Origin of the sequence: Dolichospermum sp. UHCC 0259, from assembly GCF_009711935.1 — a bacterium.
Lineage (GTDB): Bacteria > Cyanobacteriota > Cyanobacteriia > Cyanobacteriales > Nostocaceae > Dolichospermum.
Genome location: NZ_VIKX01000166.1, coordinates 1 through 47681, shown reverse-complemented (window position 1 = coordinate 47681; position 47681 = coordinate 1). Strand labels below are relative to the sequence as shown.

Sequence of the window (47681 nt, the reverse complement as noted above, 5' to 3'; positions counted from 1 at the left end):
CTCCTATCCCTGTTACTTCCTAATTCCTTTTTAGTGGGGGAGTGTGAACAGTTACAAGTAATCACCTTGATACATCTCCTACCTTGCTTCAAAGATATATTCAAGACTTGGCGCAGGAGTAGCTGGTTCTACATCTGCTGAATGTGGTATTTTACAAAAAAATAGCCTGAAATGATTACCAGATAATCTTTTCAGGCTTTGCAATTTTACAATTCATAATTATTTAATCTGCTTCAATATCTGCGGAATGTGGGATATAAATATCATAGTTCAGACCTTGATGATTTTAAAATTTTCTCAATCATCCGATTAGCTTGGGAACTATAACCACCACCAAACAAATTAAAATGATTTAAAACATGATACAGATTATATAATGTTTTTCGAGTTTCATATCCTGGCTGTAAAGGATATATCTCTTCATAACCTTGATAAAAACTTTGCGGAAAACCTCCAAATAATTCTGTCATGGCGATATCAACTTCTCTATCACCAAAATAAGTTGCAGGATCAAATATTACTGGTTCACCCTCAACTGTAAAACCTGCATTTCCTCCCCATAAATCCCCATGTACTAAAGCCGGTTGAACTTGATAATTTGCTAATAATTCGGGAATAACTGCTAATAGTTTTTCTGCTAATGGAAAACTGCCACCGCGTTTTTTTGCTAACTTAAATTGATAACCCAAACGGTGTTGAATATAAAATTCAATCCAAGAGTGAGAAAAATTGTTAATTTGCGGTGTAGAACCAATAGTATTATTAATATCCCAGCCAAAACCTTGATTACTGGTAATCTTGTGCATGGCTGCTAATTTGCGTCCCATTTCTTGCCAAGATTGATGATTACCAGTGGTCATTTCTAGCCATTCCAAGACAAGATAGCTAAAATCGCCTGTAGTTCCCCAACAAATTGGCCGAGGAACGCGGATAGTTCCTGTGGTAGACATTTGCTGTAAACCAAGCATTTCCGCTGCAAACATTGAGACTTGAGAAGCTTGATTCAGTTTAACAAAATAAGTTAATTGGCGATCGCTAATAGCAAAACCCTGATTAATACATCCACCACTAATGGATAAATGCTGCTGACTGACAAATTTTTCGCCAGTAACTTGACTAATATGGGTATCAATTTCCGTCCAAATCATAAAACCTGTAGGGGCGGGGTCTCCCCGCCCTCAATTAATTTATATTGCATCAGGCATAATAACCGCTGTAATCACCAAATTCAGTGATGAAAGTGAATACCTATGAAGATATCATAGACAAATTCCCAAAAGTCCTTCTTCTGCAATAACCCAGAAGTTTGTGGACTGCCTTTTTCATCCAATAATGGCTTCATCAAATAATAAGCCGGCTGGTAATTATACCAAGGAATCGAAGGCCAAAGATGATGAATTAAATGATAATTCTGCCCCAAAATTAGGATATTGAGAACCTTACCAGGATAGACGCGGGCATTTTTCCAGCGATTTCTCTCGACAAAAGGACGGTGAGGTAAATAATCAAAAAATAACCCCAATGCTATCCCTACCAAAAAAGCGGGAATAAACCAAAAGTTAAGAATATAGCCCAAAAAATGATATTGGACAGAAATATAAACAATAGTAATGATAATTAGGCGACTAATAAACCATTCTAGTAGTTCATAATTACGCCATAACCGTCTTTGAAAGAAAAATACTTCATGGTACAAAAATCTGACCGCAATTAACCACAGGGGACCACCTGTAGAAACATAATGATCTGGGTCGTCTTTAGGGTGATTAACGTTACCATGATGCTGTAAATGTACTCGTGTAAATACTGGAAAAGCAAAAGCTAAAATCAAGGCACTACAATGGCCTAACATAGCGTTAACAATTCGATTGCGATGGGCTGATTGGTGACAAGCATCATGAATCACCGTTCCTGAACAATGAAGTGCTAGAGTATTGACACTAAAACACAACCAATGCGGCCATTCCCAAAGCCAATACCCAAAGTTAGACAAAACCAACATTATCACCACAACTAAAAACATTAATAGTGTGGGATTAAAATCACCAGGAGGTGATAAAAGTTCTTTGGGGGGAATTGTCAGCGGCTTTTGTGCCTCCGACGTGATCATTCTTAACTCCTTTAATAATCAATCTTTACGGATCATACTATTAATCTTAGTGAAGAGTAAAGTTATGTGAAGCAAGATTTATCCACAGTCCTGCTGAAGAATCAATAAATGAGGTTATGATTCTTTGCTAAACCAGTGCTTTTAGATAAAAAACTCTCTGATAGGAAGGTTGCCGATCAGATTAGTGTACGATATCAAATCTATACCACAAATTCCCCGGTAGATCCCAAAAATCTTGAACCCATCCCATGACGAAATTAAAAGATTCTCAGCGCCGAACTAAAATTGTTGCTACTATCGGACCTGCTACCAGCAGTCCAGAAATGCTGAAAGCAATTATTGAAGCGGGTGCAACAACCCTACGGCTTAACTTTTCCCACGGAACTCATGCTGATCATCAGCGGAGTATTCGATTAATTCGACAAACCGCTTTTGAACTGAATAGACCAGTCGCAATTCTGCAAGACTTACAAGGTCCAAAAATTCGCTTAGGGCGGTTTGAAACTGGTTCTATAATATTAGCAAAAGGCGATCGCTTCATATTGACAAATCGCCCAGTAGAAGGAACTCAGGATATTAGCTGTGTTACCTACGATTACTTAGCAGATGAAGTTCCTGTCGGTTCAAATATCCTCCTCGATGATGGCAAAGTCGAAATGGTAGTGGAGGAAATTAACCACGAAAAAGGTGATTTACATTGTCGGGTCACAGTTCCCGGTAAACTTTCCAACAACAAAGGTGTTAACTTTCCGGGAGTATACCTATCCATCAAAGCCATGACCGACAAAGACCGCGAGGATCTCATGTTTGGTCTAGACCAAGGTGTTGACTGGGTAGCCCTTTCCTTTGTTCGCAATCCCCAGGATATTATCGAAATTAAAGAACTAATTTCCAGCACCGGCAAAAATGTCCCTGTAGTTGCCAAAATCGAAAAACACGAAGCAATTGAACAAATGGAAGCAATTCTGTCTTTGTGTGATGGGGTGATGGTTGCTAGAGGTGACTTAGGCGTAGAACTACCCGCCGAAGACGTACCCGTGCTACAAAAACGGCTCATTGCTACAGCCAACCGCTTGGGGATTCCCATTATTACCGCTACCCAAATGCTAGATAGCATGGTCAGCAACCCCCGTCCTACCCGCGCAGAAGTATCCGATGTCGCCAACGCCATTTTAGACGGCACAGATGCGGTCATGCTATCCAATGAAACCGCCGTTGGTAGTTTCCCTGTGGAAGCTGTAGCCACTATGGCCAGAATAGCCGAACGCATTGAACAAGAGGAAACCCTCAACACCAACTCCCGTCTGTCACGAGATAAAAGGCGTTCTATTCCCAATGCAATTAGCCAAGCTGTTGGTCAAATTGCTGAGAATTTGGGCGCGGCGGCAATTATGACCCTGACCCAAACCGGGGCTACAGCCCGCAACGTTTCTAAGTTTCGCCCCAAAACGCCAATTTTAGCCATTACACCTCATGTCAACGTCGCCCGACAGTTACAGATGGTCTGGGGAGTTAGGCCGCTGTTGGTGCTAGAACTACCTTCTACAGGTCAGACATTCCAAGCCGCTATCAATGTCGCCCAGGAAAAAAACCTCCTCACTGAAGGTGATTTAGTGGTGATGACCGCTGGTACACTTCAAGGCGTTTCTGGGTCAACGGACTTAATTAAGGTAGAAATAGTCACTGCTGTACTCGGTCAAGGAATTGGACTGGGACAAGGTTCTGTCAGTGGTCGCGCTAGGGTAGTTCATAATGCTATGGATGCCAGCAACTTTAATCCTGGAGATATTTTAGTAGCATCCCGCACTGGTGTTGATTTTGTGGAAGCAATTCGCAAAGCTGGGGGGATTATTACTGAAGAGGAAAGTCTCACCAGTCATGCCGCAGTTATTGGTTTACGTCTTGGTGTACCAGTGATTGTAGGCGTGAAGGATGCAACACAAGTAATTAAGGATGGTGCAATTTTGACTTTGGATATCCAGCGGGGTTTAATTTACTCCGGTGCAGTAGGAACGTAAACAATTAAAAGTTCAAAAAAATGATTTTGGATTTTTAATTTTTGGGTTTTGAAAACATTTCACGCAGAGACGCAAAAGGCGTTTTCTGCGTCTTGGTTTTATGAGAAATAAACCACGTTCGCGTAGCGTCCCGTCAGGGATAGAAGCAAAGGAAACGAAGGAAGAAGAGGAAAAAGAAAGTTATTTATTCTGCGAACATTTCCGCTAAGATATCCAAAACGGCTTTTTGTTCTTCTGTGGTAATTTGACCGAGAATTTTGACTAATCGGGTTTTATCTATTGTGCGAATTTGGTCAAGTACGATTTGCCCTTCTTTTCCTTGAAATTGACAGGTCACTCTTGTGGGGTATGATTGCCCTTTTGTTGTCATTGGTGCAACTATTACGGTAGAAATATGATGGTTGATTTCGTTGGGTGAGATTATTAAGCAAGGGCGTGTTTTTTTAATTTCACTGCCAATGGTAGGGTCAAGATTAACTAGGAATACATCAAATCTGTTGACTACCATTGCCATTCATCTTTATCCCATTCTGTTGTGTTGATATCATCTAATAAGATATCATCGCCTTTTTCTGCCATTTCTATAAATCCTTTTTCCCAACCTTTTCTGACTTGTTCAACTGGGCGAATAATCAGATAATTTCCTTTAACTTCTATTTCTACTTCTGAGTTAATTCCGCTTTGTTCTAATAGGGTTTTGGGGATGCGTAACCCTTGAGAGTTACCGATTTTGACTATTCGGGTTTTGATAGCTGTAGCCATTTTTGGTGTTTGGGGATAGAGGGGTGCTTACATTGTAATTACAGTGATGAAAATAGTCAAGTAGAGGAAGATATGTTTATTTAGTCCTATTAAGACCAGATATGTAAACAGGTTTTTGAGTATAATGAAGTAATGAATAACAAATATTGTTATATATGAGTAAATTTGCGAGTTCGATTAATTTACAATTATCACCTGATTCTTTAAGTCAGGGTGAGTCGGTTATTCGTCAGGAATTAGCTTTACAGTTATACGCACAGAATATTTTTACTTTTGGTCAAGCACGACGTTTGGCTAATTTATCTGTTTGGGAATTTCAGCAGCTTTTAGGAGAAAGGAAAATTGAACGACATTATAATGAAGTTGATTTATTGGAAGATATAAAGACTATTCAAGAAGAGTTGACTTAAGCTAAATTAGATATTTTATACTTTCATATTGTATAATGTACTCATTCCAATTTGAATCTGAAATTACTGAATCATGCGTATTATTAGACTCGAAATCAAAAATTTTCGTGCCATTAAATCCCTCAAATTAACAAACTTAGGTGATGTTGTTGTAATTGCGGGTCCTAATGGTTCGGGAAAGTCATCTATATTTGATGCAATTCGACTATTGAAATCGGGCTATGGAGGTTATCAGGATAATGAAGTGCAGCAGTGGTTTAATGAATTTCAAATTAACTTGAATCAAAGATCAGAGGATATATTATCTTTATTGCAAGATCGAAATCAGCCATTGGAAATTACAGCAGAATTTTTATTTAATGATAAAGAGAAAAATCATATTCTTAATGAATGGGAAAAACTAGAAAATGATCAAATGTGGTACAATTCTAGCTCTGAAAGATTACCGCAACAGTTTATTAGTACAACATCAACATCACTAGCATATTCATTGTATCAAACTAATCCTAAAATACAGGATTCTAATTTAGTTCAAATTTCATCTTTTAAAGAAGAGTTAAATCAGCTTTCTTATATTGGTCATATAAAAATATGGTCTAACCGGAAAGAAGAAATATTACCATCACAAGTTCTCTCACTTGCATTTCGCCTTTATCAACCTCAGCAAATTGGTATCATTGATTATCATGGCGCAAATCGAGTTTACTCTCGTGAGCAAATTGGTGGTATTAACCTTAACTCAGATTCAACAGAAAATCAATTACGGCAATCGTCACTATATAATTATCAAAATAAATATTCAAATCTAAAAACAGCAATTGCTTCTAGTTATTTACGTCAGCTTATTAGAGAAAAATCTGGGTTATCTAGCAATGAAACTGACAAAATAACTGATACTTTGAAAGAACTATTTAAAACTTTCTTTCCAGGTAAAAAATTTTTGGGTCCTCAACCTAAATCTGATGGAAGCATATCATTTGATGTCAAAACTCCCTCTGGAGCAATACATGATATTAATGAATTGAGTTCGGGAGAAAAAGAAGTTCTTTATGGTTATTTACGTTTATGGAATACTGCTCCTAAAAATTCTGTACTTTTAATTGATGAACCAGAACTACACCTTAATCCTCGTCTTGTAAGTGGATTAGCTAACTTCTATCATGAACATTTAGGTAAACCACTAGGAAATCAATTATGGCTAGTTACACATTCTGATACCCTTATTAGAGAAGCGGTTGGAGTTGAAAATTTTAGAGTATTTCATCTACAATCATCTAGTGAATCACTCTGTGAAAATCAAGCTACAGAGATCAAAGCAAATGAGGACATTAAGCGTGTAATTATTAGCCTTGTAGGAGAATCAGCTTATCTCCCAGAAGCTAAGATTGTAATTCTTGAAGGTGGGGGTGATACTGAATTTGATAAACGAATGGTGAGCTTGCTATTTCCACAATTTTCATCTAAAGTCAATATCATATCAGGTGGTAATAAAAAACGGGTTGCAGACCTTTATCAAATATTAGAAAAAGTGAGTCGTGATGCTGATATATCTGCAAAAGTTTATGCTATAAATGACAGTGATATAAATATTTCAAATTTACAAAATAAATCTGATATCATAGAATCTAATTGTTATACCTGGAATGTATATCACATTGAAAACTATTTACTTGAACCACATTTTATTATCAAAGTTATTCAAGAGATTAATTTTTCTACTCAAGATTACACAGAAGATAAGATTTATGCACAACTGAAGAAATTTGCAAGTGATTCGATTAGATTTGAAGTTGAAGAAAAACTTCGTAATTATGTAAATAATTTATTAATAAAACAACTTGATCTAAGCTTTGATCCAAAAATTCAAGCGTTAGGATCTGAGTTTTCAAAAGTAGTACAGAGATGTTATGAACGGATTGGTAAAGTATCGACAAATGAGCTTTCCAAGGATAAACTGATTGAGATTGAAGAAAGATATAGGCTGGAATATTTAGAAGCTCTTAAAAATGATTCTTGGCTTAGAATATTTCCTGGACGAAAAATTTTAAAGCTCTTCGTTGGAGAATTTGGGCATGGTGTACAATATGAAAAATTTAGGAATTTGATTTTATTTCGTATGCGTGATGCTAATTTTCAACCCGAAGGAATGAAAAATATACTTAGTAATATACACAACATTTCACAATACTAGAAGAAAAATACTATGACTACATCTATTGCTGACCAAGTTATTGAACAATTAAACATAATGCCTCAAGACTTGCAATATCAAGTCCTGGAATTTGCCCGCAGTTTGACAAATTCAAAAATCAAAGGTGTTCCCGGTAAAGAATTACTAAGGTTTGCAGGTTCAACACCCAAAGAAGACTTACAGCTAATAAGTGAAGCAATAAAACAAGATTGTGAAAAGGTTGACTTTGATAGAATAGTAGATACTTACTCCTCTCATTCCTCTGTGTTTTATGTGGTTCGTTTTTAGTAACTTGTGCGTAAGTCCTAAAGATAAAAAGAAATAATCATGACAGAAAATATTGATATAAAAGCCAGTTGTAGCAAGGTATTTATAGTATTGCTAAAACCAGCCTTTTTATTGAATATTGGTACAGTGTCTAGAAGAATACCTCTTACCTTCAAGTCAATTCAATTTGCGAATCATCACCTATTAAAAAGCGTAATGCTTTAGGACGACGGGGGGCAATACTTAATTGGGCGCGTTGTCCAATTAGGCTATCAATAATTCGTTGTTGAATGCCAGTGATTTTAGCCCCTTCTAAAACAACACTATGTTCTAAATCTGTTTCTATCAGTGTTGAATTATCGGCAATACTACTATAAGGACCGATAAAACAGTTTTCTAAATAACAGTTATTGCCAATGATTACAGGTCCACGAATTGTACAGTTAATAATTTTAGATTCAACACCAATTTCTACTCTTCCAGTAATCTGAGTTGTAGAATCAACATCACTGAGAATTGATTTTGTTAAATAGGTATCAAGAATGAGACGGTTAGCTTCTAATAAATCATCTTTTTTACCTGTATCTAACCACCAACCGTCAAGATTACAAGCTAAAACTTCTTTTTCTTGATCTATTAAACATTGAATCGCGTCAGTAATTTCTAATTCTCCTCTAGCTGAAGGTTTAATCAGAGAAATCGCCTCATGGATAACTGGTGAAAAGAAATAAACCCCTACCAATGCTAAGTTTGAAGGCGGAATTTTTGGCTTTTCAATTAATTGTAATACTCTGCCTTTTTCATCTACCTTTGCCACACCAAAAGCGCTAGGATTTGTGACTTCCCGTAACAGAATTAAAGCATCTGGTTGTTGTTGAGTAAATTTATCTAAAAATGAACTCAAATCACCTTGTTGAATCAGGTTATCACCTAAATACATAGCAAAGGGTGAATCTTGTAAAAAAGGACGGGCAACCTGGACAGCTTGGGCTAATCCTGCCGGTTTTTCTTGTAAAATGTAGGTGATATTAACGCCGAACTTTTCGCCATTTCCGGTTTTATTTTTGACTTCTTCTCCGGTTTCTGGACTGATAATGATCCCAATATCAGTAATCCCTGCTGTAGCCATTTCTTCAATGCCGTACCATAAAATTGGTTTGTTGGCAACTGGAACAAGTTGTTTTGCGCCTGTATAAGTTAATGGTCGTAATCTTGTTCCTTTTCCACCGGATAAAATTAGTGCTTTCATAGAGATTTTTCTTGTAGTTCTTTTAACATTAATCTGAGTCCTTGTCGCCAATGAGGAGAATAAGTTCCCAAGACTTTGGATATTTTCTCACAGGCGAGGACGGAATAAGCAGGACGTTTTGCGGGGGTGGGATATTCAGGAGTAGTAATGGGGATAATATTTTCAATTTTTAGGGGAAAACCGAGTTTTTCTGCTTCTTCAAAGATGGCTATGGCGAAGTCATACCAACTGGCTACACCACTATTTGTATAGTGATAAATTCCCGCAGTTTCTGATGTTAAATGGGGGATAATTTGGGTAATTGCTAAGGCTATATTTTGCGCCCATGTCGGACTACCAATTTGATCGGCAACTACTCTAACTTCTGGTCTTTCTTTACCAAGTCGTAACATGGTTTTGACGAAGTTGCTTTTTCCATGAGTTCCATAAACCCAAGCTGTACGGAGAATTATATGTTGAGGGCAAATATTTTGAATTGCTATTTCTCCGGCTAATTTTGTTTGTCCATATACACTCAATGGATTGGTTTTATCGGTTTCTTGATAGGGATAATTACTGTTGCCATTAAATACGTAATCTGTGGAAATATGAATGAGGAAACTTCCTAATTTTTGACTTTCTTCGGCGAGAATTTGGGGAGCTAATGTGTTGACTATGTGAGCATTTTCTGGTTCACTTTCGGCTTTGTCTACTGCGGTGTAAGCAGCGGCATTGATAATTATTTCGGGTTGGTTTTCTCTGATGATTTGGCGTAAGTTTTCCGGTTGAGTTAGGTCTATTTCTGGACGAGCAAGGGCAATAACTTTGTAGTTGGATGAAAGGGTATGTTGTAGTTCTGTGCCAACTTGTCCCTTACTACCTATTAGTAATATTGATTTATTCATAAACTTCGGCGTTTTTGAAGGTTTGACCGTTGCTGTCTTTATCTGAGAGAATTGGGGGTGTTTTTAAAGGCCAATCTATCGCTAAATCTGGATCATTCCAAAGGATTGAGCGATCGCCTCCTGGTGCATAATAGTCTGTAGCCTTATACAAAACTTCGGCAGTTTCTGACAGCACCAGAAAAGCATGAGCAAATCCTGCTGGTATCCACAATTGGCGTTTGTTTTCGGCACTAAGTTCGTAACCTACCCATTGTCCAAAGGTAGGGGAGTTTTTTCTGATGTCTACTGCAACATCAAAGATTGTCCCCACAATGGCACGGACTAATTTACCTTGAGGTTGGATGAGTTGATAATGTAATCCTCTCAGGACATTGTATTCAGATTTTGAATGATTATCTTGAACGAAGTTGACTGTGATTCCGAGTTTTTCTGTGAATGTTTTTTGATTGTAGGATTCCAAAAAAAAGCCCCGCGAGTCTTGGAATACTTTGGGTTCGAGGAGAAGGACATCAGGAATAGAGGTGGAGATAATGTTCATAGAATTGTTAAATCTCGGAAATAACACTCATAACAATATCACTATTTCAGTCAATCCCTAGGGTGTTAATTCTGAATCTCTTATCCCATAAGACTTCATGCACAAAATGTGTCGCATATTTTTATGAGAAAGTGCTTGGAACAGATGTTTTCGGTGAAATCTACGATAACACCGATAATTTTCTGGACAATCCCTCCAAAAATACACAAAATTAACACACTAGTCAATCCCTGAATGAGAACCCAGAAGTCAGGAGTCAGGAGTCAGGAAAAAATAATATTAAATCTGGAAAAGTGACCGATAAATGAACGCTCTCACGTTTACTACTTGTATAATCAGGTTGTAAATAGATGTAGTTTCTTTGATACGGGGATTGAAACTAGCTCCCGTTCGATTAGTTACAAGCCATAAAAGAGAGCGCCCGCAGTCCCTCAACGCCCGTTTTAGGGATTCTGGCTGATATCCACCCGAATATACTGCTACAGGTGTAACCACAATCCCCCGACTACCAAGGACAATACTAGCGATCGCTCTTGATCTTCGCATATGATAATCCGATGTAATTAAATAAAGATGCTGTAACTTATTGTCAGCAAATTTATTTACTAATGTTGTGAAATTAGTGACTGTATCTGTCGCTCTGCCATCAAACCGTAATTTACTGTTAGGAACACCAAACCTTTGAAAAATCGGACGATTATAATTGAGTTGAGAATCAAAATCAGAAACCCAAATATCTAAATTTCTGTGAGATTGCCAAAACTGGGCGGCAAATTCCATCCGACTACCATCACCACCCAACACAAAAATTGCTTGGGGTACAGGAACTTGGTTAAAGGCGATCGCTATCCTAACAGGAATTATGCCTACTAACCCCAACATGATCCCGAAAACAAACCAAGCTAATTTAACCTTCCATTTCATAGGCTCTCAACTTCTACATAATTCTTATTTCTTCTTCCTCCTTCTTTCTTCCTCCGAACTCCGAACTCCTGACTTCTAAAACTGTTCCCCGCAAACACACCCGATCTAAATTTGCCCCATTTAACTTCACTTCATCTAATTCAGCACAAAGTAAATTAGCCCCGGTTAAATTAGCCCCTGCTAAATTTGCTTTTCTTAAATCTGCTTCTTCAAGATTCGCTTCAATTAGTACAGCACCTTGCAAATCTGCACCGCTTAAGTCTGCACCTTTGAGATTAGCTCCCGTCAAATTTGCACCTCGTAAATCTGCACCTCGCAAGTCAACACTCTGCAAATTCACACCCTGCAAATTAGCGCCACTTAAAAAAGCACCGGCTAAACACGCATCGTTGAGGATTGCTCCCATCAAGTTACTACCTCGTAAGTTACTACCACGTAAGTCCGCACTTGTCAAGTTAGCCTGCATCAAGTTTGCACCCATCAAGTTAGCCCGCAAGTCAGTTTCTTGCAGATTAGCCCCCATTAAATTTGCACCTTCAAAATGGCCGCCCTCTAATTTAGAACCAGTGAAGTCAGTCCCCACCAGTTTAGCCCCTGTTAAATTTATCTTCCTTAAATCTAGGTGAGATAGATCCTCATCTTCTAAATTTACACCGGGAAGGTGTTTGTTTTGCCCTAATCTAATGGTTTCTATATTCATTTGCTGTACACTGAAATCTGCTCATTACTTTTGCTGTCGGTATCCCAACGGGAGTCAAGTAACCATAAACCGCTGCTGACCTTGGGTGTCATTATCGGTAAATCAAGTCCCTGTTGTAAACCCATCACTAATAAAGTTAATGTATCTACAAGTTTAGGATCAAAGCGGGTAGATTGTTGTTTTCGGCACTGATCTAAGGCTTGAGCAAATATCTCTGATCCCGCTTTATTCGAGTATTTATACTGATTGACCTGTAACTGAAATTCTGCTACTAATGACAAAATTCTTGATTCTAAGGGAATATCATCACCAGCTAAACCTGCGGGTTCGCCGTTCCCATTCCACCATTCGCTTTGGTGAGTAATAATCTGGGCAATAGCTCGTAATCGGGGCATAATTCGTAGTGCTTGCGCTCCTGGTACAAGGGGACAAGCCAGAGGACAACTAGGAGATTGTTCCTGATAAGCTGTTGTTATATGAGTGGGATTAATCAGGCTTTCGGCTTTTTGCAGTGGATCTAGGCGATGTAATAAAGCAGCTAGGCGCAATCTTTTAATTTGCCATGCGGGTAAATCCAATAATTGCCCCATTGTTTCGGCGACAGATGCTACTTCTGAGGCGGCGACGGGGTTGCGGCTATCTGCAAGATCAATCAATTGTGCCATCCGCAAAAATGCCTGAATTTCGTTAGATACCAAGTTACGATCTAGAAATTTTTGGTGGGATGCGGTGAGAACAGGTAAGTTACCTTGTCCGGTTTTGAGGTAATCAACAACACGAGAGACAACGGTAGCTACTTCTTCCCCCGGACAGATAGCTGGGTGAATTGCTTGTTGATATTGACTTAGTTTGAGTGCTAATTCAGGATGATAGTCTTTAATGTGAGCGATCGCTAACTCTGCCGTTTCCTCCACCAATTCCGGTTCAAATGTCCATAAACCATAGAATTTACGCTCCAAATCGCAAGTTGGCAAACCATCTTTCCCATAGTCATCTGCCGATAACTCTTGACAAATTACCATAGCTGTGTAGTCAGGAGCTAAAATAATCAAATGCCACTCCTGCGCCACAGGATCATCAGCAGCTAATCCCACCAAATCAATATTAGGCAACTGACCGGTAGAATGTTCAGCAAAACCAGCATCAGCCGTTGCCATAATCACAATTGCTCGGCTGTGTTGCGCGATATCTGCGTATCTTTGAGCCTCTTGCAGATACCATTTACCCTGCTGGAAAGCCGCAATTACCAAAGGATCATTATCTTTAGTTAAAACATGATCCTCCAAAGCATGGCAGAGAGACACTAAGGTATTTTTATAGTACACGCCAAAATGAATAGGTCTAGCACTATGGCGGTGAGATGCTTCTAACTGTTGGAGAATTGAACCTTGTAACATGGAATTAATTGGGGATTTTAGATAATACGGCGGTTAGATAATATGGCGGTTATAAACCGCGTCTACACAGGCAAAACCCACCTGCGTGGGTTAAAATTTATTAGTCCGTGAAGACGGACTTTGTTTGTGTAGCCGCGTTCGCGGAGCGTGCCGGAGGCATCTTTCTAATCGCCCAGGAGTTTTAAGATACGCTAGCCAACTGTTTCTCTGGTTTTTCTATCGGTGCAGAAAGTGCATCTTCCAAATCAGCACAACCCAATTTGGCTTCTAAAATATTCATCACTTCCCGTCCGAAGTCATTGGGATTTTGTCGCCAAGCTTGTAAACAAACCTCCCCAAAGAAAGAACCTAATGGTTCAGGATTCCAGAGGAGTTTTTTGGCTGTCCAAGGCATTAAACTCATCGGATCATACCCTGGTTTGAGAATACCCTCTTTAAAGGCATATTCTTCTAAATGGGTATGGGGTTGGAGTCCAATGAAGAAAATAGCAGGTTCAACTTTATCCGCCCCGAAAATCCGTTCTAGTTCGCGGTGATAAGCGATAGTTTGACGAATAGTTTCGTGACGTTCATCAATCACATTAAAGGAATAGTTAACAGAAACTACATCATTGAAACCGGCAGATTTTAAATCACGACAATTTTGTAAAACAGTCCGCAAGTTATAACCCATTCGCATTTTCCGAACCAGTTCTTGAGAACCGCTGGTAATCCCGATTTCAAAATAATTCATGCCTGTTTTTACCATCAACTCACACAATTCGGGTGTTAGGTTGTCGGCTCTGATGTATGCTGCCCAATGGATATCCGACATTCCCGAATCAACGATTTTCTGGAGAAGTTCCACAGCATCATCAATGAATTTGCGGGCGGGGATAAATTGAGCATCTGTAAACCAAAAGTTGCGAATACCTCGGTTATATAATTCTCGAATTTCTGCTACAACTTCGTCACTAGGGTTAATGCGGACTTGTTTACCTTCAACTACTGTATAAACACAGTAACAGCAATTATGGGGACAACCGCGTTTGGTTTGGACACCAATATAAAAATCCTGTTCTTGCAGGTAATAATTAAATTCTGGCCAAATAGTTTCGATGTAATCGTAATTACAAACTGTTTTTTCTAGGGGTGTGGGTTGTTCATGAATTAGCCGTTGACGCGGTTGATTTTCTCCCACTACATAACAGCGTTCGTCCTGAAAATCTTCACCTTTGAGTAGTTTCGTGAGTAGGGTTTCTCCTTCACCAACGGAAATAATTGTTCCAGGTGGTAAGCTTTTACCCAACTGTTCATAAAAGACGCTAACTGCACCACCACCTAAGACTACACGGGCTTGAGATTGATATTTTTGGGCGCGTTTTAAACCCCGTTTAACTAATCCCAAATTACGCCATAGTTCTACATAATAAGCAATAAAAATTCTCAACCCACCCAAAGCACCACGCAATTTTATAAACGGGTTTTTTGCGTAGTAAAACTCAAAGGCGTTTTGGAGAGGATTGCCGCCTCGTCCACCTACTGGGGCGTAAATTTGAATATCTCGCCAGGAAAATACGAGTAAGGTGGGTTGAAACTCGTCAATACATCGGTCTAGGGCGGAAGCATAATCTAGGGGCGGGATTGTGCCTAAGTCAAAAATCCGCTGTTCTGCATGGGGAAATAATTTGTGGACATGATCGGAAAGATAGACAACCCCAATGGGAAAGATAGGGTTACAAGGAAGGCGAACGTAGAGGATTTTAGTTGCATTCATACGTGGTTTAACTGTAATGCTTGCCGTAGTTGAGGAAAAACTAGAGGAATTGTGAATTTGCTTCTGGCTGAACTAGTACACTGCGGTGTAAATAAGCCAACCATTCTCAATCACTAAAAAGCCTATGAACTATTATTTTTGACTTTTGACTTTTGACTTTTGACTTCCGCCCTGCGGTGTTAGCATTATCTTTGACATTTTAGTTGTTTTGTGGTATGCAAAAATTTTTGCCGTTAGCAATTAGAGTGAATGTGAAAACTGCACTGCATAAAATTTGCTTGTTATATATAGATGGGATTTATGAACGAAATTTTCATATACATTTACCATAACATCGAGTTTATGAATTTAGCGATGATTTTTCGTGGTAGTTCTGAAGATAGATGCAAGGAATAATTCAACTTACCAGGGGGGAGAAATTTGGGCGATAATAGGGGGAAATTCTTGTCTGTAAAGGATTTACGGAGATTTTAGCGGAAATAGAAATGTAGATTCTCATTTATCCTCCATTTTGTTAAGTAAATACAGATTTATTTACAAAATTTTTATAATCTCTATATATCTTTAGATAGAAATAATGCAGAAACTTGCAGTTGGTAGTCGCAGTTACAGTAACCGGGGATCATCGGGTGTTAGGTTTACTGATGTAATGTAAAATTGTGGAGCAAATAAGCTCTTCAGCAGTTATGGCTCAGATATTAGATCCTCTACCACCGGAGCATTCGGGAAAAATTCTCTGCTGCTACGTCAATGCCACGAGTAAAATCCAGGTGGCGCGTATCTCCAATATTCCTAACTGGTACTTTGAAAGGGTTGTCTTTCCTGGACAAAGGCTGGTGTTTGAAGTGCCTCCAGAAGCACAGATGGAAGTTCATACTGGGATGATGGCAAGTGCGATTATATCGGATACAATTCCGTGCGATCGCCTGATCATCCATGAACCTAGCTATGATGAGAGACAAGACAACTTATCTCCAGAGATAAATTCTAGTAGTAGTCATCCGATCAAGTCGGAAATTAATAAAAAAATTGTAGATACGACAAAATCTTTACAGACCGTTAAATTGGCATCTATTGATTAAAAACACAATGTTGCTAAATATGAAGGTTGCTGAATTCAGCAGCCTTTTTTATGTGGGGTTGGCTAATAGGGTGACATTAGCCATACAAGTTTTTCGCAAGGCAAAGTAGTCAGGATTTATCACATATTACCTGTTGCCTATTGTCCAAATTTTGGTAATCAGTCAGTTATTCAGCAGTCAGGGTTAAAATGCAACCACTGACAACTGACAACCTACAAATAACTAATGAATATCCATTAGGCTGTAGCTTCTACTTCGGCATCTTCTGTGGATTCCAAATCTACTTGCCGCAGTCGAATATGTTTTTTCCCTAAAGTAATGACAAACTCATCCCCAGGCTGAAGATTCATCTGTTTTGTATAAGCTGCACCGATTAATAAATTGCCATTTTGTTGGACACTAATTCTATAGCTGGCACTGCGACCGCCACGTCCATTGGCGCTGGGTGAACTATCCAACTGAATACCCTCAGCATCAATTAGGGCATTCAAGAATTTCATCATATTGACGCGCTCTATACCATTTTTGGTAACGGTATAGTAGCCACACTGTTTAGCTTTGTCGTCTTTGCTGATGGCTTCTAGCTCTTTAACTTTTTTGAGCAGTTCTTCGCCGACGAGGGGTTCAATTTTTTTCTGTTTAGGCATCAACTTAGGTCGAAAATGAATTTTTGAAGTTGTCAAGTGGATTTTATTTTAGCTGACATTGAACTAATAGGAACATAATCCTTTAATTTTTGGATCAGCCTAGCCAAGTATATTACACTCATAGACAAAATTGTTGCACTATTATCAATTTTGTTAAAAAATTATATGAAATATAATTACGATCATGCTGATAGCTACTATAGATATAGCAATCCTCAAGAAGATATGAATTTATTGATGTAGGCAGAGAACGGACAACAGGAGAAAATAGCCCTTATATATGTGATAAATTTTTTCAAGCATCAAATGGGAGTCTGATGTAGTATTCTTATTTAATTTGCAAAATTATCAAATCGGGTAGGGGTGAGGAGAGAGAGATTGGGAAAATAAAATTAATGATAACTGCTATATGAAACTAACGACAAGAGGACACTATAGTGTGAAAGCATTGCTAGATTTGAGTTTACGTCCAAAATATGGACCTGAATCTGTCAGAGCGATCGCCAAACGTCAAGATATTCCCGCTCCTTACCTAGAAAAACTACTCATAGAAATGCGTCGAGCCGGATTAGTCACATCAATTCGTGGTAGCGACGGTGGATACAAATTAGCCAAAAAACCAGCACTTATATCTATCGGCCAAATTTTAGAAGCAGTTGGTGAGAATATCACTAACTTACCCTTAAATAATCCCACACCCACTCAAACAGCAGATTGGGTAACATCCAGTCTCTGGAACAGACTCAACCAAAAGCTAAAAGAAGCCTTGTACAATATTACCCTGGCAGACCTTTATTATGATGCCCGCAGTTGGCAAGCATCTCAAGGAGAAGAAGCCAATTTTGTAGTTTAGTCAGGAGAAGGAGTCAGGAGTCAGGAGAAAGAAGAAAGAAGGAAGAATAAATGACATCTGCTGTTTTGGTTTTCGCTGCATTATTAGATTACTTAATAGGAGATCCTTGGGGTTGGCTTCATCCCGTGCAAGTCATGGGATGGGTAATTTCTCGCTTGAGTAAATTTGCCCTCCAATATTGTCAAAATCCTCTTTCTCAACGCCTCGCCGGCATTTTCTTAGGGATAATTGTGATAATTGGTAGTGGTTTGGTGGGTTGGATAATAGTTCAAGCTGCCAAATGGGTACATCCATTTTTAGGAATAGCAGTAGAAAGTATTCTTCTAGCCAGTTGTTTTGCTTTCAAAAGTTTACGAAATGCAGCAATGGAAGTTCTACAACCTTTAACAAATGGAGAATTAGAATCAGCGCAACAGGTATTAAGTAATTACGTCGGTAGAGATACAGCAAATCTTTCCGCAGCAGAAATTCTCAGAGCAGTTTTAGAAACAGTCACAGAAAACGCCACCGATGGCGTAATGGCTCCTCTCTTTTATACTATTATTGGTGCATTCATCCCCGTTATTGGTTCTGTCCCTTTAGCTTTAGCATATAAAGCCAGTAGCACCTTAGATTCAATGGTCGGTTATAAGGAAGCGCCTTATACTTATCTTGGTTGGTTTAGTGCGCGATGGGAAGATGGTTTAACTTGGTTGCCTTGTCGCTTAACAGTGATAACTTTATCATTATTATCCTTGAAACCTGTAAAAGTTTGGCGAATTTGTCGCCGCGATGCCATCAAAGATCCCAGTCCCAATTCTGGTTGGAGTGAATGCGCTTATGCTGCGGTTTTAGGGGTGCAAATGGGAGGCATAAATTGGTATCGTGGAGTAGCTAAAGAAAAACCACTTTTAGGAGATGCTATTTATCCCATTACACCAGATTCTATTGATCAAGCTTTACAATTAACCCGATATGCGTTTTTACTATGGTTAGGATTAGCAATATTTTTAATTCGTTAATTGTTAGTTGTAGTAAGGGTTTAGCAATGCTAAACCCCTACCTTTACCAATTACCAATTACCAATTACCAATTACCAATTACCAATTACCAATTACCCATCTTATGTCTACTAAAGTAGTTGAAATTCTCTCATCGGAAGAACTGCGTCGGACATTAACTCGTATAGCTTCTCAGATTATAGAAAGAACACGAGATCTATCTCAATTGTTACTTCTAGGCATTCATACTAGAGGAGTACCATTAGCTTATTCATTAGCTCGTCAAATAGAAATTCTCGAAGATGTCAGCGTTTCCGTAGGCTCTTTAGATATTACATTTTATCGTGATGATCTTGATAAAATCGGCTTGAGAACTCCAGAAAAAACCGATATTCCCTTTGATTTGACCGGAAAAACAGTGGTACTTGTAGATGATGTCATTTTTAAAGGCAGAACTATTCGTGCCGCTTTAAATGCCGTAAATGAATATGGTAGACCAGAAGTAATTCGTTTAGCTGTATTAGTAGATAGAGGCCATCGGGAAGTACCAATTCATCCAGATTTTGTTGGTAAAAAGTTACCCACAGCAAAAGAGGAAATTGTCAAAGTTTATCTACAAGATAGTGATGGACGAGACGCTGTGGAGTTAATTAGTAATTAAAATTTCCTTTTTTAGCCTTAAATTCAAAAGTGACTGGCTGAAAATTTCTAGAATAAAGATAATCTGATAAATCATCTGCTAAAAGTGCTTCTATTTCTGCATCCGTTTTGACTCTTGGGAAAGTTTTCTGCATAGGAGATTAAGTAAATTAGCATTAAAAGTTGTCATTATGGCAAGGCAAGAGTGAAGAAGTTTTGAGCGATTTTACTTTTTTTTACACAGTTTGGTTTTCTAGCTTTTGTTGGGTTTCGCTGTCGCTTAACCCAACCTACAAAAAATGTACTAATTACCGAGGCTGAACCTTCAAACCACGACGTTCCAGGATTTGCCGTACCTGGGGACTTGGTGTGTAATTATAACCATAGCTAGAACGCTCAGAGTCATCCATAACTTGAGGAGTAAGTAAGACAATTACCTCTCGACGCTCATTGGTTCTGTTGGACCTTCTAAACAGCGAACCAAGCAGGGGAATATCACCCAAGATAGGCAGTTTAGAAACAGTTGTCCGGTCTGAGTCTTGAATTATACCCGAAAGAATGAGTGTTTGACCGTCTCGTAAGCGGAGTTGACCAGAGGCCAGGCTTCTTGCGGCTAACAGAGTAATATCACCATCAGGACTACTTGTAGTCCCAGCTAGAGAAGAAACTGTAGGGGCAACAGACAAAGAAACAAAACCATTATCATCAATTCTTTCTACTCTCACTGTCAGGGTTAGCCCTGCGTTCTTGATGATAGGTTTTCTAGTCAAATTACCACCAACTATTATTTGTTCAATACCACCATATACTTCTGAAGTTAAAGCAACTGTTGCGTTCTGTCCTTCTTGGACAATTAGGGTAGGGTCAGTCAAAATCTTGGCATTGCCACTGGTAACTTGTGCTGTCAAACTAGCCAGAAACTTTTTAGGGAATTGGTATAAAGAAGGAAGGGCAGATGTTGCTGTTCCTAGAACTCCCGGTGTGAACGTAGTTACTGTCTTGGCAGGAACCTCGGCAACGGCAGGAACAATTATATTACCTTGTGCATCAACAACAGCAGGAACAGCAGGAACAGCAGGAGTATTTGTCACCGTAGTTATATCTTGTGTTCCCCGTGTAGATTCGGTGAAACCGGCTTCAAATGGATTCCCTGAAACCCCCGCTTTGCGGTTCAAGAATGATACACTGCCTCCTGTCCGCTCTTCTGAAAGGACACGCGCACCGTCTACAATTAATCTATTGCCTATTCCGGTGTTTGGAATAGGAGTACCGGGGTTATTCAAATCTAGGAAGGTTTGAGCGCCAGCATAAGGATTTTCAATCACAGGTGGACCACCACTAACATTGTTTGCAACTTCACTTGCTGTAGCTGGTCGAGAACCACCAAAGTTGAAAGTTGCTGCACCACCATCACTGGTAAAATAGCTATTACCAAGACCAAAGGAAAAACTAGAGTTAGTGTCTTGAATACCTAACAGGTTAACATCAATAATTTTGACGTTCACTACCACCTGGCGACGACGGACATCAAGTTGTACTAATTGAGATACTGCCATCTCTACCATCTTCGGACTACCAATTAATGTGACAGAATTGGTACGCTCATCGCCTGACGCTTGTAACCCTCTTAGTAAAGGTGTGGAATCTTTATATTCAATCCGTTGAGTCTCAATTTTTGTTTCTGTGGTAGTTTGGGTTTGGGTACTCACGGGAGCTACTCCACTCCCAACGGTTACAGCATTGACACTCGTAACTAATCGTTCCCTGCTGACGGCACTTTCTGCACCTAAAGCCACCAAGAAGTTTAACGCCACTCCCACTGTTACCTGATTCAGTCGTAAACTCCGCATGACGGTATCACGGGTGGAGTTAGGTAATTTAGTCCCTACAAAAATAGTGCGTCCAGTGCGGTTAGCTTCTAAAGCACTTAAACGCAGTACATAGTTAAAGACATCTTGTACAGGTTCGTTTTCTATATCTAGGGAAATAGTCTGAGATGGCTTAGTTGCAGTTTCCGCACCGGCATCTGCACCTGGTGCTTTTGCTGCTTCACCACCAATATAAACTACGTTTAAATTGGCAGCCCGCGCTAACAGTGATAAAACTTCTCTCACTGGTGCATCACGTAATACCAAGCGGGGAACTCGTTCTTGAGTACCTAAATCAATCACTGTGGGTGATGTATCAATATTCGATTGAGTAATATCTCCTACTGGTGGAGCGACGGCTCTGGGTAAGAAAGGAGGTGCTTGGTTATAAGGTTGATTTGGTCCTGCGGATTGGGCAATTTTACCGTCAATGGTGACTTGGGGGTTAGGGACTAGGATATCTGGACGTTTACCGGGTTCATCGGGTTTATATTCAGATGTGGTAGCTGGTGCTACTGGTACTTTCTCTGTGGGGTTGGTGGTAGCTGGTGCTGCTGATACTTTTTCTGTGGGGTTGGTAGTAGCCGGGGCTGCTAATACTTTTTCTGTGGGGTTGGTAGCAGTTGATGTTGTTGAGTTTGTGGTGGTGGTAAAGCCAAGGGTAATATTATTATCCTTTCGCATGACGGGCTGATTGCTGGGGGCATCATCAACACCTGTGACTGTCACCCGAATGCTGTTAGTGTCTAATTGTTTAACTTCAATAGTCTTGATGCCCGGTGCGGGGTTTTCTTGACGGAAGTTATCACCTTTGGGTAGACGCAGTTGGGCATTAATTACATCTGCAACTAAGGATTTGTCTTTTTTAGTTGTAAATACTTGGGGGCGATCGCCAGCAGCAGTTTTTAAAATGACACTGATTCCGCCCTCAATGGGATTGAGTTTGACATCAGTAATTTGTGTTAATTGTGCTAGGACTGGTTGGGCTGCTAAGAGTACACAAGCTGCCGCACTTGATACGAAAACACTATTATGAAACTGTTTCACAGTTCATTCCTCACATAAAATAAAAGTCTAAATTGTAACGTATAACAGGGAACAGGGAGAATTTTTGATTTTACCTTTTGCCTCAAATTTGATTATTTTTTCGGTTTTGCTGCTGTTTTAGCAGCTAAATCGGTTGTTTCTTCGGGAGTTAGTGGCATTAAAGCTTCTAGAGCAAAAGTTGTTGTTAGTTTACCGATACCGATTTGTACAGGGTTATCTTTATCATCTGACATCTCTGGTGTAGATAATTTGGACTGATAGTTTTTGACTAACAATAAAGGCTGTAATCGCTCAATGTTTCGCATAATTGATTGGGTTTGTTCAAAATCTCCCTCAATGTCTACATTGATAATACTGCGCTTGAGTTTATTGTTAACTTCTACCCCAAAACTGCCATCTTCTACGAGAACAGGTTTTTCAGAAATCGGGACAAATCTTTTGAGTTTAGCTCTAATGCTATTACCAAAAGCTTTACCATTACTGGAATCTATTAACCGACTGGTATCTAGTAATAGGGTATCTAAACTTTTTTCATCTGCAAATAAAGCTAAGATTTGTTTTTGTTGTTGTTTGGCTTCGACTAAATCGGCTTCTATTTTACCGATTTGTTGGGATTGGGCTTTCTTTTGTTCGACTTCTGTTTGGAGTTGATCTCGTTTGCTTTGCAGTTGTTGATAGTTATCCCAAGCGGGAAGTGCTATATTAAATAGCATATAACCCGCACCTGCTACACCTAAGAAGCCGACTAAGCCACCAATAATAGTTGGTGTTAAGGTGACACCAAAAACAACAGGACCAGAACTTTGAATCTCTGTACCTTTATCGGCAAAATTTAAATCATCACTGAATGTCATTGGGCAATGACTCCTACTTTTTTGATATTACGAAGTCTATCTACTAGTCCGACTGTGCCTTTTTTCTCTAATTCTTGAATTAAATCTGATGCTGGCACACTACTTAAACCTGTTTTAATAGTGTATTTAACTACTTGAATAGGTTTAATTTTTACATTAGATGTAGATGTATCAGCTTTTGGAGGCGAAAACCCTGTTATGGCTGGTGCATCCATTAATTCTGCTGTGATAATTCGGGTTTCTTCTTTGTTGAAGAATTTAGATTGTCCTAAACTGAGGGCAAAATCGTTGACTAAGGGGTATGAAATAGCAAAGCCAGAAATTTCTAAGAATCCAGCAGTGTTGGTGGTGGTGGCAGCTACGGCATCTTTACCAGGGGGAGAGGGGGCAATTTGATTGATGGTTTCGATTTGCACTTTGCTAGGAATGCGATCGCGCAAATCCTGTAACATTGCTGACCAAGGGCGTATCTGATCAAACACTGTGACTAAGGCTTTGGTTTGGACGTAAATGCCGGCTGTCTCTGCTTTAATTTTGTTAATGTTGGCTATTCTACTATCTAAACTCTTACCTTCCTCCTCTAGTTTGGCGATTTCTTGGTTGACTTCGGTGGTTTTCCCTTCCAGGATGGATAAACCAATAAATACTAAAGCTGGGAATACTAAACCTACTCCCACTCCTATATAGACTGGGATTAAGTTCCCTAGTTGAATAGGTTGTTTCTGAACTTTCGTTGCAGATTGCTTTTGATATTCTGGACGATCTTTAAGAAAGTTAATATCTAAACTGTACATTTTGTTACACCCCTCGCATTCCTAAACCCAGAATAATACCCAACCCGGGACGTTTAATTAAAGGATATTGTTCAGCATCTACCGTCAAAGACAAAGAAGTAATTGGATCTATTTGGGTAGTGGGCAAACTCAATCTTTGAGTAAAAAACTCGTCAATTTGTGGTAATCCTCCTCCTGGCCCTGCTAAAAGAATCTGTGCGACTTCTAGATTTTCACTTTGATTGAGGTAAAAATCAATGGAACGGCGCAGTTCATCGGCTAATTCTCCCAAAACTCTCAACATAGAAGCCATACCAGGATTACTACCTGTTACCCCGGTATTGATTGCATCTGGTGAGATTGTGGGAATAGTCATGCTCTCCAATATATCCATATCCCGTGATGTGGGTAAGTTCATGGCTTTTGATAGTGCTGCTTGTAGTTGATAAGTTCCTATTGGCACTGTTCGAGAAAATTGTGGCACACCATTGATGATGATGGCAATTTCTGTGCTATCAAATTCAATATCAACTAATACGGCTGCTTCTTCTGGGCCAAATAGCCGCAGTTGATCACGGATGGTGCGAATGAGGGCAAAACTGTTAATTTCTAAGATATCAACGGTTAATCCTGCCTGTTCAAAGGTATTCAAATAGGTCTGTGTGACATCTTTACGAGTCGCAACTAATAATACCTGCACTTTCTCGATGCCGTCTTCGTCTATAAAGTACCCAAGTTTCTGATAATCAACATCAGCTTCTTCCCGGTCATAGGGCAAATATAAGGAGGCTTCATGGTTAAGTACCATGTCTCGCAATTCTTTGTCATCTAATTCCGAGGGAACGGGAATTAAGCGAACGATCGCATCTCTTCCTGGGATACAAGTAGCTACACGGGTAGCTTTAGTTTTGCTTTGAGCGATCGCTTGCTGAATGATTTCGGACATTCCCGCAGGATCTGTAATTTGACCATCAGTAAATATACCTTCTGGTACTGGTACGGATGTCAAAGATTCAATTTTTAAGTTTTGGCGTTGTTTACGTAGTTGGACTACGTTCACCCGTTCCGGTGCTAGTTCAATCCCAATACCTTTATTGGATTTACCAAAGAAACTAGTAAAGGCTTTAACCACTGTTTTACCCGCTAGATTACAAAAATAAGGAGTCAGGAGTCAGGAGTCAGGAGTCAGGAGTCAGGAGTCAGGAGTCAGGAGTCAGGATGAAGAAAGAAGAAGAAGGAAGAAGGAAGAAGGAAGAAAATTACCTATTACCTATTACCCATTACCCATTACCATTACCCATTACCTATTACCACAATTGATATATCCTATAGTCTTCACAATTCTCTATCCTCTTTTTACCCAGATTAATTCTAAAAATACTACCACCTACGATGATGATTAGATTGCAAAAATTTAAACAACTGTTTTGTTTAGCATTACTAGGCTTATTTACTAGCTGGATTGTTAGTTGTAGCACAAGCAATGTTAATAATAATCCAAAACCTGCGGCTTCTGGGGTTGCCACCATTGAGTTTTGGACAATGCAACTCCAACCGCAATTTACCGACTATTTCCAAGGTCTGATTAAGACATTTGAATCACAAAACCCAAGTATCAAAGTTAAATGGGTAGATGTGCCTTGGTCGGCAATGGAGAACAAGATTCTAACAGCAGTCTCAGCAAAAACGCCACCAGATGTTGTTAACCTTAATCCTGACTTTGCATCCCAATTAGCAGGTAAAAATGCTTGGTTAGATTTAGATGCCAAAGTTCCCACTGAAGTCCGTTCTACTTATTTACCAAATATCTGGCAAGCAAGTAGCCTCAATGGTAAAAGTTTTGGGATTCCTTGGTATCTCACCACGCGACTAACTATTTATAACACCGATTTGTTAAAACAAGCGGGTATTCAGAAACCTCCTGCCACTTACGCAGAATTAGGGCAAGTAGCGCAACAAATTAAAGATAAAACTGGTAAGTATGCTTTCTTCGCTACCTTTGTCCCCCAAGACTCTGGTGAGGTGCTGGAATCTTTGGTACAAATGGGTGTAACTCTTGTTAATACTGAAGGTAAAGCTGGTTTTAATACCCCGCAAGGAAAAGCCGCTTTTCAATATTGGGTAGATTTGTATAAAAAAGGTTTGTTGCCAAAAGAGTCTTTAACTCAAGGGCATCGTCATGCTATAGATTTATACCAGTCTGGAGAAACGGCTTTTTTAGCTTCTGGTCCTGAATTTCTGAAAACTATTGCCAATAATGCCCCCAAGGTTGCCCAAGTTTCGGCAATTGCTCCCCAAATTACGGGTGATACTGGTAAGAAAAATGTCGCTGTGATGAATATAGTTATTCCTCGTGATAGTAAATATCCTGATCAGGCTGTTAAGTTTGCTTTATTTGTTACGAATGATGAAAACCAATTAGCCTTTGCTAAAGCTGCTAATGTGCTACCTTCTACAGTTAAGGCTTTATCTGATACTTATTTCCAGGAAGTTCCTGCTAATGCTACATCTGCGGAAAAAGGGCGGGTGATTAGTGCGGCACAATTAAAACAAGCGGAGGTATTGACTCCGAAACTTAAAGATTTTAAGGTTTTGCAAAAATCAATTTACGAGAATTTACAGGCGGCAATGTTAGGACAAAAGACCGTAGATAAAGCTGTGGAGGATGCGGCGCAGCAATGGGACAATAGGTAATTGGGAATTGGTGATTGGGAATTGGGAGTTAAGTAAGTATTCAGCTAAAGCCGGATTTTAGGGGTTTTGAAGTGGGGAGACTGACATCAGTAATTAATATTCAGAATGCTGACCAATTCAATTCTTGCTGATAGCTGTTCGCTGACGGCTGAATACTTACGGAGTTATTTCCTAACCTAACTCTTGAAAGTACAATTATTTCCATGAAGACGACAATTTTAATTCAAAGTCGAATTCCTCAACAGTCTATGCCCGCTTTTGCCCTTGTGTTTGCGCCATTTATCGTTGTTAAACGGGCTGTTAATTTCTTGAAATCGGCTTTAGAAGATTTGATTTGGGCAGAATTGATTCACGGGAAAACCCCGGACAATAATTTATTTCAAGCCGTCGCGTTTGTAGCTTTTTGTGTTTTTTGTCTTTTAGCCTATTTTGCGGATGATTTTTTGATTCCGCTGATTTTAATCCAGTCGGTGCTATGCCAGTGTGAACGATGGCTGACGAGATATATTTATTACAACGGCAAAGGAGCGATCGCCACTTTAGAAAAAACGGCCAATAGTTATCAATGGCAATTGACTTATCCTACTGGCAAAAGCGATAGCGAAGCGCTGCTGCAAGCAGTTCGCCGACGCTTTAAAATCCATGAAGTGGAAAGAATCGAAATTCGCCGCAGTCAGGTTTATATAGGGCTATCTGGACAACCGATAGCCGTAGTCTGGCAGATAGATTTACAACTTGTGGATATGAGCTTTTTACCGATTTCTACGGAGTCAAATCTAGGAACAGCGATCGCTAAAGTTCGTTCTCTTGCCCAAGAATTACAAGTTCCCTTTACTTTTGCCAAAAGTGAACCTCTACTCGCTAATCAACCCCGTAGCCACCTTTCATCATCTCTAATCTGTCGTCCTCAAGCTAAGGGTTGGCAGATAATTACAGGTTGGAAAATCGAGGATAATTGGAAATTGCTTGGTAAAATATTTGACAGGGCTGGCTTTCTTCTATTTGCAATTATTTTAGGTGGCTTTGCTGCTAAATTTGGTGATTTTTTAGTGCGCTTGTTTGTCGCATGGCGCGAAGAAGGGATGATTTTGCTAGATATGTCGCCGTTTTTTGAGGTAATGAATGGTTTGTCCAAGTTTGAGTGGTGGGGTTTGTTGGTTGCTTTGGGGATAATGGTATGGGAAGGGGCGCGGTTGAGTTTGGTTAAGCAGTTGATTTGCGATTCCTATGTATTACGATTACAAATAGCTGGGAAACAAGTAGCTTGCATTTCTAAGGAAGTAGAAGGAATAGTTTTTTTCCCCCAACCAACACCTTTATTAGCTATTTGGGATAAAAACAATCAAACAATTGAAATCACGGATTTACCACATTTAGACGATTACCGCGAAATCGGTTTTCAAGTCTCTCAATATCTAATTTCTGACAAAAAATAACCAATTAAATACAAATTTATATAACAAGATTTATTCATGATCAATTCGCCAAAGACTATTTAGAAGAACTACTCAAAAATTATGGAGAAGTTCAAGCACCTAGTCGCGTCCCAGGAGAAGTCCGAGAAATTGATGTTTACTTTTCTCCCTATCCCCAAGCAAATCCTAGTTTACAGCTTTTAGGTCTATTAGGTAAATTTGCATCTAATCCTGCGATTTTTGAACCATTTCGCAATCCTGCCTCAGCCGATGAAATTTGTGATTGTTTGTTAAAGTTATTAGAAGTAAGAGGAGTCTTAAAAAGAGAAGCAAAACGCAATAAAACAAATCTGCAAGAAACAGAAACTCCGAAATTATGGATACTGACACCCACAGCCTCGCCAGAGATTTTATCTGGTTTTAATACTACCTTAGAAACCGATTCTTTACCGGGTATATACTATTTAGGTTCAGCATTGCGGACAGCCATAGTTGTGATTCATCAACTACCCCGGACAAATGAAACTCTTTGGATTAGAATGTTAGGAAGGGGAACTGTTCAAAAACAGGCTATTGAGGAATTAGCGGAGTTAGCGCCCAGTCACCCTTTTAGAAGAATCACGTTAGAATTATTGTACAACCTGCAAAAACATCTGGGAGTCAATCAAGAACCAGAAGACAAGGAGATAATTATGAGACTAGCACCACTGTATCAACAAGATAGAGAGTTGGCGGTTCAGGAAGGAAAAATTGAAGGAGAAATATTGTTAATTATCCGTCAATTAAACCGACGTATTGGCGAAATTCCAGTTTCTTTAATTGAAAGGATTCAAAAATTACCACTGGATAAGTTAGAAATTTTGGGAGTGGAATTATTAGATTTTACCAACACCGATGATTTAGAGGCTTGGTTTAATCAAAATCAAGAATAAAACTTCAGGAATCAACTCAATCAATATCCTAATACCCGAAAAATCCAATTTTTAGATGAAATAGGATTAGTCTCTAATTCCTGACAAAAAATAACCAATTAAATACAAAGAACCACATAATACAACTTGATTATCTGTACCACTAAAAGCAGAATCTAAAGCAGAATATACATCTGCATAAGAATTACAAAAATGTAAATCTGGACAAATTGATGTTGCTAATTTAGTTAATTCTACCAAATCTGCTGAATTGCTATCGGGTACTGGCACTAAATATAATTTATCTCCTGGTTTGAGAAGTTCCTGAAAAATATCACCATGATCTTTAGTAGCCAGCATTCCCATTACCCAAGTTATATTTTTGGTGTTGAAACTATCTACATAATCACGTAAAACTGTGGCTGAGGCTGGGTTGTGTGCGCCGTCAATGAGGAGTTTTTGACTTTTCCACGTTGTCCATTGCATTCTCCCTGGCCACTTGGTTTTACCCATGCCTTGAATAATTGCTTCCTCGGAAATTTGCCAATTTTGTTTTTGCAAAATTTCTAAAGCAGCTAAAGCTAATGCGGAATTATGTAATTGAATTTGTCCCTGTAATGGTAAGGGATATTTGATTGTTTCTGGACTTGTTATTTTTTGATATTCTGCCCAGTTTGGATTAATTTGATGAGATGGTTGTGGGGTAAAAATTGGGCATTGTAATTCTATGATACGGTGTTGCACGACTTTTTGAGCATCTTCTGGTAACGAACCCACTACCACCGGACATCCTGGTTTGATAATTCCGGCTTTTTCTCTGGCAATATGGGCTACAGTTGGTCCAAGTTGTTGCCAATGTTCTCGACTTATAGAAGTAATGACTGTCACCAAAGGATTGTTACAAACGTTTGTGGCATCTAAACGCCCTCCTAATCCTACTTCAATGACGGCAATATCAACTTGTTGCTGGGCAAAATACAACCAAGCCGCAGCGGTAATGACTTCAAATTGAGTGGGTGATTCTTCGTCTAGATTAATAGCTGCTTGAACTTGTAGTATTAATTCACACAGATTATTACTATCAATTGGCTGTTCATTAATACAGATTCTTTCTGTCCAATCTATTAAATGGGGAGATGTGTAGCGTCCGGTTTTATAACCAGCCTCAGTAAGTACCGCAGACAGATAAGCACAAACAGAACCTTTACCATTAGTTCCAGCTACGTGAATAATTGGCACTTGGTGATGGGGATTTCCCAACTTTGCCAATAAATTGACAATCCGAGATAATCCCAAATTCACACCAAAATGCTGAAAGGGTTGAAGTAAAGAATCTATGTTCATGGGTGATTGGTGATTGGTAATTGGTGATTGGTAATTGGTAATTGGTAATTTTTTCCCTTCTTCCCTTCTTCCCTTCTTCACTGTCACCTGTCACCTGTCACCTGTCACCTAAATTATGCTTCTCTGCTCAAAAAGTTTTGTATTTGTCTAAGGGCAGCAGCACCGATATTGAAAACAGCCCAACCGGCAGCGATCGCTACAGGTGCTAAAACAATTAATACACGATTATCAATGTCCATATCTAGAAGCCCTCTGTAAATTAAAAAATCTTAAGTTTTGTCAACAGTTCTCAATTTTCATTTTTATCTAAATTGGGAAATTTTTCCCAGATTCTATGTAAAGTTTGATTAAAAGTCATTGGTCAGTTGTCAATTGTCAGTTGCAAAAGAATATTTATCTCCTCTGCCTCTCTGCTCCTCTGCTCCTCTGCTCCCCTGCCTCTTCCTACCCATTAGCAGCATGAAGGAGGGCTAATTGGTGGTATTTTTCGGCGTGTTCGATGAGTTCGGTGATTTCGGTGTCTGAGAGTTGACGGACTACTTTACCGGGGACACCCATGACCAAAGAACCGGGGGGAACGTTTTTAGTGACTACTGCACCTGCACCGATAATGCTGCCTGTGCCGACTCTTACACCATTTAAGACTATTGCCCCAATACCAATTAAACAACCACGCTCAATGTGAGCAGAATGTACCACAGCGCGATGACCGACAGTGACATTATCTTCTAAGATTGTGGGGACACCAGGATCACCATGAAGAATTGCCCCGTCTTGAATATTTGTACATTCGCCAACTTCAATCCGTTCTACATCACCTCTAACCACAGATCCATACCAAACGCTGGCTTTGGCTGCTATGGTTACAGAACCAATAATCACGGCGTTGGCTGCCACAAAAGCAGCTTGAGAAAATTCTGGAGATTTCCAGCCAGAAGAGATAGACACGATAGAATATGGATATGGTACCCAGGAACACTGGAGAAACTCCAACCTTTAGGGCTGGTTGCAAAACCAGAATATCACGATGTTGACCTTCTATCGTTAGGCGGTTGTGAAACTTGTTCTCAAGCACTATCTTCATTTTATGTAGCATTGAGCAAGTTATCTAAAGTAGTGGAACAGGAGTGTAAAGTTAAACCTACTGGTGCTGGCAAAAAACACAATATTATGTTTATACGCACTTCATGATAAATCCAGGCTTTCAGTACCCGATATTTGGCCCCGAAATACAGTGTCCTCACTGTCGCCAAACTATTTCGGCCTTGACATTGACGGATACTTATTTGTGTCCTCGTCATGGCGCATTTGAAGCTGAACCCAAAACTGGGGAGTTGGTTCATTTACAGTCTGGCCGTCATTGGCGCAGATGGGATGGAGAATGGTATCGTCAACATACCCATCCTGATGGGATTCGGTTTGAAATTCATGAAGCTTTAGATAAGCTTTATACTCAAGGTTATCGGGCTACGAGGATAGTTGTTGCTAACCGTTATCAGGAGTTGATGAGTGGCTATTTAGAACGGAGTACACCTTGGCGTTCTGGACAAGGGGAAGTTGCTACGGGGGCGCGATTATATGGCTTACCTGTAGAGTTTAGCCCCGATTCCGTTGCTGAACCTTGCTGGGAAGTAATTAACTTTGATTTGGATAAAGAACCTGGTGTGCCGGTGCGTTATCCATATTTTCGGTTGTTTGAGTAATGGTCAGTGGTCAGTGGTCATTAGTCAGTGGTCAGTAGTCAGTGGTCAGTGGTCAGTGGTAATAAAGAAGTAACGACCAACAACGGACAACGGACAACGGACAAAGAACAACTGACAACTGACTACTGACAAAGGACAAAGGACAAAGGACAACTGACAAAATTATGCACCATGCTTCTATTAGAACGGCAAATATCCATTTAGCGATCGCTTTTTATGAGCAGCTAGGGTTTACGGTATGCGATCGCTTCACTACCGGTTATACTCTAGCTTGCTGGATGGAAGGTTTAGGTGGGAGAATTGAACTCATCCAAATTCCCCAACCCAAACCAGCCCCAGATGCTTTTGATGATGAACATTATGTCGGCTATTATCATCTTTCTTTTGATGTGACACAGATCACACCAGATTTATCAATTTGGTTAGAAAGTTTAAAAACACAGTTAGCGGCAATAGAAAATTTACCCCCTCTGAAAATTCTTTTAGAACCTACACAGCAGCAAATTGGTGATAAAATCTTGGAAGTTGCGTTTATCGCCGATTTTGACGGATTACCTCTGGAATTTATACGGTTTTTGAGTAAATAGGCTGTAAATTACAGCAACACTTCATTAACAAAAAACTCAATCGCTTCAATTCTCAGATATGGGATATTGTCATCAATTGTGTGAAAGCTAGATTAAGCAAGTCCTGTATTTAACTTCAAAAAGAGTGTGTTTTTAGATACCAAAATTATCAATTTTCATGCCTTTTGACCGATACAATTTTCTTCCTTTATAGCTACATTTTTAGTTTCCATGAGGTATAGAAACATTTGCCCAATTTTTTCAGTCAATCAATATATGTAACTTAAATTACATATAGCTATTCGCCAAAGATATGTCTTTTTTCTCTATCGCACAACGACATCGCTTTTCTTTAGTGATCTTGAGTATCTGGGTAATAGCAGCTTTTGTGTTCAATCAAGATGCTGCTTTGAGCGGAGAAAAGGCGGATTTTTCTCCCCGTTTCCACAATTTTGATCCAGAAAAATCTCATAAAACACTAGTCGCTAAGGAAACACCAAATCTCGCTATTACAGCAAATGTTCGGAAAACAGTTCTTGATAATGGATTAACTGTTCTCACTAAGGAGGTTCATAATGCTCCTGTGGTGACAGTGCAGGTATGGTACAAGTTTGGCTCAGGTCAAGAAGCATCTGGGGTAAATGGTATCGCTCATCAATTAGAACATTTGATGTTTAAAGGTACTAGCAATCGTCCTATTCAATTTGGGCGATTATTTAGTGCTTTAGGCAGTGATTCTAATGCTTTTACCAGTTATGACCAAACCGCATATTACAACACGGCAGAACGGGATAAACTCACCGCTCTGTTGACGTTAGAAGCTGATAGGATGAAAAACTCGCTGATAGATCCTCAACAGTTAGCTAGTGAGAAGCGAGTGGTTATTTCTGAATTACAAGGTTATGAAAATAGCCCAGAATATCGTCTTAATCGCGCTGTGATGATGTCGGTTTTTCCCGATCATCCTTATAGATTACCGATTGGTGGCACTAAGGCGGATGTGGAAAAATTCACAGTTGAACAGGTAAGGGAATATTACCAAAAATTCTATAGTCCTGATAATGCTGTTTTGGTAATTGCGGGAGATTTTGATACCGCACAAACTTTGAAGAATGTACAAACTGTTTTTGGTGAAATTCCTAAACGTCAATATTCACCCCATAAGCTTATAATTCCATCCCCAGCCGCTACTCCTGCACCTGTGATTAAATTGCAAGAACCAGGGGGAAATCCATTACTCCAAATAATTTACCCACTTCCTCCAATTAATCAACCTGATATCCCCGCGTTAGAAGTCATGGATTATATTTTGACTGCGGGTAAAAATTCTTACTTATATCAGGAGTTGGTTGAATCAGGTTTAGCTAATGATGTTTCGGCAAATGTTGCTAGTTTACGCGCGGGTGGTTGGTATGAAATATTGGTTACATCTGCGGGAACGCAGGATTTAACTAAGCTTGATGCAGCGGTAATCAAGGCTTTGGATAAACTTGCTAAAGCTGGTGTGACAAAGGAACAGGTAGAGCGAGCCAAAACTCAATTAACGGCTTCAGTCATTTTAAATAACCGTGATATTACCAGTCAAGCGATGCAGTTGGGTAATGATCAAATCACGACTGATAATTACCAATATACAGAAAATCACTTGATAAATATTCGTAAGGTTCAAGTTACTGATGTGATTAATGTCATCAATAAATACTTACAGCCAGAAGCGCGGAAAGTGGGATTTTTTGAACCTACTAAACAAGTAGCAACAGTTCGTGTTTCGACTTCGCTCAACAACCAAAGTTTATCTTATTCAACACCAACACAAGAGAATTTTGGTAATGATGTGGCCGTAGTTCCTGCGGAGGTTCAGCAATATTTACCACCTTTAGATATATTACCCAAAGCTGAGAAAAGACAAATACCTCAGCAATTACAATTTGCTAATGGGTTACGCATATTACTGTTACCAGATAAAACTACGCCAACAGTGACTTTAAGCGGCAATATTAAAGCGGGAACAGAATTTGAGTCCGATAATCAGGGAGGATTAGCTTCTTTAGTGGCAGCAAATCTGATGAATGGCACGAAAAATCAAGATATGCGGACTATTGCCAAAGGATTAGAGGCAAAGGGCGCAAATTTGAATTTTGAAGCTTATCGTGAAGGTGTGCGGATTAAAGGTAGTAGTTTAGCGGTAGATTTACCCGTTTTGCTGGGAACTTTGACGGATGTAATTAGAAATAGTACATTTCCTGAAAAAGAGTTTGCCCTGGCGCGTCAACAAGCTTTAACTTCCTTAGATTCAGATTTAGATGATCCTGATAAGGTTGCCAGTCGGATCTTTGTGCAGTCTATTTATCCGAAAAAACATCCATTACATACCTTCCCCACAGCGGAGAGTATTGGCAAAATTCAACGTCAAGATGTGATGGCTTTTAAAGCGCAACATTATCGCCCTGATACTACAGTTTTAGCCATTGTCGGTGATTTTGATGTTAACAAAGTGCGATCGCTCATTCAAGCTAAATTAGGAGATTGGCAAGTTAAAGGCAAACCACCAACGGTAAAATATCCCAGTGTGGGAATGCCGAAAAATGTCATTAAAGTTAACCCTGTTGTTCCTGGTAAACCCCAAGCGATAACTTATATGGGTTATACCGGAATTAGCCGTCAAGATAGACGATTTTATGCAGCGATGATCTTGAATCAAATCCTCGGAGGTGATACATTATCCAGTAGACTGGGGGCAGAAGTGCGCGATCGCCAAGGTTTAACCTACGGAATTTATAGCAATTTCATCACAGGTAAAAATGTTGGTACATTTCTGATTGAAATGCAAACCAGTCCAGAAGACGCACCCAAAGCAATTTCCAGTACCCGCAAACTTCTAAAACAAGTTCATCAACAAGGTGTTACCCCCCAAGAAGTAGAAACAGCCAAACGCAATTTAATCAGCAACTATAATATTTCCTTAGCCAATCCCGAACAACTAAGCCAAAAAATGGTCATGAATGAAGTTTACGGCTTAAATCAGGTAGAATTGCGATCGTTTATCAGCAAAATAGAGCAAGTCAACCTCAATCAAGTCAATCAAGCTGCGCGTGAATTACTTCATCCTGATAAAATTGTGGTTGTCACAGCAGGTCCACCAATTCTTGCCCATAAAAAGATTAAATGAATCTTAGTCATGGATAATACAGCAGGAGTCAGGAGTCAGGAGTCAGGAGTAAAACTGGCTTTTTGTATGGGTCTCAATTTAGATTTTGTACCTCCTAACTACGTAATCTGCCGCAAGAATAGATGTGATTTGCAAATATCTATTTAGCCATGAGTAACTTCTTAATTAAGGTCTACTACAATCTACCTCGCATCATCTGTCTATTTTCCCTGCTAATCAGTCTGGTAATCATGGGTGTATCTCCAGCAACAGCAGAAAACCTATCTAATAATTTACTAAAACAACCAGCTATAGAAATTACAGTTAGCTTGGGTAATTCTAGTAACGAATTAAAATTTGAGCCAAATCATTTAGAATTTATCCCCGGCAACCGCTACAATCTCAAATTAAATAATCCTAGCTCACAAAAACATTATTTTACAGCCAAAGACTTTGCCGATGCTATTTGGACACAAAAAGTCGAAGCTGGAAATGTCGAAATTAAAGGTAATATTCACGAATTAGAACTTAAACCCGGTGCAGCAGCAGAATGGGTATTTGTACCTATGAAACCAGGCAAATACATTTTACGATGTACTATTGCTGGACACACAGAAGCCGGAATGACAGGAGAAATTGTGATTAGGTGATCATCTATCCCTAGAAGCGTAAAATACGTTAACTTAAAATATAGATATTTTTGGCAATAAATCTCAACAACTTCACACCTAATCGGTAAAGCGCCGCTAACTCCTAAAACTTCATGATGAATATTTTTACCAACCTACTTTCCCAACCAGCACAGCCAAAACCTGAAAAACAACAACGCCGAGGGATTGAAATTAAATCAGCCCGTGAAATCGAAATTATGCGGCAATCAGCGAAGATTGTGGCAACTGTTCTTAAAGAAATTTCTGAGCTAGTGCAACCAGGAATGACAACGGCTGATTTAGACGCTTATGCCGAAAAACGTATCCGCGAAATGGATGCCACTCCCAGCTTTAAAGGGTATCACGGCTTCCCCGCCTCGATTTGTTCTAGTATTAATCATGAAGTTGTACATGGAATTCCTAGCCCTAAAAAGGTAATTCGGGCAGGAGATGTATTAAAAGTTGATACAGGTGCTTTTTATCAAGGCTTTCACGGTGATTCCTGCATTACTATCGCTGTGGGTAATGTGACAACTGAAGCCGCAAGACTAATTAAAATAGCGGAAGAATCTTTATATAAAGGGATTGAACAGGTAAAAGCTGGTGTCCATTTGACGGAGATTGCCGGTGCAATTGAAGATCATGTCAAAGCCAATGGGTTTACAGTGGTGGAACAATTTACTGGTCATGGCGTAGGTAGAAATTTACACGAAGAACCAGCGGTATTTAATTATCGAACTCGTGAGATACCAAATGTGAAATTGCGCTCAGGGATGACTTTAGCAATTGAACCAATTTTAAATGCTGGTTCTAAGAATACCCGAATTTTAGCTGATAGATGGACTGCGGTAACAGTTGATAATGCTTTATCTGCTCAGTTTGAACATACTGTATTAGTAACAGATAGTGGGTATGAAATATTGACTGATAGAACTCATCTTTAACTATGATTCTTGTGATTTAGATGATTTATATGACTAATTACCAATTACATTGTTAATTCCCACCAAGTTTTTTGACCAACTATACCATCTGTTGATAAACGGCGACGATTTTGGAAAGCTTTGACAGCAGTTTCGGTAACTGGTCCAAAAACTCCATCAATAGTTATTCCATAACCGTTAGCAATTAAAAGTTTTTGTAAAGCTCTCACAGATATACCTGAACTACCAAAACTAATCACCGGCATGGGTTGGTTCTGGGTTCTAGGATATCTTGTGGATACAGGAATACCTCTTCTTTTTGTTATGGGGATATTGCCGGCATCAGCTATTTCAAAAGAACTAACTGACATCTGTTTTTGGGTTATTTGCTCAAAGATTTTCTGCCTTCGGAATGAGAGGATTGAAAGATGATTTAGGGAAATTATACCTGTGTGAGTAAATTCAGGTGGTATAATTTGAGGGTAAACAGCTAATTTATTTGATTGATGATTTGTTAAACCCAGACTATTTTCTATGGGAAAGATTTTCTGTGAGGGAAAATGGGGTATATTTAGTGGTTTTTGATTCAATACACCCATGATTAACAGTCCGATTTCAGTCATTTTATTTTATCACTGTGCTTATTTATAAAGTAGTAAATAGTAAGAGAAGAGTAGAGGCAATATAGAATGGTACTGAGTTATTGAGAAAATTAAATATAGAACTAATATTTGATTTTTGACTCTTAACTTTTGACTTCCCCCTGGCGGTTTATATCGAAAGAATGATCTGATTTGAGACTATAATTATTATGAATTTTATTCATCTGTCTTAAGGGAGTTAAAATTATCAAAAAAATATTTAGGGCTGGGTAAAGGATAAAAAATCCCAATTGATGAGATTGGGAATATCAAATCTTGAATAAATTTGTTGCGGTATTTGTCAGCACGGTGGCATGGTGTAATTAACTCATACCATTAAGTAACTGGATGGAAGTAGAAGGCAAAACCCAAGACAATATAAGCTGCTAGAAGTAATGTTCCTTCTAACCAATTGGATTTACCATCAGAACTAATGCTATTAGCAATTAAAACTGATACAGCAACAGCTACTAATTCAAAGGGGTTAAAATCTAAATCCATTGGTTGTCCAACTATCCAACCGGCAATTACTAAAACTGGGGCAACAAACAGGGCAATTTGCATACTTGAACCTACTGCCACAGACATAGCCAGATCCATTTTATTTTTCATGGCTACGGTGACTGCGGTGGCGTGTTCAGCAGCGTTACCGATAATGGGAACTAAAATTACCCCGGTAAATAGTGCGCTCAAACCTAGTTTGGATGTAGCGACTTCTAAGGAGTCAACTAGCAATTCTGACTCCCAGGCAACTAACAGGGTACAAACTAAAAGTACACCACTCCATAACCAGACATTTGGTTTTTCGTGGGTAACTTCGTCTTCTTCTGTTTCTGCTACACCAACTTCATACAAATAAGCATGAGTTTTCATGGAAAATAGTAGTGTTAAGCCGTAAACCAAAATTAAGACGATGGCTACAGCTAGGGAGAGATTCTGCACGGTTGCTTCGCTAATACCTATGGAGGTATAGTTCATTGCTGTTGGTAGCAAAATAGCAATTACCGCTAAGTTCATGGAGGAAGCATTTACTCGCGCTACAACAGACTCAAATGTTTGCTCTTTGTAGCGGATTCCTCCTAATAGCATGGATAAGCCCATGACTAGGAGTAAGTTACTGATAATTGAACCTGTGATACTGGCTTTAACGACATCTATTAAACCCGCGTTGAGGGCAACTAAGGCAATAATCAGTTCTGTGGCATTGCCAAAAGTCGCGTTTAAAAATCCGCCTATTCCTGGACCGACGACTACGGTGATTTCTTCGGTAGCTGTACCCATCCACGCGGCTAGGGGGAGAATCGCTAATGCTGCGGTGATGAAAACTATTAGGTCTCCCCATTCTAAAAAGTGGGCTGCTAGGGATATGGGTATAAATAGGAGCAGAATGGTGAAAATAATGTTCTTGATTGACATTTTTACCTTGAGTTTAGGGGATTTTTACACAATGTCTAAAATATCATTGTCAGTGGTCAGTGGTCAGTTGTCATTGGTCAGTTGTCATTGGGTAATTTTATTCTTCTTCCTTATTATTCTTTCTCCTGACTCCTGACTCCTGACTCCTAACTCCTAACTCCTAACTCCTAACTCCTAACTCGGTGACTCCTGACTCCTATTCCTCACAGTGACAACAATTGTATAAAGGTAGATATAGTAGGAATATTCCTCAAAATTACACATTTATTTGGATAAAAATATATGACTTTGGCAGCGGAAATACCAAGTAGTTATGACTCAATATTACCATTAGATCAAGAGGCTAAATCCAGTCCTGAACATGATCCCCTGAAAACTGCTCAGGGTGTTTATGTGACGGTTCATGGTCATTTTTATCAACCTCCTAGAGAAAATCCTTATCTTGATGCGATTGAACGTCAACCTAGCGCTAGTCCTTTTCATGACTGGAATGAGCGGATTCATTGGGAATGCTATCGTCCTAATGCTTTCGCTAGGGTCTTAAATGACCGAGGCGAGGTTGTGAAGATTGTGAATAATTATGAATATATGAGTTTTAATATCGGTCCAACGCTGATGTCGTGGTTAGAACGCCACGATGGGTCGGTTTATCAGCGGATTTTGGAGGCTGATGCTAAAAGCTGCGATCGCCTCAATGGTCATGGCAATGCGATCGCTCAAGTTTATAATCACATTATCCTGCCTCTGGCCAATGAACGGGATAAACATACACAAATTCGCTGGGGTAAGGAAGATTTCCGTTCTCGTTTTGGTCGTGATCCTGAAGGAATGTGGTTGGCGGAAACAGCCGTAGATTATGCCACCTTAGAGGCATTGGTAGCTGAAGACATTAAATTTATCATTTTAGCCCCTTCTCAAGCCCAGCGTTGTCGTCCAATCCCCACAGGAGATGATTCTGGTGGTCAATGGCATGAGGTGGGAGGTAATCAAATTGATCCAACTCGTCCTTATCGTTGTTATTTGGATAGCGATGAGTCTGATAAAAAAGACTACATTGATATCTTTTTCTATGATGGTCCAATTTCGCGGGATATGGGTTTTAGTGATGTTGTTTACAATTCCCATCATTTTGCGGGACGGATTGGTGCAGCTATTCGTGGAGATCATCGTCAGTCCCAATTAATTTCTGTGGCTACAGATGGAGAAACCTTTGGACATCACAAAAAGGGAACAGAGAAGACTTTAGCCTATGCCTTTATTGGTGAGTTTCCCCGTCATGGTTGGACTGTCACCAATTTTGCCCATTATTTAAGTTTAAATCCTCCCTCTTGGGAAGTAAAATTAAAGTCGGTGACGGCTTGGAGTTGCGCTCACGGTGTGGATAGATGGCAAGATGATTGTGGTTGTGGTGGTGAAGGGGGTGTGTGGCATCAAAAATGGCGACGACCGTTACGTAATGCGTTAAATTGGCTGCGGGATCAGTTAATTGATGTCTATGAGGAATATGGGAATACGTTGTTTCGTGATCCTTGGCAAGCGAGGGACGAATATATTCATGTTATGGGCGATCGCTCTCCCGCTAATATTCACCGATTTCTATCTCACCATCAAACTCGCAAACTCCAAGCTGCTGAACAGGTAGAAGCTTTACGCTTGTTGGAAATGCAGCGGCACTCTTTACTGATGTTCACCAGTTGCGGCTGGTTTTTCGAGGAAATTTCCCGTCCAGAGGGAACACAGATTTTGCGCTATGCCTCTCGCGCTTTAGAATTAGCAGGAGATGTGGCAGGTGTACAATTAGAAAAAGGTTTTCTTAAACGTTTAGGTTTAGCTCCTAGTAATGTGGAAGAGTTTAAACATGGGGCGGAAATATATCGTCAATTGGTGCTAACTGCCCAAATTGGCTTTAAAGAAGTTGCTGCCCATTATGCCATTACTTCCCTCTTTAATCATCACAAAAATACTGTTCCTCAACAACAAAGCGATGAACATCCCCATAGTCATCATCAGCGTGTTTATTGCTATAATGCCCATGAATTAGATTATCATAGGCAAAGCTTGGGTCCATTAACTATGGCGGTGGGGCATTTGCAGCTAGTGTCAGATATTACTTGGGAAAGTGAAAATTTAGTCTTTGCGGTTTTGCATTTGGGTGGTTGGGATTTTCATTGTTGTATTCAGCAGTTTGCCGGACGACGTAATTATAGTCAAATCAAGGAAAAGCTGTTTACGTCCCTACAACAGGCTAGTGTCGCTCATGTGATTTTGGTGATGACTCAATTATTTGGGGACGATACCTTTAGTTTACAGACTTTATTTGCGGAAGAACGTCACCGGATTATGCGGTTGTTGAGTCAGGATACACTGGCACGATTAGACCAGTTATATACTCAGGCATATCGTGATAATTACGGTGTGATTATGGCTTTTCATCGGGATGACTTGGAAGTACCACGAGAATTACAGGTAGCAGCGGAAATTGCTTTGGGGTATCGTTGTCTAACAACGTTGAAATCTTTGGAACAAGATATTACTGATTTGCAATTAAGCCGGAATCTTATGGGAGAATTGGAAGCGATCGCTACTGAAGCTAAACATCTGCGTTGTCAACTAAATATTCCCGATGGTAATCAAATTTTAGAACAATTAATAGTCCGGTTATTGTGGCAATTATTGTATGATGCCAATAGCAAGATAGATGCAGATATTCAACGTTTAGAACGATTAATTGATATTGGTCATGAATTACATCTGGGCATTAATTTAAACCATTCCCAAGAACTTTACTGGAGTTGTTTACACAGTCAAATCTTGCCACGAATTACCAGTATTGATAGTGAAGCGGAAACTATGCAATGTCGTCAATTACTGAAATTGGGACAAAAATTAGCTGTTGATGTCAGTCCTTATTTGGATAAGTTGCTGTAGATTTCCAAGGTGGGCAATGCCCACCAAAAAATCATTATTTGCTAAATTATTTTAATACTTTGTTGATTTCGCTTATGCACTAAAGATAGTTCTTCCTCGTCTGTTATATGATAACAAATTTTTAGGTCGGTGTCAATAGCTTCAGCAATTCTCATTTTGAAAAAATAAGGTCTGAATCACGGATTAGACGGATTGCGCTGATTTCACGGATTTTAGCAACTTTTATCATAGCAAATAACCTAATCCGCGTAATCTTTTAATCCGTATAATCCGTGATTCTCACTTTTGAATTTAAGGGTTTAAATGTCATGAAACCTTAAAATGAGAATTGCTGCAATAGCTTTGACTCATTTTACAGGGGTGATGAGGATCTTTATCCCAACGGAAAGGATTTTGAAAAATATATTTTCGGGCAAGTTCTAAAATTTTTTCATGGCGGATAATGCGATCATAATAATTGCGTTGCCATACACGCAGTCCAGGGGTATCATCAACTTGATTAATAATTTTCGTGGTTTGATATTTGTAATAAGCAACAACCTGTCCCACCGTCGTCTTCCGTAGGGGCGGGGTCTCCCCGCCCCTACTATATGCCCCAACTTAATGTTAATGGGCGCTGGGCGAGAACTTGGCTATAAAGTTCTTCTAATTGGGTGATATTACCATTTAGGGTATAGCGTTCCAATACTCGCTTTCTGGCTTTTTCTCCCAATAATGTGGTTAACTCTGGATGATCTTGGCATAGTGGTAAGAGGGTTTTTAACTGCGATCGCACACTGCTTGTATTAATCGCCACACCAGCACCCTTTTCTAAAACTTCCCCGTCAGCACCCACATCAGTAGCTAAACAAGCTACACCACAGGACATCGCTTCTAACAAAGATAAGGATAAACCCTCTACCAGTGAAGGTAAAATAAATACATCTGCCCCCCGTAAAATTTCGACGCGGCGATTTTCATCGGCGATAAATCCTAACCAGATGATGCCATGTTCTTGCCCATAAAATGACTCTAGAGAGGGTTTTAATGGACCATCACCGACAATCAATAATTTGCTATTAACTCCCATCTCTGACTGCTTCCAAGCCCGCAAGAGAGATTCGACGTTTTTCTCTTGGGCGATTCTTCCTTGATAAACAAACAAACGTTCAGCCCCAAATTCGGCTTTAACCTGAGAAACACCGGGAGAATACTTGACAGGATCTACACCATTAGGAATAACAGCAATCTTTTTTTCCCTCACACCCATACTTGATAATAATTCTCGCTGAATTTGGGAAAAGATAATTACGCCATCATAATGATCTAAAAAAGGAGCGTAAAGTTGATAAGCTAAAAGCTGGGTACTAGATATTAATTTTGCTCCCTTCCCTGCAAATGGAGTGTGGAAAGTGGCAATGAGGGGCAAATTTAACTCTTCGCAAATTTCTGGTAGAACAAAATCTAAAGTTGATAGAGTCAGAGAAGCGTGGACTATATCCGGTTTAATTTCCCGTAGCGAATCTTTCAAAACCTTAGTTGCTTTGAAAGAGGGAATTGTGTAAACCTGAGACTTGTAAATAAATGGTAAAGGAACTTCTTGAAAATTAGGCCAATTGTCAGTTGTCGCTTCTTCTTGGGCAAAGTGCAGAAAACTAACCTCATGTCCCCTGTCTAGTAATCCGTTGGTAATTTCTCGACTGTAGGTGACGTTACCGCAAAAGGGTGTTTTTTTTCCAATCCAAGCTATACGCATTCTTCGGTTATCTATAAAAAAAAGCGAGGGTAAAATATACTGTTTTTATTATGGAGTTGTTATAGCTGAATTTTTGGTATTCACAAAAACTCAGATATCTCTAACTTTAAAACCTAAATAATCTGGGCAATTAAACAATCAATAGCCTTATTGATAATGCTAATAATTTATAAAGTTTTTAACTTGATTACAAATTAATATGCTGATTATTTGGTTGATTCCCAGCAAGTATTTTGCATCTTGCTGGATTAAGTTTAGCACGAAACCCAATAGTTTGATGCAGTTTTTGGCTATTTGCCATCTGAGGACTCACCAGAATTATACCAAGTAAAGAGACCACCAACTAAGACGATCGCAGCTAAGGTAAAAAATACTGCTTTTAAGCCGATAAAAGTTTCCGCCACACCAGCTAAAGCCAAGGGGAGAGAAAGGGCAATATTAATCACGTTATTTTGCAGTCCAAATACCTTACCTCGCATATCTGGAGGTGTTTCGGTTTGGATTGCAGTTTGCATAGGGATACCCACCAAAGCCCCAAATATTCCCAACAAAGCTATAAACAGCAGCACGGGTAAAAGTTGCGTGGTGAACAGTGATAAACCAATTAAAGATCCTGCCATACCTAGACAACCCCAAAAACTCAGTTGTTTATAGGAAAAGCGTTGTCCAAATTGTCCGAGAATTGTTGCCCCAATCGTAATACCAACACCAGCAGATGCTAATAAAAAACCGAATTGAGAGGCTTTCATATTGGGAATAATTTCTGCCATACGAACTGCAAGAACGGTGAGGGCTGCAAAGACAGAAAATAAGATAATTAGTTGTAATAAAGCGTTGCGGATACGATGATTTTTTTGAAGGTAACGTAACCCGTCGCGCAAGTCGGAGAAAACATGAGGAAATTCTGTTTCCGGGGGATGGGGTTTTTCGTTAGTTCGCAGTAGAAATAATATTAACCCAGCGATCGCATAACTACCACCCACCAAAATTTCTTTACCCAATCCCCCACCACCACCTAACTGCGTCCACAGTCCATCTGCTAATGCCAAAACCGGTTCTCCTACCGCAAAACCCACAATCACCGAAGCCATCATTGTCGTTGTATAGAGAGAATTAGCCGAAAGCAAATCCTGTTCTTTCACTATTAAAGGAATAGCCGATTGTTCTGCCGGCGCAAAAAATTGTGTTAGGGTAGAAACCAAAAAAGTCACACCTAAAATAATCAGAAAACCCACCGGTAAAACACCCACAGGCCGCCAATCATGGGTTAACCATAACAGGGTAGGAATCAGTAAAACCAGAATACCACGCCAAATATTTGATGCTACCAAAACAACTTTTTTTGACCAACGATCTACAAATACCCCCGCTACAGAACCAAATAATACGGCAGGAATTGTAAACGCCATCATTAAAGCCGAAACCCAACCACTAATACTTTGATCACTAGCTTGAAACTGACTATTAATCAAAGCAATCATCAATACCAAATAAACCTTATCAGCTAATTGACAGAAAACTTGACCCGCCCAAAGGGCGAGAAAATTAGGGTTTTTTAATACAGGTAAAAACCCCGCCTGTTGATTATTTGCAGAATCCGTACCTCCAGAATCGGCATCTATTAATGGCAATGTTTCCGGCGTTAATTTACCATTCGATTCCGTACCTATTAATAATGGATCAGATTTGATTTCTGAGGCTGGAGAAATATCGGTTAATGGAATTTCTGCTGGACAATTCCCATCTTCAGAAACATCTTTGAGTGACATTTCTGGACTATGAATATGACTAAGTGTAGGAACAGCAGCAACATTATGATCTAATGCTTTATGCTTTTTTTTAGCGTCGCTAGGTGAGTGAGTTCGGCTTTTTTTATCTAAATCAGACGATTGCATCATGGTTGGCGGCAAAATAGGAGTCAATCAAAGTGGCAGAGCGAATAGGTTGTCCTAAATGATACTGAACATACTGGCGTAAAATTTGCTCAACAGCTAACCATCCAGAATAGTCGGCTACATCTATTTGTATTATCTCTGTTTCCGACAGATGTTGAAGCATAACCAGTTGTTTCCCATTTAACCGACGAGAAATAATTGGTAACTCCTGCTGGTGAAAAACTGTTTCGTAGCTAGGGTTAGAGCCTGAAAACTGGGAATGGGAAACATTTGTCTGACTTTTTTCCTCCATTTCCCTCTTTTCCCGTTTCTCCTGCTCTATTTCTGTTCGCAAGGTTTTCCAAGCGTCTAAACAAATTATGCCACCAGAAGGGATGCTAAATCCAACTTGCCAATGAGGATTTGTCCAGTCTGGGGTTAAAAGCCGTTGGCTTAAACAACAAGACTCTACTTGTGGTGTTAGTCCCGCTAAGGATAAAAGTTGAAACACACCCTGCACTAAATAAGCAACTACACAATTTAGTTCTGCTTTGGATATATCCTCTAGCCGTTGCAGATGCTCATTAAATAACTCATAAAGTTCTGTTTGCGGTTGTTCGCTTAACGCTTGACACAAAACTATTTCCGCTAAATACTGACTAGCCGCTAATTTACCCAAATCCTTAGATAAACCCGGATAAGTTTTGATAGTTTCTGCTTGAGTAATTCTATCGAGATTTCGTCCTTGGGAGATGAGTAATTCATTAATCACAAACATCCCCATTCTCCCTCCCAAGCTGGAGTTTTGTTTCCGCACTCCCGTCGCAACTGCCCGAATTAACCCAAATTCTTGAGTTAAAATTGTAACTATTTTATCAGATTCACCCAATGCTTGCGCCTTGAGATTAATACCAGTTGCTTTATAGGTTTTGCTCATTTCCCTGCTTTCAACCACCCTAATTTCAATGATACTCATTTAAGTAAAAAACTGGTATACTATATAAACATCCGATGCCAACAGCACTTAATTTCCAATTGTCCCAATCTTATGAACCAAACAGGTATAGCTGTTTTAGCCGTGATTGCTTTAAGCTCACTTGGTGTTATTGGTGATTACTTTCTGAAAGTTGCTAGTAACAATGAAATCTCATTAAAAACAAGTTGGTTTTTTATTGGGGCGCTTATTCTAGCTTCTACCGCTTTTGGATGGGTATATGTAATGAAACACATGAAACTAGCCACATTAGGCGTAGTTTATTCCGTTTCTACAGTTTTATTACTAGCATTTGTAGGTGTTATTTTTTTTCAGGAAACTCTAAATGCTTATGAAATTGGCGGGATTGTTCTAGCGATCGCCGCGCTAATTTTACTTTCAGCATTTTCCTAGTAGCCTGTTATAATAGGAGTCAGGAATAAAAACCTGTTGTGGGCGGAGTTTCATGATTAATTCATGCTATCACCCGAAAGTGAAGATACCCGAAACTAGGAGAAGCAGGAGGAAAATATAAGCCTTTTGTCTATCATTAATTAGGGTTTGCTGAATAAGTTTTTTCGTGATGATAGAGGGAATTTTTCTTATCCGTCAAACAAAAATACTTTCTTTTGTAAACCTCTCCTAGCCAGAACCTTGCACCTTATTGATGTACAATCTGTGATAACTTCTACCCTTTTTCAGCAAACCCTAATTGTCTTCATTAAAGTTAATTATTAAAGTTAATCTTGCTCATTAATTCATGTTCAATGACAATGAATTTCTGGCTCTTGCGCCTCTTTTATGGAGAAAA

The 47681-nt window shown here is 39.4% G+C and carries 45 protein-coding genes; 19 read left to right on the top strand and 26 right to left on the bottom strand.

The annotated features are described in order from the left end of the window. Positions 1 to 263: 263 nt before the first annotated feature. On the bottom strand, positions 264 to 1148 hold the full coding sequence (locus FJR05_RS13025; protein ID WP_174783687.1) for a fructosamine kinase family protein: 885 nt from the start codon (positions 1146 to 1148) through the stop codon (positions 264 to 266). A gap of 80 nt (positions 1149 to 1228) precedes the next feature. Further along, positions 1229 to 2110 carry a beta-carotene hydroxylase gene (crtR, locus tag FJR05_RS13020; RefSeq protein ID WP_168644501.1) on the bottom strand — a complete coding sequence of 294 codons (882 nt, stop codon included), beginning with the start codon at positions 2108 to 2110 and terminating at the stop codon, positions 1229 to 1231. Between the two features lie 248 nt (positions 2111 to 2358). Between crtR and pyk the strand changes: the two genes are divergently transcribed. Beyond that, positions 2359 to 4128 (top strand): pyruvate kinase, encoded by a 1770-nt coding sequence (pyk, locus tag FJR05_RS13015; protein WP_168644500.1) that lies wholly within the window; start codon positions 2359 to 2361, stop codon positions 4126 to 4128. Between the two features lie 184 nt (positions 4129 to 4312). Here pyk and FJR05_RS13010 read toward each other — a convergent pair whose 3' ends face one another. After that, on the bottom strand, positions 4313 to 4636 hold the full coding sequence (locus FJR05_RS13010) for a type II toxin-antitoxin system PemK/MazF family toxin (protein WP_254446929.1): 324 nt from the start codon (positions 4634 to 4636) through the stop codon (positions 4313 to 4315). Further along, on the bottom strand, positions 4630 to 4890 hold the full coding sequence (locus FJR05_RS13005; protein ID WP_168644498.1) for an AbrB/MazE/SpoVT family DNA-binding domain-containing protein: 261 nt from the start codon (positions 4888 to 4890) through the stop codon (positions 4630 to 4632). Before FJR05_RS13005 ends, FJR05_RS13010 begins: the two co-directional genes overlap by 7 nt. Before the next feature lie 155 nt (positions 4891 to 5045). Between FJR05_RS13005 and FJR05_RS13000 the strand changes: the two genes are divergently transcribed. The 3 genes from FJR05_RS13000 (at position 5046) to FJR05_RS12990 (ending at position 7779) form a co-directional block, all read left to right on the top strand. Continuing rightward, a complete protein-coding gene (locus FJR05_RS13000) occupies positions 5046 to 5300 on the top strand; it encodes a UPF0175 family protein (protein ID WP_168644497.1) in 255 nt (84 codons plus the stop codon). Between the two features lie 73 nt (positions 5301 to 5373). Beyond that, the gene (locus FJR05_RS12995) at positions 5374 to 7491 is read left to right on the top strand and encodes an ATP-binding protein (RefSeq protein ID WP_168644496.1); all 2118 of its coding nucleotides are present in this window, start codon (positions 5374 to 5376) and stop codon (positions 7489 to 7491) included. A gap of 12 nt (positions 7492 to 7503) precedes the next feature. Beyond that, positions 7504 to 7779, top strand: coding sequence for a hypothetical protein (locus FJR05_RS12990; RefSeq protein WP_168466154.1), 276 nt, complete (start codon positions 7504 to 7506; stop codon positions 7777 to 7779). A 151-nt stretch (positions 7780 to 7930) separates the two neighbouring features. Here FJR05_RS12990 and FJR05_RS12985 read toward each other — a convergent pair whose 3' ends face one another. The 7 genes from FJR05_RS12985 to FJR05_RS12955 form a co-directional block, all read right to left on the bottom strand. Next, on the bottom strand, positions 7931 to 9007 hold the full coding sequence (locus FJR05_RS12985) for a glucose-1-phosphate thymidylyltransferase (RefSeq protein ID WP_168644495.1): 1077 nt from the start codon (positions 9005 to 9007) through the stop codon (positions 7931 to 7933). Next, positions 9004 to 9891, bottom strand: a complete 888-nt coding sequence (rfbD, locus tag FJR05_RS12980; RefSeq protein WP_168644494.1) for a dTDP-4-dehydrorhamnose reductase — start codon at positions 9889 to 9891, stop codon at positions 9004 to 9006. The genes FJR05_RS12985 and rfbD overlap by 4 nt, the downstream gene beginning before the upstream one ends. Then, the gene (rfbC, locus tag FJR05_RS12975; protein WP_168644493.1) at positions 9884 to 10429 is read right to left on the bottom strand and encodes a dTDP-4-dehydrorhamnose 3,5-epimerase; all 546 of its coding nucleotides are present in this window, start codon (positions 10427 to 10429) and stop codon (positions 9884 to 9886) included. The genes rfbD and rfbC overlap by 8 nt, the downstream gene beginning before the upstream one ends. Before the next feature lie 279 nt (positions 10430 to 10708). Beyond that, positions 10709 to 11353, bottom strand: a complete 645-nt coding sequence (locus tag FJR05_RS12970) for a YdcF family protein (RefSeq protein ID WP_168644492.1) — start codon at positions 11351 to 11353, stop codon at positions 10709 to 10711. Positions 11354 to 11366: 13 nt separating this feature from the next. After that, complete coding sequence (locus FJR05_RS12965) at positions 11367 to 12053, bottom strand: pentapeptide repeat-containing protein (RefSeq protein ID WP_168644491.1); 687 nt, start codon at positions 12051 to 12053, stop codon at positions 11367 to 11369. After that, positions 12050 to 13450, bottom strand: a complete 1401-nt coding sequence (locus tag FJR05_RS12960) for a DICT sensory domain-containing protein (protein ID WP_168644490.1) — start codon at positions 13448 to 13450, stop codon at positions 12050 to 12052. Before FJR05_RS12960 ends, FJR05_RS12965 begins: the two co-directional genes overlap by 4 nt. 181 nt (positions 13451 to 13631) lie before the next feature. Continuing rightward, positions 13632 to 15206: a photosystem II high light acclimation radical SAM protein gene (locus tag FJR05_RS12955; RefSeq protein ID WP_168644489.1), complete on the bottom strand. Its 1575-nt coding sequence runs from the start codon at positions 15204 to 15206 to the stop codon at positions 13632 to 13634. A 686-nt stretch (positions 15207 to 15892) separates the two neighbouring features. On the opposite strand from FJR05_RS12955, the gene FJR05_RS12950 reads away from it, so the two are divergent. Next, positions 15893 to 16288 (top strand): DUF1830 domain-containing protein, encoded by a 396-nt coding sequence (locus FJR05_RS12950; protein ID WP_168644488.1) that lies wholly within the window; start codon positions 15893 to 15895, stop codon positions 16286 to 16288. Between the two features lie 236 nt (positions 16289 to 16524). Here FJR05_RS12950 and FJR05_RS12945 read toward each other — a convergent pair whose 3' ends face one another. Continuing rightward, positions 16525 to 16935, bottom strand: a complete 411-nt coding sequence (locus FJR05_RS12945) for an AbrB family transcriptional regulator (protein ID WP_096666021.1) — start codon at positions 16933 to 16935, stop codon at positions 16525 to 16527. Between the two features lie 409 nt (positions 16936 to 17344). On the opposite strand from FJR05_RS12945, the gene FJR05_RS12940 reads away from it, so the two are divergent. The 3 genes from FJR05_RS12940 to pyrR all read left to right on the top strand — a co-directional run bounded on the left by FJR05_RS12940 (position 17345) and on the right by pyrR (position 19429). Further along, a complete protein-coding gene (locus FJR05_RS12940; protein WP_096666024.1) occupies positions 17345 to 17788 on the top strand; it encodes an RrF2 family transcriptional regulator in 444 nt (147 codons plus the stop codon). A 50-nt stretch (positions 17789 to 17838) separates the two neighbouring features. Next, positions 17839 to 18789, top strand: a complete 951-nt coding sequence (gene cbiB / locus FJR05_RS12935) for an adenosylcobinamide-phosphate synthase CbiB (protein ID WP_168644487.1) — start codon at positions 17839 to 17841, stop codon at positions 18787 to 18789. Between the two features lie 103 nt (positions 18790 to 18892). Then, positions 18893 to 19429, top strand: coding sequence for a bifunctional pyr operon transcriptional regulator/uracil phosphoribosyltransferase PyrR (gene pyrR, locus FJR05_RS12930; RefSeq protein ID WP_168644486.1), 537 nt, complete (start codon positions 18893 to 18895; stop codon positions 19427 to 19429). On the opposite strand, the gene FJR05_RS12925 is transcribed toward pyrR, so the two are convergent. The 5 genes from FJR05_RS12925 to pilM form a co-directional block, all read right to left on the bottom strand. Next, positions 19419 to 19562 carry a CopG family antitoxin gene (locus tag FJR05_RS12925; RefSeq protein WP_174783686.1) on the bottom strand — a complete coding sequence of 48 codons (144 nt, stop codon included), beginning with the start codon at positions 19560 to 19562 and terminating at the stop codon, positions 19419 to 19421. The genes pyrR and FJR05_RS12925 overlap by 11 nt on opposite strands. 153 nt (positions 19563 to 19715) lie before the next feature. After that, entirely contained in the window at positions 19716 to 22322 is a 2607-nt protein-coding gene (locus FJR05_RS12920; RefSeq protein WP_168644485.1) for a type IV pilus secretin family protein, read from the bottom strand. A gap of 92 nt (positions 22323 to 22414) precedes the next feature. After that, positions 22415 to 23176 (bottom strand): pilus assembly protein PilO, encoded by a 762-nt coding sequence (locus tag FJR05_RS12915; RefSeq protein ID WP_168644484.1) that lies wholly within the window; start codon positions 23174 to 23176, stop codon positions 22415 to 22417. Beyond that, a complete protein-coding gene (locus FJR05_RS12910; RefSeq protein WP_168644483.1) occupies positions 23173 to 23970 on the bottom strand; it encodes a PilN domain-containing protein in 798 nt (265 codons plus the stop codon). The genes FJR05_RS12915 and FJR05_RS12910 overlap by 4 nt, the downstream gene beginning before the upstream one ends. 4 nt (positions 23971 to 23974) lie before the next feature. Beyond that, positions 23975 to 25081: a type IV pilus biogenesis protein PilM gene (gene pilM, locus FJR05_RS12905; RefSeq protein ID WP_168644482.1), complete on the bottom strand. Its 1107-nt coding sequence runs from the start codon at positions 25079 to 25081 to the stop codon at positions 23975 to 23977. Positions 25082 to 25344: 263 nt separating this feature from the next. Here pilM and FJR05_RS12900 point away from each other — a divergent pair, with 263 nt between their 5' ends. The 3 genes from FJR05_RS12900 to FJR05_RS12890 all read left to right on the top strand — a co-directional run bounded on the left by FJR05_RS12900 (position 25345) and on the right by FJR05_RS12890 (position 28990). Further along, complete coding sequence (locus FJR05_RS12900; protein WP_168644504.1) at positions 25345 to 26643, top strand: sugar ABC transporter substrate-binding protein; 1299 nt, start codon at positions 25345 to 25347, stop codon at positions 26641 to 26643. Between the two features lie 203 nt (positions 26644 to 26846). Next, positions 26847 to 28079: a hypothetical protein gene (locus FJR05_RS12895; protein ID WP_168644481.1), complete on the top strand. Its 1233-nt coding sequence runs from the start codon at positions 26847 to 26849 to the stop codon at positions 28077 to 28079. A 20-nt stretch (positions 28080 to 28099) separates the two neighbouring features. Next, positions 28100 to 28990 (top strand): DUF4351 domain-containing protein, encoded by an 891-nt coding sequence (locus FJR05_RS12890; RefSeq protein WP_168644503.1) that lies wholly within the window; start codon positions 28100 to 28102, stop codon positions 28988 to 28990. A gap of 66 nt (positions 28991 to 29056) precedes the next feature. On the opposite strand, the gene FJR05_RS12885 is transcribed toward FJR05_RS12890, so the two are convergent. From FJR05_RS12885 to FJR05_RS12875, 3 genes are all read right to left on the bottom strand, one after another. After that, positions 29057 to 30313 (bottom strand): folylpolyglutamate synthase/dihydrofolate synthase family protein, encoded by a 1257-nt coding sequence (locus tag FJR05_RS12885; protein ID WP_168644502.1) that lies wholly within the window; start codon positions 30311 to 30313, stop codon positions 29057 to 29059. A 113-nt stretch (positions 30314 to 30426) separates the two neighbouring features. After that, on the bottom strand, positions 30427 to 30552 hold the full coding sequence (locus tag FJR05_RS12880; protein WP_168644480.1) for a photosystem II protein Y: 126 nt from the start codon (positions 30550 to 30552) through the stop codon (positions 30427 to 30429). Between the two features lie 205 nt (positions 30553 to 30757). Continuing rightward, positions 30758 to 31261 carry a gamma carbonic anhydrase family protein gene (locus FJR05_RS12875; protein WP_168644479.1) on the bottom strand — a complete coding sequence of 168 codons (504 nt, stop codon included), beginning with the start codon at positions 31259 to 31261 and terminating at the stop codon, positions 30758 to 30760. Between the two features lie 239 nt (positions 31262 to 31500). Between FJR05_RS12875 and FJR05_RS12870 the strand changes: the two genes are divergently transcribed. The 6 genes from FJR05_RS12870 (at position 31501) to map (ending at position 37324) form a co-directional block, all read left to right on the top strand. Beyond that, the gene (locus FJR05_RS12870) at positions 31501 to 32016 is read left to right on the top strand and encodes a TIGR02652 family protein (RefSeq protein WP_168644478.1); all 516 of its coding nucleotides are present in this window, start codon (positions 31501 to 31503) and stop codon (positions 32014 to 32016) included. Positions 32017 to 32180: 164 nt separating this feature from the next. Next, positions 32181 to 32603, top strand: coding sequence for a VOC family protein (locus FJR05_RS12865; protein WP_168644477.1), 423 nt, complete (start codon positions 32181 to 32183; stop codon positions 32601 to 32603). A gap of 292 nt (positions 32604 to 32895) precedes the next feature. Then, positions 32896 to 35751, top strand: a complete 2856-nt coding sequence (locus tag FJR05_RS12860) for a pitrilysin family protein (RefSeq protein WP_168644476.1) — start codon at positions 32896 to 32898, stop codon at positions 35749 to 35751. Between the two features lie 9 nt (positions 35752 to 35760). Further along, positions 35761 to 35898 (top strand): hypothetical protein, encoded by a 138-nt coding sequence (locus FJR05_RS12855; RefSeq protein ID WP_168644475.1) that lies wholly within the window; start codon positions 35761 to 35763, stop codon positions 35896 to 35898. An 83-nt stretch (positions 35899 to 35981) separates the two neighbouring features. After that, on the top strand, positions 35982 to 36380 hold the full coding sequence (locus FJR05_RS12850) for a sulfocyanin-like copper-binding protein (protein ID WP_371416886.1): 399 nt from the start codon (positions 35982 to 35984) through the stop codon (positions 36378 to 36380). A gap of 116 nt (positions 36381 to 36496) precedes the next feature. After that, entirely contained in the window at positions 36497 to 37324 is an 828-nt protein-coding gene (map, locus tag FJR05_RS12845; protein ID WP_039200540.1) for a type I methionyl aminopeptidase, read from the top strand. Between the two features lie 44 nt (positions 37325 to 37368). Here map and FJR05_RS12840 read toward each other — a convergent pair whose 3' ends face one another. Continuing rightward, on the bottom strand, positions 37369 to 37926 hold the full coding sequence (locus tag FJR05_RS12840; RefSeq protein WP_168644473.1) for a peptidoglycan-binding protein: 558 nt from the start codon (positions 37924 to 37926) through the stop codon (positions 37369 to 37371). Between the two features lie 354 nt (positions 37927 to 38280). Then, complete coding sequence (gene cax / locus FJR05_RS12835) at positions 38281 to 39360, bottom strand: calcium/proton exchanger (RefSeq protein WP_168644472.1); 1080 nt, start codon at positions 39358 to 39360, stop codon at positions 38281 to 38283. A 282-nt stretch (positions 39361 to 39642) separates the two neighbouring features. Between cax and FJR05_RS12830 the strand changes: the two genes are divergently transcribed. Beyond that, the gene (locus FJR05_RS12830) at positions 39643 to 42288 is read left to right on the top strand and encodes a DUF3536 domain-containing protein (RefSeq protein WP_168644471.1); all 2646 of its coding nucleotides are present in this window, start codon (positions 39643 to 39645) and stop codon (positions 42286 to 42288) included. A gap of 306 nt (positions 42289 to 42594) precedes the next feature. Here FJR05_RS12830 and FJR05_RS12825 read toward each other — a convergent pair whose 3' ends face one another. The 4 genes from FJR05_RS12825 to recO form a co-directional block, all read right to left on the bottom strand. Next, positions 42595 to 42837, bottom strand: coding sequence for a hypothetical protein (locus FJR05_RS12825; protein ID WP_254446928.1), 243 nt, complete (start codon positions 42835 to 42837; stop codon positions 42595 to 42597). A gap of 37 nt (positions 42838 to 42874) precedes the next feature. After that, positions 42875 to 44023 (bottom strand): glycosyltransferase family 4 protein, encoded by a 1149-nt coding sequence (locus FJR05_RS12820; protein WP_168644470.1) that lies wholly within the window; start codon positions 44021 to 44023, stop codon positions 42875 to 42877. A gap of 290 nt (positions 44024 to 44313) precedes the next feature. Then, on the bottom strand, positions 44314 to 45921 hold the full coding sequence (locus tag FJR05_RS12815; RefSeq protein WP_168644469.1) for an MFS transporter: 1608 nt from the start codon (positions 45919 to 45921) through the stop codon (positions 44314 to 44316). Further along, entirely contained in the window at positions 45905 to 46834 is a 930-nt protein-coding gene (recO, locus tag FJR05_RS12810; protein WP_168644468.1) for a DNA repair protein RecO, read from the bottom strand. The genes FJR05_RS12815 and recO overlap by 17 nt, the downstream gene beginning before the upstream one ends. Before the next feature lie 111 nt (positions 46835 to 46945). On the opposite strand from recO, the gene FJR05_RS12805 reads away from it, so the two are divergent. Continuing rightward, a complete protein-coding gene (locus FJR05_RS12805) occupies positions 46946 to 47284 on the top strand; it encodes a transporter (RefSeq protein WP_168644467.1) in 339 nt (112 codons plus the stop codon). The last annotated feature ends 397 nt before the right edge of the window (positions 47285 to 47681 follow it).

Coding starts and splice junctions, on each gene's coding strand:
- FJR05_RS13025 (WP_174783687.1), bottom strand. CDS start 1,148: ATGATTTGGACGGAAATTGATACCCATATTAGTCAAGTTACTGGCGAA.
- crtR (WP_168644501.1), bottom strand. CDS start 2,110: ATGATCACGTCGGAGGCACAAAAGCCGCTGACAATTCCCCCCAAAGAA.
- pyk (WP_168644500.1), top strand. CDS start 2,359: ATGACGAAATTAAAAGATTCTCAGCGCCGAACTAAAATTGTTGCTACT.
- FJR05_RS13010 (WP_254446929.1), bottom strand. CDS start 4,636: ATGGTAGTCAACAGATTTGATGTATTCCTAGTTAATCTTGACCCTACC.
- FJR05_RS13005 (WP_168644498.1), bottom strand. CDS start 4,890: ATGGCTACAGCTATCAAAACCCGAATAGTCAAAATCGGTAACTCTCAA.
- FJR05_RS13000 (WP_168644497.1), top strand. CDS start 5,046: ATGAGTAAATTTGCGAGTTCGATTAATTTACAATTATCACCTGATTCT.
- FJR05_RS12995 (WP_168644496.1), top strand. CDS start 5,374: ATGCGTATTATTAGACTCGAAATCAAAAATTTTCGTGCCATTAAATCC.
- FJR05_RS12990 (WP_168466154.1), top strand. CDS start 7,504: ATGACTACATCTATTGCTGACCAAGTTATTGAACAATTAAACATAATG.
- FJR05_RS12985 (WP_168644495.1), bottom strand. CDS start 9,007: ATGAAAGCACTAATTTTATCCGGTGGAAAAGGAACAAGATTACGACCA.
- rfbD (WP_168644494.1), bottom strand. CDS start 9,891: ATGAATAAATCAATATTACTAATAGGTAGTAAGGGACAAGTTGGCACA.
- rfbC (WP_168644493.1), bottom strand. CDS start 10,429: ATGAACATTATCTCCACCTCTATTCCTGATGTCCTTCTCCTCGAACCC.
- FJR05_RS12970 (WP_168644492.1), bottom strand. CDS start 11,353: ATGAAATGGAAGGTTAAATTAGCTTGGTTTGTTTTCGGGATCATGTTG.
- FJR05_RS12965 (WP_168644491.1), bottom strand. CDS start 12,053: ATGAATATAGAAACCATTAGATTAGGGCAAAACAAACACCTTCCCGGT.
- FJR05_RS12960 (WP_168644490.1), bottom strand. CDS start 13,450: ATGTTACAAGGTTCAATTCTCCAACAGTTAGAAGCATCTCACCGCCAT.
- FJR05_RS12955 (WP_168644489.1), bottom strand. CDS start 15,206: ATGAATGCAACTAAAATCCTCTACGTTCGCCTTCCTTGTAACCCTATC.
- FJR05_RS12950 (WP_168644488.1), top strand. CDS start 15,893: ATGGCTCAGATATTAGATCCTCTACCACCGGAGCATTCGGGAAAAATT.
- FJR05_RS12945 (WP_096666021.1), bottom strand. CDS start 16,935: ATGCCTAAACAGAAAAAAATTGAACCCCTCGTCGGCGAAGAACTGCTC.
- FJR05_RS12940 (WP_096666024.1), top strand. CDS start 17,345: ATGAAACTAACGACAAGAGGACACTATAGTGTGAAAGCATTGCTAGAT.
- cbiB (WP_168644487.1), top strand. CDS start 17,839: ATGACATCTGCTGTTTTGGTTTTCGCTGCATTATTAGATTACTTAATA.
- pyrR (WP_168644486.1), top strand. CDS start 18,893: ATGTCTACTAAAGTAGTTGAAATTCTCTCATCGGAAGAACTGCGTCGG.
- FJR05_RS12925 (WP_174783686.1), bottom strand. CDS start 19,562: ATGCAGAAAACTTTCCCAAGAGTCAAAACGGATGCAGAAATAGAAGCA.
- FJR05_RS12915 (WP_168644484.1), bottom strand. CDS start 23,176: ATGACATTCAGTGATGATTTAAATTTTGCCGATAAAGGTACAGAGATT.
- FJR05_RS12910 (WP_168644483.1), bottom strand. CDS start 23,970: ATGTACAGTTTAGATATTAACTTTCTTAAAGATCGTCCAGAATATCAA.
- FJR05_RS12900 (WP_168644504.1), top strand. CDS start 25,345: ATGATTAGATTGCAAAAATTTAAACAACTGTTTTGTTTAGCATTACTA.
- FJR05_RS12895 (WP_168644481.1), top strand. CDS start 26,847: ATGAAGACGACAATTTTAATTCAAAGTCGAATTCCTCAACAGTCTATG.
- FJR05_RS12885 (WP_168644502.1), bottom strand. CDS start 30,313: ATGAACATAGATTCTTTACTTCAACCCTTTCAGCATTTTGGTGTGAAT.
- FJR05_RS12880 (WP_168644480.1), bottom strand. CDS start 30,552: ATGGACATTGATAATCGTGTATTAATTGTTTTAGCACCTGTAGCGATC.
- FJR05_RS12870 (WP_168644478.1), top strand. CDS start 31,501: ATGATAAATCCAGGCTTTCAGTACCCGATATTTGGCCCCGAAATACAG.
- FJR05_RS12865 (WP_168644477.1), top strand. CDS start 32,181: ATGCACCATGCTTCTATTAGAACGGCAAATATCCATTTAGCGATCGCT.
- FJR05_RS12860 (WP_168644476.1), top strand. CDS start 32,896: ATGTCTTTTTTCTCTATCGCACAACGACATCGCTTTTCTTTAGTGATC.
- FJR05_RS12855 (WP_168644475.1), top strand. CDS start 35,761: ATGGATAATACAGCAGGAGTCAGGAGTCAGGAGTCAGGAGTAAAACTG.
- FJR05_RS12850 (WP_371416886.1), top strand. CDS start 35,982: ATGGGTGTATCTCCAGCAACAGCAGAAAACCTATCTAATAATTTACTA.
- map (WP_039200540.1), top strand. CDS start 36,497: ATGAATATTTTTACCAACCTACTTTCCCAACCAGCACAGCCAAAACCT.
- FJR05_RS12840 (WP_168644473.1), bottom strand. CDS start 37,926: ATGACTGAAATCGGACTGTTAATCATGGGTGTATTGAATCAAAAACCA.
- cax (WP_168644472.1), bottom strand. CDS start 39,360: ATGTCAATCAAGAACATTATTTTCACCATTCTGCTCCTATTTATACCC.
- FJR05_RS12830 (WP_168644471.1), top strand. CDS start 39,643: ATGACTTTGGCAGCGGAAATACCAAGTAGTTATGACTCAATATTACCA.
- FJR05_RS12820 (WP_168644470.1), bottom strand. CDS start 44,023: ATGCGTATAGCTTGGATTGGAAAAAAAACACCCTTTTGCGGTAACGTC.
- FJR05_RS12815 (WP_168644469.1), bottom strand. CDS start 45,921: ATGATGCAATCGTCTGATTTAGATAAAAAAAGCCGAACTCACTCACCT.
- recO (WP_168644468.1), bottom strand. CDS start 46,834: ATGAGCAAAACCTATAAAGCAACTGGTATTAATCTCAAGGCGCAAGCA.
- FJR05_RS12805 (WP_168644467.1), top strand. CDS start 46,946: ATGAACCAAACAGGTATAGCTGTTTTAGCCGTGATTGCTTTAAGCTCA.